This window comes from Burkholderia sp. BCC0322, assembly GCF_902833045.1.
Taxonomy (GTDB): Bacteria; Pseudomonadota; Gammaproteobacteria; order Burkholderiales; family Burkholderiaceae; genus Burkholderia.
This window is the reverse complement of record NZ_CADFDU010000007.1, coordinates 1-56079: the sequence shown is the minus strand read 5'-3', so window position 1 is coordinate 56079 and position 56079 is coordinate 1. Positions and strand designations below refer to the sequence as shown.

Sequence of the window (56079 nt, the reverse complement as noted above, 5' to 3'; positions counted from 1 at the left end):
AGATCATGGTGGTGGTCGCGATCCTCGGGATCCTGGCGGCGCTGATCGTGCCGAAGATCATGAGCCGCCCGGACGAGGCACGCCGCATCGCCGCGAAGCAGGACATCGGCACGATCATGCAGGCGCTCAAGCTGTACCGGCTCGACAACGGCCGCTACCCGACCCAGGATCAGGGCCTGAACGCGCTGATCCAGAAGCCGTCCACCGATCCGATCCCGAACAACTGGAAGGACGGCGGCTATCTCGAGCGCCTGCCGAACGATCCGTGGGGTAACAGCTACAAGTACCTGAACCCGGGCGTGCACGGCGAGATCGACGTGTTCAGCTACGGCGCCGACGGCAAGGAAGGCGGCGAAGGCAACGACACCGACATCGGTTCGTGGCAATAAGCGCTCACTGACCGGCCCGACGCTTCGCTCCCGTTCTTCATGCTCGCCATCCGCACGACCTTCCGCTGCGGCCGCGATTGCCGTGTGCGTCGCGGCGCGGCTTCGTCCGTGCCGGCGCGTGCCGACGGCGGGCGCGCGTTGCAAGCGGCGCGGCGACATCGCGCGCGCGGCTTCACGCTGCTCGAAATGCTGGTCGTGCTCGTGATCGCGGGGTTGCTCGTGTCGCTCGCGTCCTTGTCGCTCACGCGCAATCCGCGCACCGACCTGCGCGAGGAGGCGCAGCGCATCGCGCTGCTGTTCGAGACGGCCGGCGACGAAGCGCAGGTGCGTGCCCGACCGATCGCGTGGCAGCCGACCGCGCAAGGCTTCCGTTTCGACGTGAGCTCGCCCGACGGCTGGCGCACGCTGCGCGACGACCTGCTGCGGCCGCGCGACTGGGATGGTGGCGTCACCGGCGCCGACATCGACTATCCGGGGTCCGACACGCACGCGAATCGCGTCGTGTTCGGCACCGAGAGCATCGACACGCCGGTGCGCGTGACGCTGCATTCGGCCGTCGGCAGCGCGACGATCGTCGGCACCGGCAATGGCCGCTACGAGGTGCAATGACGATGCGTCGTCGCCTGCCCTCTTCCGTTTCTTCATCGCGCCCCCCAAGGGGACTTCCTTCGGAGCACCCCGAGCGGGTTTCCTCCGGGGCCCGGCCTGCGGCCGGCTTCGTCGGGGCGCGCGGTTTCACGATGATCGAGGTGCTGGTCGCACTCGCGATCATCGCAGTCGCGCTCGCCGCTTCGATCCGCGCGGTCGGCACGATGGCGACCAACGCGTCCGATCTTCATCGCCGGCTGCTCGCCGGCTGGAGCGCCGACAACGCGCTCGCGCAGATGCGGCTCACGCATGCGTGGCCGGAGATCGGCGAACAGAGTTTCGACTGCTCGCAAGGCAACGTGCAGCTCGTCTGCACGCAGCGCGTGAGCACCACGCCCAACCCGGTGTTCCGGCGCGTGCGGATTTCGGTGAGCATGCCGGGGCACACCGGCGTGCTCGCGCAGATGGTGACGGTGGTCGCGAATGAAACCAGCCGTCCGCTCTGACGCGCCGATGCGACGCCCGCTCGCCCGCCCCGCCCGCGGCTTCACGCTGATCGAGCTGATGATCGCGATCGCGATCCTCGCGGTGGTCGCGATCCTCGCATGGCGCGGGCTCGACCAGATCATGCGCGGTCGCGACAAGGTCGCGGCCGCAATGGAAGACGAGCGCGTGTTCGCGCAGATGTTCGACCAGATGCGCATCGACGCGCGGCTCGCCGCGACCGACGACGAGGCCGGCCAGCCGGCGATCGGCGTCGCCGGCAATACGCTGCAGATCGTCCGCGAACTCGAGGTGCCGGGCGTCGCGCCGCGGCTGCAGGTGGTCCGCTACCGGATCGCCGGCGGGCGCGTCGTGCGCTATGCGTCACCGCCGATCGACGACGCGAACCGGCTGCGCAGCATGCTGAAGGACAGCAGCGTCGAAGGCTGGAGCTGGGTCGCGCTGATGGGCGGCGTCGGCGCGATCGACGCGAAGCTGTACGTGCCGCGCGTGGGCTGGACCACCAACCTGCAGACGGCCGACGAAGCCCTCGCGCAGAACAACGATGCGCTCAAGGTGCCGCAGATCGGCAACGCGCCGCCTGCGCGCGCGGTGACGGGGCTGCAGGTCAGCATCGGCGCGACGTCGCTGCGCGTGCCGGTCACGCGCATCTTCCTCGTCGGGGAATGACGATGCGTGCGCGCCCTCACCGCCTATTATTTGCCGCCCGTGCTGACGGTCGCGCACGCGGCCGCCAGCGCGGCGCGGCGATCATCACCGCGCTGCTCGTCGTCGCGCTGTCGGCGATCCTCGTCTCGGGCATGCTGTGGCGCCAGCAGGTGCAGATCCGCCGCATCGAGAACCAGCGCGTGATCGCGCAGGCGCAGTGGGTCGCGCGCGGCGCGCTCGACTGGACGCGGATGATCCTGCGCTCCGAAGGCGATACGGCGCCCGGCATCACGTATCTCGGCGGGATCTGGGGCGTACCGATCGCGAAGACGAAACTGTCGGACTTCCTCGGCCGGATCGGCGCGCCCAACGACACCGGCGGCGAAGACACCTATATCTCCGGCTCGATCGAGGATGCGCAGGCGAAGTTCAACCTGCGCAACCTCGTGGCGTCGCCGGCACCCGGCGTGCTGCAGCTGAACGTCACGCAGGTCCAGGCGTTCCAGCGCCTGCTGGCGACGCTCGGCTACGACGGCGCGTTCGCGAAGCGCATCGCGCTCCAGGTGCGCGCGGGCCTGCTGAATTCGGCGACGCGTTTCCAGATGCCGACGCTGCCGGGTGGCGGCACCGCGCCGCCGGTCACCGCGCCGGTGACGACCGATCAGCAAGGCGGCGGCGGCTTCACCGACGATCCCGGCATGACGGGCGGCGACCGCGGGCCCGCGCCGCTGATGATGACGGGCGTCGACAGCCTGCTCGACGTCGACGGCGTGACGCCCGAGATGGTTGCCCGGCTGCGCCCGTTCGTCACCGTGCTGCCGACCACGACGCCCGTGAACATGAACACCGCGCCGGCCGAGGTCATTGCGGCGCTGATGCCGGGAATGAGCGTGTCGTCCGCGCAGGCGCTCGTGTCGCGCCGCGAGACCGTGTTTTTCCGCAACGTCGCCGACGTGCAGCTCGCGCTGCGCGGCGCCGGTGCGCCGAACGTGACGCTCGACTCGAGCGTCGTCGACGTCAATTCGAGCTATTTCATCGTGCATGGCCGGATCCAGCACGAACGCGCGGAGGTCGATCGCACCTCGCTCGTGTATCGTGATCCGACCACGCACTCGACACGGGTCGTGCGCATTCGCGACCAGCTATAACGACGCCAATCGGGAGAGGAGCTCTTGTGAGCACGTTGATTGTTTCTTTGCCGCCGCGCGAGCCTGCCGTGCCGTTGCAGGAATGGCAGTGGCCCGAGCTGCCGTTCACGTTCGTCGACAAGGCCGGCCATGTGCAGCGCGCCGGCCGCGCCGCGCTCGCGTTGCTGCCGCGCGCGAATGCGACCGTGCTGATCGTCGCCGCGCGCGACGTGCTGCTGCTGGCCGCGACCGTGCCGCCGCTGAAGGGACCGAAGCTGCGTCAGGCGCTGCCCAACATCGTCGAGGATCAGCTGATCCAGGATCCGCTCGGCTGCCATATCGCGCTCGATCCGGATGCGCTGCCCGACGGGCGCCGCGTGCTGGCCGTCGTCGATCGCGCGTGGTTCCGCACGATCTGCGACGCGTTCACGGCGGCCGGCCACCGGCACCTGAGCGCGGTGCCCGCGACCCGCTGCCTGCCTGCGCCGCACGTAATCGCCGCGCCGGCCGACAGCGCGGTCGATGCCGCCGCGGTTGCTGCGGACGCCGTCGACGCGCCGCCCGCCCGCCCGGCGACGGTGGCCGCGGTGCTCGGCCTCGCGGCAGCGGTCGAACAAGTGCTCGTCGAGGCCGGCGCGCAGCCGGCCGCGGCCGGTGCGCCGCGCCTCGAACTCGCGGTCGCACGCGGTGCGCTTGGTGAAGGCTTCGCGGCGCCTGCGTCGCGCGCGGCCGGCACGCTGGCCGCGCTGGCAGGCGGCGGCGATGTCGAACTGTACGAACTCGGCGAACCGGGCGCGGAGCCTCGCCTGGCATCGGTCGGACGCAGCGACGGCGGCCCGCTGCTGCCGGGCGCCGCACCGCTGTCGTTCGACGCGTTCGCGCGGCGCGCGCTGACCGAGAAGTTCGACCTGTGCCAGTTCGAATTCGAATCGCAGCCGTGGCGCTTCGACCGCGCGACGGTGAAGCGCCTGCGGGTGCCGCTCGCCCTCGTTGCGGCAACACTCGGCGTGGCGGTGATCGGGATGAACCTGCATTGGTGGAAGCTGTCGCGCGAGCGCGATGCGCTGTCGGCGCAGATCACCGAGACGCTGCTGTCCGCGTTCCCGAAGACGACGACGGTGCTCGATCCGCCCGCGCAGATGCAGCGCCAGCTCGACCAGTTGCGCCTGGCGGCCGGCGAGCTGTCGCCGAACGATTTCCTCGCGCTGGCGAGCGGGCTGTCGCGTTCGATGGGCGCGCTGCCGCTGAACGGCATCGCGTCGCTCGACTATCACGACCGGCGGCTGGACGTCGGCTTCAAGCCGGAGGTCAAGGTCGATCCCGATTTCACGCAGCGCCTCGCACGTAACGGACTGTCCGGCGAAGTCGACAGCAACACGGGCAAATGGACGATCCGGAGCCGCTCATGAAGATGGAACAACTGAACCAGACGCTGGCCCAGTTCTGGGGCGAGCGCACCCAGCGCGAAAAAACGCTGCTCGGCTGGGGCGGCGCCGTGCTGGCGGTCACGATCGCGTATTCGGTGCTGTGGTCGCCCGCGCAGGAAGGCCGCGCGCGGATCCAGCGCGAACTGCCGACGATGCGCGGCGAGCTCGCGCAGATGACCGCGCAGGCGAACGAGGCGAAGTCGCTGGCGGCTGCCGCGCAGGGCGTGGCGCCGACCGGCCTCGCGCTGAAGGACGCGCTGACCGCGTCGCTGTCCGATCACGGGCTGCAGGGCGCGCAGGTGCAGATCGTCGGCAACGGCGTGCAGATCCAGATGAAGAACGTGTCGTTCCCGGCGTGGACGCAGTGGCTCGACGATGCACGCCGGCAGTTCAAGGTGCAGGTCGGCGAGGCGCATGCAACGGCGCTGAAAGACGACGGCCAGGTCGACCTGACGGCCGTGATGCAACCGTCTACGCAGAAATGACGCAGTGGATGACGCAAGTGGCGGTCGGCCGATGAGGCCGGGAATCAAGCGGCTCGCCACCGTATTGCCGTGGGTACTGGCGGGTGGCCTGGCGACGGCGGTGACGCTCGTCGCGCTCGCGCCGGCCGCGTGGATCGCGCCGCAGTTCGCGCGCGCGACCGGCGGGCACGTGAATCTCGTCGATCCCGACGGGTCGCTGTGGCACGGCTCCGGCACCCTGATGCTCGCGCCGGGGGCCGACCAGAGCGCGGCGACGCTGCTGCCGGGCCGGGTCGAATGGACCACGGGTTTCTGGCCGCTGCTGACCGGGCGCGTGCGGATGCGCATGCGGCAGACCGAGGCGATGCCCGATGCGGTCACGCTCGATGCGACGTGGCGCGGCGCGGTGCTGTCGGCGGGCACGATGGCCGTGCCCGCGTCGCTGCTCGCGGGGCTCGGCACGCCGTTCAACACGCTCGACCTGCAGGGCGACGTGCGGCTCGGCTGGAGTGACTGGCGGCTGATCGGCAACAACGCGTTCGGCCAACTGACGGTGACGATCGACTCGATGAGTTCGCGCGTATCGCGCGTGAAGCCGCTCGGATCGTACCGCGCGGTGTTGCAGGCGAAGGGCGCCGGCGCCGATCTCGACCTGTCGACGACGCAGGGCCCGCTGTTCCTCGACGGCCACGGCAACTTCGGCCCGGGCCCGGGATCGTTCCGCGGCACCGCGCATTCGGCGCCCGAACAACAGGCCAACCTCGCGGGGCTGCTGAACCTGCTCGGCCACCCGATCGGGAACAACGAGGTTTCGCTGATCTTCGGCGACGCGCAGCGCTGACGCGCGCGTCGCCTTTCCCTTCCTACTTCTGCGCGAGCGGCGCGGCGACCGACGGTGCGGTGGCCGCGGGCGCGGCCGCACCGGACGCCGGCACGGGTGCCGGCGCCGCCATGTCGCCGTTCTCGCGCGCCATCTCCGCTACGTTCCAGCCGCCGCCGAGCGCCTTCACGAGCCCGACCGACGACGTCATCCGCTGCCCGGCAATCGTCGCGAGCTTCTGTTGCGCTGTGAACGCGGTGGTCTGCGCGGTCAGCACGTTCAGGTAGGCAACCGTGCCGGCCTTGTACTGGTTCGTGACGATCGCGAGCGAATGCTCGGCGCTGTCGACCGCCTGCCGCTGCACGTCGATTTCCTGCGCGAGGATGCGCTGCGACGCGAGGTTGTCCTCGACGTCCTGGAACGCGGTGAGCACCGCGAGGCGGTACGCGGCGACGTCCTGGTCGTAGGTCGCGCGCGCGGCGTCGGTCTGCGCGGCGCGCAGCCCTGCGTCGAACAGCGTGGCCGCGAGCTGCGGGCCGACCGTCCAGAAACGCGCCGGCAGCGTGAACAGCTGCGACCACACCGAGCTCTGGAAGCCGCCGGTGGCCGACAGCGTGAGGGTCGGGAAGAACGCGGAGATCGCGACGCCGATCTGCTCGTTCGCGGCCGCCGCACGGCGCTCGGCCGCCGCGACGTCGGGGCGGCGTTCGAGGATCGCGGACGGTACGTCCACCGGCGTGATCGGCGGCTCGGCCGCGAGCGGGTTCGGCGGCAGCGAGAAGGTCGACGCCGGTTCGCCGATCAGCGTCGCGATCGCATGCTCGTACTGCGCGCGGGCCACGCCGTTGTCAATCGACGCCGCCTGTGCGCTCTGCAGCTGCGTCTGCGCCTGGATCACGTCCGCGCGCGCGGCAACGCCCTGCGCGTACTGGTTCTGCGTGAGCTTCAGCGACTGTTCGTACGACTTCACGGTGTCGTCGAGCAGCTTCTGCAGCGCATCGGACGTGCGCAGCTGGAAATAGGTTTGCGCGAGCAGCGCCTGCTGCGACAGACGCGCATTCGCGAGATCGGCCGCCGCGGCCGCTTCGCCGGCGCGCTGTGCGCTGACGGTGCGGCTCACCTTGCCCCACAGGTCGGGTTCCCAGCTCGCGTCGAGGCCGATGCTGTAGCTGTTGTTGATCGACGCGCCGCCGCTGAAACTCGACGACGAACCCGACGTGCGCGGCGTGCGGGCGCGCGAGCCCGATGCGGTCAGCCCGACGGTCGGGAAATACGCGGCGCGCGCCTCGGCGACGAGCGCGCGCGCCTGCCGGTACGCAGCCGCCGATTGCGCGATGGTCTGGTTCGATGCGTTGAGCTTGCCGATCAGCGCATCGAGCTGCGGATCGTTGTAGACCGTCCACCACGCGCCGCGGTCGGTGCGGTCGGCGGGCTGCGCGACCTTCCAGCCGGCCGGCGCTTCCTTGTACGCGGCGGGGATCGACGTGTCGGGCCGGTGATAGTCGGGCCCGACGGCGCAGCCGGCGAGCAGCACGGCCGTCGCGACGGCGACGGCGGCGCTCAGCGGGCGAAGGGCGCGCGGGAGGGAGGTGTACGGCATGGTGGTTTTCCTGTCTGGGCGCGGGGAACGGCGTCGCGCGGTGCGGCCGTCGTGCCGCTGGCGGACAAATGGTAACTGACGGCGGGAAAGCTGCGCAGCCCCAAGGGTACGGTGCGCGGCGACAGGAATGTGTTACGGGCGCGAGCGGCCGGGTTACCGGCCATTACGGCTCGCTGACGGGAAGCCCAACGCGTGACGCCGGCCGTGCGTGGCGCGGCCGGCGCCCAGTCGGAGCAGTCGGGAAGGCGGGAGCCGCGCGCTGTCAGTGGCAGCGCGCGGGCAGCGGAAGCGGTTCGGCGGCGGACCGCCATGTCGACGGCTCCGTCGCGGCCGGCTGGCCCGTGCGGCGCGCGCCGTCTTTCGCATTGCGCTGCCGGCGATGATCGAACCATGCGAACCCGAGCGCCGCGAGCGAGCCGCCCGGCACCACCAGCATCGTCACGTACAGCGCGATCTTCCAGCCGCGGTGCGGCCCGGAAAACGCATGATGAGCGGTATCGGTCAGGTTGCGGCGCAGCGCGCCGGCGGCATTTTTCAGGAACAGCATCGCGTACGTCCTCGGGGTGCCCGCAACGCGGGCGAATCGGTCAGAACATAGTCTCCGGCATTGCAACATGCACGTCGTAACTGGTTGCCTCAAATAATATTGACTAAGCAATCAATTTTCAAGATACTGGGCGCGTTTAAATCTGAAACGCACTATTGCTGCGTGCGCAATCGCATGACCGGCGGCCTCTACGATCCCGAGAACATCGCGCTGGAAACGAGCCTCGGCTATTACCTGTCGAAGGCGAAGCAGGCGCTCGTCGAGCGGATGGATCGTGCGCTCGAGCCACTCGACCTCACCGCGCAGCAGATCGGCGTGATCCTGTTGCTGTCACGTGGCTATGCGCGCACGCCGTTCGAGCTGTCCCGCAGGATGTCGTATGACAGCGGTTCGATGACGCGGCTGCTCGACCGGCTCGAACGCAAGGGGCTGGTCGCACGCTCGCGCAGCGAGCAGGATCGCCGGATGATCGAGCTGACGCTGACCGAACGCGGCGCCGAAGCCGCCCGGGCGCTGCCGTCGCTGATCGCGACCACGCTCAACGCGCAGCTCGACGGTTTCTCGGCCGACGAGCTCGCAACGCTCATCGGCCTGCTGCAGCGCTTCATCGCCAATGGGCCCGGCTCGACCGGTTGCCCGAAACCCGACGACGAAGCGGACAGCTGATGTGCGCGGAGATCCCATGGCTAGGTTAAGCGTTCGCTTATTTGTCTGTCTGGGCAGAAGATGACAGGGCACGCGCTCCCCTTTTCCCTCAATCCGTTCCACCCGGCCGGGCGGCGCTGCGGCGCACACCCGTGCGTTGTGCCGGCGCGTCGCGCGCGCCGCGTCTAGGAGATTTCGATGTCCGCCACCACGGCATCCGCCGCCTCCCCCGCCGCCGAACCCGCACCGCTGTCCGGCGGTGCACTCGCGCTGCTCACGGTCGGGCTCGCGCTCGGCACCTTCATGGAAGTGCTCGACACGTCGATCGCGAACGTCGCGGTGCCGACCATCTCGGGCAGCCTCGGCGTCGCGACGAGCGAAGGCACCTGGGTGATCTCGTCGTACTCGGTCGCCTCCGCGATCGCGGTGCCGCTCACCGGCTGGCTCGCGCGTCGGGTCGGCGAGGTGCGGCTGTTCACGCTGTCGGTGCTCGCGTTCACGATCGCGTCGGCGCTGTGCGGCCTCGCGACCAACTTCGAGACGCTGATCGCGTTCCGGCTGCTGCAGGGCCTCGTGTCGGGGCCGATGGTGCCGCTGTCGCAGACGATCCTGATGCGCAGCTACCCGCCCGCGAAGCGCGGACTCGCGCTCGGGCTATGGGCGATGACGGTGATCGTCGCACCGATCTTCGGCCCGTTGCTGGGCGGCTGGATCAGCGACAACTACACGTGGCCGTGGATCTTCTACATCAACCTGCCGATCGGCGTCTTCTCGGCGACCTGCGCGTATTTCCTGCTGCGCGGCCGCGAGACGAAGACGTCGAAGCAGCGGATCGACGCGATTGGCCTCGCGCTGCTCGTGATCGGCGTGTCGTGCCTGCAGATGATGCTCGACCTCGGCAAGGATCGCGACTGGTTCAACTCGACGTTCATCGTCGCGCTCGCGCTGATCGCGGTCGTGTCGCTCGCGTTCATGCTCGTATGGGAGGCGACCGAGAAGGAGCCGGTGGTCGACCTGTCGCTCTTCAAGGACCGCAACTTCGCGCTCGGCGCGATGATCATCTCGTTCGGCTTCATGGCGTTCTTCGGCTCGGTCGTGATCTTCCCGCTGTGGCTGCAGACCGTGATGGGCTACACGGCGGGCAAGGCCGGCCTCGCGACCGCGCCGGTCGGGCTGCTCGCGCTCGTGCTGTCGCCGCTGATCGGCCGCAACATGCACCGGCTCGACCTGCGGATGGTCGCGAGCTTCGCGTTCATCGTGTTCGCCGGCGTGTCGATCTGGAACTCGACGTTTACGCTCGACGTGCCGTTCAGCCATGTGATCCTGCCGCGTCTCGTGCAGGGGATCGGCGTTGCGTGCTTCTTCGTGCCGATGACGACGATCACGCTGTCGAGCATCCCCGACGACCGGCTCGCGAGCGCGTCGGGGCTGTCGAACTTCCTGCGCACGCTGTCGGGCGCGATCGGCACCGCGGCGAGTTCGACGTTCTGGGAGAACGACGCGATCTACCACCACGCGCGGTTGTCGGAATCGGTGAGCGTGTATGCGCAGAGCACGACCGACTACCAGGGCGCGCTGTCGCAGCTCGGCATCGTCGGCCAGACGGCCAATGCGCAGCTCAATCAGCTCGTCACGCAGCAGGGCTTCATGATGGCGACCAACGACTTCTTCCTGCTGTCGGCGTTCATGTTCGGCGCGCTCGCGGCGCTCGTGTGGATCACCAAGCCGAGGAAGGGCGCCGGGCCGGCGATGGGGCACTGACCGCGCGGCGGGCGGCCGTTGCGCCCGCCTCATCCGCTTTGCCGCCCGCCTCGGCGGGCGTCACTCCCGCGCCCGCAACCCGCCGAACGCGAGGTCGTCCCCCGGCGCGATCGGCAGCGTTGCCCGCGCCACTTCGAGCCACGCGCGCGCCGCGTGCGACAGATACCCCTTCTTCAGCCAGCCGAGCGCGATCGCCCACGTGATCTCCGGCTCGACGATCGGCCGGCACGTGAACTGTCCCGCGTCGAGCCGCCGGCAATACGGCTCGGGCAGCAGCGCGATGCCGACCCCCGCGTGCACGAGCGCGGCCATGAAATCCCAGTGGCCGCTGCGGCTCACGATCGACGGCGTGAAACCGACCTGCCGGCACGCATCGAGCACCGCGTCGTGCAGCGCGAGGCTTTCCGCGTAGAACACGAACGACTCGCGCGCGAGATCCGCGAGCGGCACGGCCGCGTGATCCTCCCAGCGCGATTCGCGCGGTGCGACCAGCCACAGCGGCGCGCGCACCATCGGCAGCACGTCGAAGGTGCCGGGATCGACCGGCTCCAGCAGCCCGCCCAGTTCCAGCTCGCCCGACATCAGCGCGGCCTCGATCATCCGTGCGCCCTGCTCGAACAGCTTCAGCTCGATGTTCGGGTAGCGCTGTTTGTACGCGGCGATGATCGGCGTGAACAGCGAGCCGCCGAGCGGCGGGATCCCGATCGTCAGCTCGCCGCGCCCGAGCGTGCCGAGGTCGTTCAGCTCCGACTGCAGCTGCGCCTGCGCGGCGAGCACGTCCTGGCCGCGCTGGAACACGATCCGCCCCGCGTCGGTCAGCACCATCTGCCGGCCGTCGCGCAGCAGTAGCGGCGAACCGATCTCGTCCTCGAGCGCCTTCACCATCTTGCTGATGGTCGGCTGGGTCACGAACAGCTTGTCGGCGGCCGCCGTGAAACTCTGCTGGCGAACCACCTCGACGAAGTACCGCAGCGCGCGCAATTCCATCGATGACTCCCCAAATTGGTGCGGCGATCAAAATCGAATTCCGAATTGGAATGATAAGGATAGAGACAAGTCATTTTATTTATGGTTAGGGGAAACCCTATACTCGCATCATCAACGGAATATCTGTAGGGAGCCCGCCATGACCAAGCCGACCGCCGCACTTGCCGCCCGCCCCGCCGCTTCGGGCAGCCTGGCGCACACGGGCCGGATCGCGCTGCAGGCCGCCGCGCTCGGCGCGCTGTGGATGGCGGTCGACTGGGCCGTGCGCAAGATCGGGCTGCCGATTCCGTCCGGCGTGATCGGCCTCGCGGTGCTCCTCGTGCTGCTGTTCTCGGGCCGCGTCGCGCCCGCGTGGGTCAAGGACGGTGCGAACTGGCTGCTGTCGGACATGCTGCTGTTCTTCGTGCCGGCGGCCGTCGCGGCCGTGCAGTACGGCGGGCTGTTCCGCGAGGACGGCTGGCGCATCGCGCTGGTGATGCTCGCCGGTACCGCGTTCGTGATGGTCGCCGTGGCCGTCGCGGTCGACCTCGCCGCGAAGCTCGAGCGCCGGCTCGCCGCGCAGCGCGTGTTCGCCGAACGCCGCCGCACGCGCCTGAGCGCCGCGTCGGCACACTGAGCCGGAGCCTGCCATGCTTGCCGCATTGTCGAACCTGTCCGCCGACCAGGCGAACACCGCGATCTCGTTCGGCTGCTTCGTGCTGACGATCGTGTTGTATTTCGTGTCGAAGCGGCTCTACGCGTTCAAGAAGACGCTGCTGTTCTCGCCGCTCGTGTTCGTGCCGGGCGTGCTGGTCCTGCTCGTGCTGCTGACCGGCATCCCGTATTCGGTCTACTTCCACGACACGCGCTGGCTGATGTGGCTGCTCGGCCCGGCGACGATCGCGTTCGCGGTGCCGATCTACGACTATCGCGACCTGATCCGCCGCCACTGGCTGTCGCTGTCGGTCGGCGTCGCGGTCGGGATCGGCGCGGGCGTGTGCGGGTCGCTGCTGCTCGCGAAGCTGCTGCACCTGTCGCCGGAACTGCAGCGCTCGCTGATGACGCGCTCGGTGTCGACGCCGTTCGCGCTCGCCGTGTCGGACAAGATCCACGCGCCGAAGGATCTCACCGCGCTGTTCGTGATCGCGACCGGCATCTGCGGAATGCTGCTCGGCGAGCTGGTGCTGGCGCTGGTGCCGATGCGCACGCGGCTTGCGCGCGGCGCGCTGTTCGGCGCGGCCGCCCACGGCGTGGGCACGGCGAAGGCGCGCGAGATCGGCAGCGAGGAAGGCGTGGTGTCGAGCCTTACGATGATGATCGCGGGCGTTGCGATGGTGCTGATCGCGCCGCTGTTGACGCTGCTGCCGATCTGAACGGGCGGCCGGCTCCCGCCAGGCGCCGGCCCGGCCCGATCGCGCCTGCCGCCATCGGCGCGGCACGCTCCGTGCGGCGGGAACAGCGCCTTTTCCCGGCCACGCACGCTTCGGCCGCCAGCCCGGCGGCCCTTTCCGCCCCCACTTACCCTGCATCCGGCCGACACCCGGCCGACAATCGGCTGAGATAGCCGCAAATCCCCCCTCTTTTCCGCCCATCGGGCTCGGCCCGGATGCCGAACAATGCATGCTACGAGACATCACGCACGCATTCACATGGCCTCCACGACCGCAAACCCGACCGCCGACAAGCCGGCTTCGTCCGGCAAGTTCAAGCGCATCGCGCTCATCGCCGTCATCGCGCTGGGCGCGGCGGCTGCCGCAGCCGGCGGCATGTACGTGTTCCTGAGCAAGGAAGGCGTCGGCCATGCGAGCGCGCCCGCCGCGCCGGCGCCGCTTGCCGCGCCGGTGTTCTTCCCGCTCGACCCGCTGACCGTGAACCTGCAGTCCGACGACGGCGCGCAGCACTACCTGCGCGTCGGCCTGTCGCTGAAGCTCACCGACCCGAAGGCGCAGGAGCAGCTGACCGCGCGGATGCCGGAGATCCGCAGCCGGATCCTGCTCGCGCTGTCGAACAAGCATCCCGAGGATCTCGCGACGCCGGACGGCAAACGTTCGCTCGCGAAGGAACTGCGGGACCTGATCGAGCAGCCTACGCAGCCGGGCAACCAGCGCGCGAAGGTCGACGACGTGTTGTTCACCGAATTCGTCGTCCAGTAACGCGGCCGCGAAAGGAGCGCGTATGGGTCACCAGGAGTTCATGTCCCAGGAGGAGGTCGATGCCCTCCTCAAGGGCGTCACGGGCGAAGCCGATGCAGTCGACGAGCACCGCGACACATCGGGCGTCCGCCCCTACAACATCGCGACGCAGGAGCGGATCGTCCGCGGCCGGATGCCCGGCCTCGAGATCATCAACGATCGCTTCGCGCGCCTGCTGCGGATCGGCATCTTCAACTTCATGCGGCGCACGGCGGAAATCTCCGTGAGCCAGGTGAAGGTGCAGAAGTACAGCGAGTTCACCCGCAACCTGCCGATCCCGACGAACCTGAACCTCGTGCACGTGAAGCCGCTGCGCGGCACGTCGCTGTTCGTATTCGACCCGAACCTCGTGTTCTTCGTCGTCGACAACCTGTTCGGCGGCGACGGGCGCTTCCACACGCGCGTCGAGGGCCGCGATTTCACGGCCACCGAGCAGCGGATCATCGGCAAGCTGCTGAACCTCGTGTTCGAGCACTACACGACCGCATGGAAGAGCGTGCGGCCGCTGCAGTTCGAATTCGTGCGCTCGGAAATGCACACGCAGTTCGCGAACGTCGCGACGCCGAACGAGATCGTCATCGTCACGCAGTTCTCGATCGAGTTCGGGCCGACGGGCGGCACACTGCACATCTGCATGCCGTACTCGATGGTCGAGCCGATCCGCGACGTGCTCGCGTCGCCGATCCAGGGCGAGGCGCTCGAAGTCGACCGCCGCTGGGTGCGCGTGCTGTCGCAGCAGGTGCAGGCCGCCGAGGTCGAGCTGACCGCGAACCTCGCCGAGATCTCGTCGACCTTCGAGAAGATCCTGAACCTGCGCGCGGGCGACGTGCTGCCGCTGGAAATCGAGGACACGATCACCGCGAAGGTCGACGGCGTGCCGGTGATGGAATGCGGCTACGGAATTTTCAATGGTCAATATGCGTTGCGCGTGCAGAAGATGATCAGCGCGGGCGATTCGATGAAGGAAGGTGGATATGAGTGAGCTGAACCAGACGCCCGAGGACGACGCACAAGCGATGGCCGACGCGGCCCTCGCGGCATCGGCCGCCGCCGCGCAGGCGGCGCCGGCCGCTGCGGAAGAAGATCCGGGCATCGACGACTGGGCGGCCGCACTCGCCGAGCAGAACCAGCAGCCGGTGCAGCCGGGCGCGACGGGCGCCGGCGTGTTCCAGCCGCTGTCGAAGGCCGCGGCGAGCTCGACGCACAACGACATCGAGATGATCCTCGACATCCCGGTCAAGATGACCGTGGAGCTCGGCCGCACGAAGATCGCGATCCGCAACCTGCTGCAGCTCGCGCAGGGCTCGGTGGTCGAGCTGGACGGCATGGCCGGCGAGCCGATGGACGTGCTCGTGAACGGCTGCCTGATCGCGCAGGGCGAGGTCGTGGTCGTCAACGACAAGTTCGGCATCCGCCTGACCGACATCATCACGCCGGCCGAACGCATCCGGAAGCTGAATCGATGAACGTCGCAGCGCCCGGCCGCCGCGTGCGCGTCGTGCGCGTGGGGGCCGCCGCCGCGGCCATTGCGGCGTCGCTTGCCTGCGCGCCGGCCGGCGCCGCCGACATGAACGCGGTGAACCACGCCGGCTCGATCGCATCGAGCGTGATGGTCGGTTCGGCCGCACCGTCGCTCGGCTTCGGCGCGGTGCTGCAGACGCTGGTCGGGCTCGTGGTCGTGATCGGTCTCGTGTTCGCGTGTGCGTGGCTCGCGCGCCGCTTCGGCTTCCAGCACGCACGCCGCGGCGGCCCGCTGAAGGTCGTGTCGAGCGTCGCGGTCGGCGCGAAGGAAAGCGCGACGATCGTCGAGATCGGCGACACCTGGCTCGTGCTCGGCGTCGCGCCGGGCAACGTGCGATTGCTGCATACGCTGCCGGCCGGTTCGGCGGCGGCCACCGCGACGGCGGCTTCGGCTTCGGCCGACGCACCCGCCGGCGCCGCCCCGTCCGAAGGCGGCCTGCCCGGCACGTTCGGCTCGCGGTTTCGCGACGCGCTCGCGAGCGAAGCCGCGAAGCGCCTCGGTCGCGGCAAGGACCGCTGACATGGCGCCGCGCCCTCTTTCCGACCCCGCATACCGATGAAACACGCCTTCCTGCATCGCGCGGCGCGCTTCGCGCCCGTGCTGATCCTCTGCCTCGCGCCCGCGCTCGCCCATGCGCAGGCGAACGGCCTGCCCGCGTTCAACGCGAGCCCGGGCCCGCACGGCGGCACCACGTATTCGCTGAGCGTGCAGACGATGCTGCTGCTCACGATGCTGTCGTTCCTGCCGGCGATGATGCTGATGATGACGAGCTTCACGCGCATCATCATCGTGCTGTCGCTGCTGCGCCAGGCGCTCGGCACCGCGACGACGCCGCCGAACCAGGTGCTCGTCGGCCTCGCGATGTTCCTCACCTTCTTCGTGATGTCGCCGGTGCTCGACCGCGCGTACAACGACGGCTACAAGCCGTTCTCCGACGGCTCGATGCCGATGGAGCAGGCGGTGCAGCGCGGCGTCGCGCCGTTCAAGACCTTCATGCTGAAGCAGACCCGCGAGACCGATCTCGCGCTGTTCGCGAAGATCTCGAAGGCCGCGCCGATGCAGGGCCCAGAAGACGTGCCGCTGTCGCTGCTGGTGCCCGCGTACGTCACGAGCGAGCTGAAGACCGGCTTCCAGATCGGCTTCACGGTGTTCATCCCGTTCCTGATCATCGACATGGTCGTCGCGAGCGTGCTGATGTCGATGGGGATGATGATGGTGTCGCCGTCCACCGTGTCGCTGCCGTTCAAGCTGATGCTGTTCGTGCTGGTCGACGGCTGGCAGTTGCTGATCGGCTCGCTCGCGCAGAGCTTTACGTAAGCGGCGGAGGAAACGCGCGATGACGCCCGAACAAGTGATGACCCTCGCGCACCACGCGATGATGGTCGGCCTGCTGCTGGCCGCCCCACTGCTGCTGGTCGCGCTCGCGGTCGGCCTCGTCGTGAGCCTGTTCCAGGCCGCGACGCAGATCAACGAGGCAACCCTGTCGTTCATCCCGAAGCTGCTCGCGGTCGCCGCGACGCTCGTGATCGCGGGCCCGTGGATGCTGACGACCATGCTCGACTACCTGCGGCAGACGCTGCTGCACGTCGCGACGCTCGGCGCCGGCTGAGCCGCGCCTCACCCCCGGCGGCGATGTTCTCGGTTACCTACGCGCAGCTCAACGGCTGGCTCACGGCGTTCCTGTGGCCGTTCGTGCGGATGCTCGCGCTCGTCGCGACCGCGCCCGTCGTCGGCCACGCGGCGGTGCCCGTGCGCGCGAAGATCGGCCTCGCCGCGTTCATGGCGCTGGTCGTGGCACCCACGCTCGGCGCGATGCCGGACGTCACCGTGTTCTCCGCACAAGGGATCTGGATCCTCGTCACGCAGTTCCTGATCGGCGTCGCGATGGGCTTCACGATGCAGCTCGTGTTCGTGGCCGTCGAGGCGGCCGGCGACTTCATCGGGCTGTCGATGGGGCTCGGCTTCGCGACCTTCTTCGATCCGCACACGAGCGGCGCGACGCCCGTGATGGGCCGCTTCCTGAATGCCGTCGCGATGCTCGCGTTCCTCGCGGTGGACGGCCACCTGCAGGTGTTCGCCGCGCTCGCCGCGTCGTTCCAGTCGCTGCCGGTGTCGGCCGACCTGCTGCACGCGCCCGGCTGGCGCACGCTCGCCGCGTTCGGCGTGACCGTGTTCGAGATGGGGCTGCTGCTCGCGCTGCCGGTGGTCGCGGCGCTGCTGATCGCGAACCTCGCGCTCGGCATCCTGAACCGCGCGGCGCCGCAGATCGGCGTGTTCCAGGTCGGTTTTCCGGTGACGATGCTGGTCGGGCTGCTGCTCGTGCAACTGATGGTGCCCAACCTCGTGCCGTTCGTGTCGCATCTGTTCGACATGGGGCTGGATGCGATGGGGCGCGTGCTGCTCGGGTGGCGGTGATGCGCGGATCATTCGTTCCGAGGTACGGGCACTGCCTCGGCCGATCCGGATTCCGGGCCTATTCATCCGGCCAATTGGCGACGATTCTCCCGATTGACCCGGGAGTGATTCGTTCGCGTCAGATGAGGATACTTGCCATCGTGTTGCGGGCAGCATGGGCGTTGATGGCTACCAACATGGGAACACCAGTGCTGCCATCACAACTGGCGAGGCTCATCAAACGGTCGATTTGTTAGCTGACGGCGGCATTTCGCTCCGACCGGACTTCCTCGGAGTTGTCCTTTGCAGCGGCGCGCTTGCCAGTGCTCCGCGCGGCGTGCCGCTATCTCCGCTCGGTGCCCCGTCGCATTCCGCCCTTCGCGCCCCTGCCAGTACCAGCCGAAAATTGGACAAACGACGATATCGTGCCGTCACGCATGACTGAATAATTCCCTGCTTTGCGGCGTAACCTCGCCGCGGTTCTCGCGACCGGCATGCGGCGGCGCGTACAGGCAGATGATTTCGACACGATCCTTCCAGCTGGTGGCGGTTCTTGGCTGGCTCGGCGCCGCATGGCCGGTGCAGGCGGCCGACCTGCTCGACGCCGTGAACGCGGCGCGGCGCTTCGATGCGGGCATCGGCGCGGCGCGCAACGCACAGCTCGCCGGCCGCGAGAAGCGCTGGCAAGGTCTTGCGGGGCTGCTGCCGCGCGCAGAACTCAACGGCAGCTACACGAAGCAGGACCAGCCCACCGCGGCGTATGCGGCAGCGGTCCGCCGTCACAGCGCTTCCGTAACCGTCACACAGCCGCTGTTCGATGTGTCCCGCGTCGCCGATTTCAAGCGCGGCGGCACGCTTGCCGACCAGGCGGACATCGAGTATGAGAAGGCGTCGCAAACCCTGATCACCGATGTCGCCAGCGCCTATTTCGACGTCCTGTTTGGACGCGAAGTGTTGCAGGCCGCCGAAACCGCCCAGCAGGCATTCCATAAGCAACTCGACCAGGCGCAGGCGGCGCTGGGGATCGGCGATGGCACGCGCACCGACGTGGACGAGGCGCGCGCGAACCTCGACGAAGCGCTCGCGCGCAAGGTCAGCGCGCAGAACGATCTCGAAATCGCGAGCGGCACGCTGCGGCGGCTCACGGGCCTCGCGGCGGATACGCTTGCGCCGGTCGCATGGCAGTGCGCGCCGCAGACGCCGCCAGTCGATCTCGCGACCGCAATGGATGAGGCCGCGCTCGAGAACGTCGAGGTGCGGATCGCCGAGAAGCTGGCTGAGCAGACACAGGCCGACGTCGTCGCCGCGACGGGCGCGCACCTGCCGGTCGTGAACCTGCAGGCGAGCTATGGCACGAACTGGAGCCGCGGCGCCAACGAGAACGGGCTCGACACCGTGTTCGGCACGACGTCGAAAACCCGCTCGTCGATGATCGGCGTGACAGTCACGATCCCGCTGTTTGCCGGCGGCGGCACGCTGTCGGCGAGCCGCGAAGCTTACCGTCGGCGCGACCAGGCACGCAACGCGCTAGAGGATGCGCGCCGCAAGGCTCGCGAGCACGCCCGTGCCGCGTATCTCGGCATCACCAACGGCGCCGCGCTGATCCGCGCGCAAGAACGCGCTCTCGCGTCGGCCGACAGCAAGGTGAAGTCGACCCACCTGGGCCGCGAAGTCGGGCTGCGCACGCAGATCGACGAACTCAACGCGCAGCAGCGCTATTTCGAGGCGATCCGCGATCTTGCGGACGCGCGCTATCGCTATCTGCGCGCGCGGCTGCAGTTGTCGGCCGCGCTCGGCACGCTCGGCGAAGCGGACGTCGCCGCGATTGCATGCCGCCCGGCAGGCTGACCATGCGCGATTCCGTCTCCCTCCATTCGATCTCACCGGTAGCGACACATGACTGATTCGCTGTTCCGTCAGGAAGCGCTCGACGCGACCAAGCACAAGCTGATGGGCACGGTCAGCCTGTATTCGCCGCCGTGGCGCTGGCTGACGATCGGTGTCGCGACGGCCGCGGCGCTTGCGGTCGTCGCGTTCTTCGTGCTCGGCACCTACACGAAGCGCGAGCGCGTCGCCGGCCAGCTGCTGCCCGCGAAAGGGCTGCTGGCCGTCATGCCGCCGCTGACGGGCACGGTGATCGACACGCGCGTGCGCGAGGGACAGACCGTCGCGGCCGGCGCCGAGCTGATGGCCGTGTCGGCCGAAGTCGCGACCGAGCTCGGCGGCACGCGCGAGCGGGTCCGCGAGCAGCTGGATCTTCAGCGTGCGCGCCTCGAGACCGATCTCGCGAGCCAGTCGCAACTGAGCGGCGAGGCGAAACGTGGGCTGCATGCGCGCGCCGCGGCGCTGAACGACCAGCTCGCGCAGATCGCGCTGCAGAAGACGCAGCGCACGCGCCAGGCCGAACTCTCGCTGCGGCAGCTCGGCAAGCTGCAGTCGATGCGCGAGCAGGGCTACGCGTCGAACAGCCAGGTCGAGCAGCAGGAAGCCGCGCTGCTCGATGCGCAGGCGCGGCTGCAGGATCTCGCGCGCCAGCGGCTCGACGTCGAGCAGCAGCTCGACCAGATCCGCCAGCAGCTGCGCGAATTGCCGCTCAATACCCGCAATCAGCAGAATGACATCGAGCGCAAGCTCGCCGACGTCGACCAGTCGATCGCGGAAAACGAGGCACGCCGCGCGGTGATCCTGCGCGCACCTCAGGCGAGCGTTGTCGCGACGCTGCTCGCGAAACCCGGGCAGGTCGTCAACGCGGGCCAGTCGGTCGTTTCGCTGCTGCCGCAGGGCGCATTGCTCGAGGCGCAATTGATGGTGCCGAGTCGCGCGATCGGCTTCGTGCGTACCGGCGCGCGCGTCGTGCTTCGCTACGAGGCCTACCCGTTCCAGAAATTCGGCCAGCAGTTCGGCCGCGTGACCGACGTATCGCGCACCGCGTTGTCGCCTCAGGAAGTCGCGAACCTCACCGGGCGCACCAACGTGCCCGAGCAGCTGTACCGCGTGGTCGTCGCGCTCGATCGCCAGGACATCGTCGCGTACGGCAGGCGCGAAACGCTGCGCCCCGGGATGGCGCTCGAGGCCGACGTGCTGATCGACCAGCGCCGGCTGATCGAGTGGGTGCTCGAGCCGCTGTACGCGCTCGGCCGCCGCGCGTCGGCATGAACGCCCCCGCGCATTCGATTCGCTATGGAGCCCGTTGAACGATGAAATGGATGGATGCCCTGCAATTCGGCTGGCGCCGTCGCCTGCCCGTGATGCTGCAGACGCAGGCGGCCGAGTGCGGGCTCGCGTGCGTCGGGATGATCGCGAGCTATCACGGCCGCGATCTCGACCTCGTCAGCCTGCGCAGACGCTTCAGCCCGTCGCTGAAAGGGGCGACGCTCAACGACGTGATGCTGATGGCCTACCGGCTCGGCCTCGCGTCGCGCGCGCTGCGGCTCGAACTCGACGAGCTCGGCAAGCTGCGGCGCCCGTGCATCCTGCACTGGGACATGAATCACTTCGTCGTGCTGAAGTCGGTGTCGCGCAGCGGGATCACGATCCACGATCCCGCGCGCGGCGTGCGCGACGTGCCGCTTGCCGAAGTGTCCGACCACTTCACGGGCGTCGCGCTGGAGCTGATGCCGTCGCCGTCGTTCGCGCGGGCGCGCGAGCGCGAATCGATCTCGATGGCGACGCTCATCGGCGGCGTCACCGGCATCCGCGCGGCGTTCGCGCAGGTGCTGCTGCTGTCCGTCGCGCTCGAGGTGTTCGGCATCGTCACGCCGTTCTACATGCAGTGGGTGATGGACCAGGTACTCGTGTCGGCCGACGCCGACCTGCTGACGCTGCTCGGCATCGGCTTCCTGCTCGTCGTGCTGTTCCAGAACGCGGTCGCGGCGCTGCGCTCGTGGGTCGTCACGTGGTTCTCGAGCCTGCTCGGGGTGCAGTGGACGGCGAACGTCTGTTCGCATCTGTTCAGGCTCCCGATGACGTACTTCGAGCAGCGCCACATCGGCGACGTCGTGTCGCGGTTCGGCGCGATCGGCACGATCCAGGGCACGCTCACGACGCAATTCGTCGGCGCGCTGCTCGACGGCGCGATGGCAATCGTCACGCTCGCAATGCTGTTCGTCTACAGCCCGACGCTCACGTGGCTCGTGCTCGGGCTGTTCGCCGCGTATGGCGCAATCCGCTGGCTTGCGTATCGGCCGTTCCGGCAGGCGAACGAGGAACACATCGTGTACGCGGCCCGCGCGGAATCGAACCTGCTCGAGTCGATCCGCGGCGTGCAGGCGATCAAGCTCGCGAACAAGCAGGAGGCGCGCGTGGCGACCTATGCGAATGCCGTGGTCGAGACCACCAACAAGAACGTCGTGATCCAGCGGCTGTCGATCGGCTTCTCGACGCTGCAGGGCGTGATCTCCGGCGCGGGCCGCGTGGCGCTCGTGTGGCTGGCCGCGAAACAGGTGATCGACGGGCAGTTCTCGGCGGGGATGCTGGTCGCGTTCGTCAGCTTTGCCGATCAGTTCATGGCGCGCGGCGCGGGCCTGATCGGCACGGTGATCGATTTCCGGATGCTGCGGCTGCACGGCGAGCGGCTCGCCGACATCGTGCTGACCGACGCCGAATCCGACATGGAAGCGAAGGCCGCGCGCGCGCCGGCGGCGGGCGGCCACGCGGCGGCGCCCGCGATCGACGTGCGCGACGTGCGCTTTCGCTACACGGAGACCGAACCGTGGGTGCTCGACGGCTGCTCGTTCTCGATCGCGCCGGGAGAATCGGTCGCGCTCGTCGGCCCGTCGGGCCAGGGCAAGACCACGATGGCGAAGGTGCTGCTCGGCCTGCTGACGCCCGAGCACGGCAGCGTGAGCGTCGACGGCATCGACATCCGCAAGCTCGGGCTCCATCAGCACCGCGAGCTGATCGGCTGCGTGATGCAGGACGACATCCTGTTCGCCGGCTCGATCGCCGACAACATCGGCTTCTTCGATCCGCAGCCCGACCAGGCGCGCATCGAGGAAGCCGCGCGGCTCGCGCAGATCCACGACGACATCGCGGCGATGCCGATGGGCTATCAGAGCCTCGTCGGCGACATGGGCTCGTCGATGTCCGGCGGCCAGTGCCAGCGCGTGCTGCTCGCCCGTGCTTTCTACCGGAAACCCGCGATTCTCGTGCTCGACGAGGCGACCAGCCATCTCGACGTTGAACGCGAGCGGCTGATCAACGATGCGGTGCGCGCGATGAACATCACGCGGATCATCATCGCGCACCGGCCGGAGACGATCCGGAGCGCGGATCGCGTCGTCGAACTCGCGCGAGGCAGCGCACGCGAAATGGGCGTCGGCGCGCGGTTCGATCCGGAGGCCGCCTAGCGCCGCCGCAAGTGGAGTGCCCGTCGCGCACGATGCGCGACGGGAGAGCCGATGCCGATCCGGCTTTCGACGATCGGCAGTGCGTAACTGTAGGGAGAACTTCAAATGCGCGAATTGACCACGATGGAATTGAATGAAGTAAGCGGTGGCGGCCTTTTCAGCAATCTGGGGGCGGGGGTGCTGGGCAGCGTTGCAGGCCTGGTTGCCGGCGGCTTCAAGGGTGCCGCAACGGGCGGCAGCACGGGCGGCATCCTGGGCGCAGGCATCCTCAGCGCCGGTGTCGGCCTGCTCGTCGGCGCCGGGCTGGGCCTGCTCGGCGGCAAGATTTACGGCTTGGTTAATGGGTCGCAGCAGACGCTCAAGGTCTTCAACCGCGTGATGGAAGGCCTGTTCGACCCGAACCTGCCGGCACCGAAGTAATGCGAGGCGGGGGCGCCGTTCCAGTGGCGCCTGCTGCCGTCATAGCACGGGCCGGCACGCGCGACGCGATGCCGGCCATGTCAATCCGATTTCGTCAGAAGGTGAATCATGCGTGAAATCAGCAAGATGGAACTCGCGACCGTTTCGGGCGGCGGCATCGCCGACTGGATCAACAGCCTGTTCAAGCCGGCCGCGCCGCGCGAACCCTGGGTCAATCCGTTTCCTTCGGACAACACCCAGACGGGCGCTGTAGAGACGCTCGGCAAGGTCGTCTTCGCGACAGGCGTCGCAATCGCGGCCGCTGCGACTGCGTCGGTCCTCGCCGTCCTCGCCGCCGCGGCTCGCCCGACCGGCCGATAAGCAAACGTTCGGTGCGACGACTCGCCATCCGGACGACATGCGTGCCGATTGCTTCGGTCGCTTCGGCACGCCACTCGACCCCGCGGCCCGCATCGGCCAACGGGATCGTGAGCGTGCGCCGCTTTTGGATGGATTGCGATAGTCGGAACGGATCGGGCAAGTTAATTTTATCCTCCCTGACACGCTTGCGTGCCCGGTGGGAATTTTTGAGCGATTAAAAGGGATACCGGATCATGATGAAGAAAATTCTGTTGGCCTCCGCAACGGCGTCGGCGATGTCGTTCATGCCGCTCGCGGCGCATGCATACGACGGCACCGTGAACATCACGGGTGCGCTGAGCGGCGCCAGCTGCACCATCAAGGTCAACGATGCCGACAACAACGGTACAGTCCAGCTTCCGAGCGTGGGCGCGGCTTCGCTGGCGTCGAAGGGCGCGGTAACGGGTGCGACGAACTTCACTATCGCGCTCAGCAACTGCACGAACGCGGGCAAATCGGTGCGCGCGTTCTTCGAAGCCGGCCCGAACGTCAACGGCGGGGACGGCACGCTCTACAACCGCGCACTGACCAACGCCGCGGCCAACGTCGCCGTGCAGCTTCTCGACATGGACGGCAAAGCGCTGAAGGCCGGTGATGTCAGCCAACGCAACGGCCGGCCGGTCGACCTCGTCAACAACGCAGCCTCGATGGTCTATGGCGCGCAGTACTACTCGCTCGGCGCGGCGACGGCAGGCAGCGTAAGCACGTCGGTCACGTACTCGATCGACTATCTGTAAGCCGTCATGCCGGCCGTCGCGTACGGCCGGCATCGACGACTCGCGCGACGCGGGCCATTCCGGCCCGCGGTACCGCCGCTCCGGGGAAGCGTCCCGTCGCGCGGCCTTCCCCTTCCCTCGTCATTGAACGATGTACTCGCTCCTCTCGTTTCTCTTCCGCCGGTTGCCGATCTGTGCATGCGTCGTGCTGGCCTGCACCGTACAGCACGGCATCGCGGGCGTGATCATTTCCGGCACGCGCCTCGTCTATCCGGCCAGCGATCGGGAGATCACCGCCAAGATCGACAACGTCGGCACCGATCCGGCGCTCGTGCAGGCATGGCTCGACGACGGCGACCCACGCTCGCGCCCGGGCACGGCCAAGGTGCCTTTCGTGTTGATGCCGCCGATCTTTCGCGTCGATCCGGGCAAGGGACAGACGTTGCGGATCGTCTATACCGGCGATCCGCTGCCGCAAGACCGGGAATCCGTGTTCTGGCTGAACGTACTCGACATTCCGCCGAAAACCGCCGATCAGCCGTCGACGACCATGCTGCAGCTCGCGTTCCGTTCGCGAATCAAGGTGTTCTTCCGGCCGGCCGGCCTCGACGCCGATGGGGCGGTCGAGGCGGCCAAAGGCGTGAAATGGTCACTCGCGCCCGCGCCGGACGGCGGCAAAGGCCACCTGTTGCACGCGACCAATTCGTCGCCGTTCAACGTCACCGTGCTGTCGGCGCAAGTCGTGCACGACGGCCGCACGTACACGATCGACGACGGCGCGATGATCGCGCCCGGTGCCGACCGTCTGTTTGCGCTGAACATGCCGCTGCCGAGCCTCCCGGCCGGCACAAAGCTCGACTATTCGACGATCAACGACTTCGGCACCGACGTGAAATGGCCGGCGGTGCTCGAGGCCACGCCTTGATTCGACCTCGGCATTCGAGCCGCCTGCGCGCGTTGCCGGGCGACGCGGGTCGGATTCAGACCGAGCCCGCGGCCCGTCGGCGATCCGTCCAATTCGAGCATTCGAAACGAAGCCCATGAAATGCATCCATCCCGCATCCGGTCCGCGCACCGGTCGGCCGGCGCTCGTGCTCCGGCGGTCGTACGCGACGGCGTTGCTCGCCTGGTCGGCACTGCCGCTCGGCGCAGCGGCGAGCGAGCTTGCGCCCGCCGATCCGCAGCCCCGGATCGGCGGGCCGGGCCGGGGGGACGCGCTGCCGTCCCGGGCGCTGCAGTTCGACCCGGACTTCGTGCTGACGTCGCCGGACAGCGGAATCGACCTGTCCCGTTTTGAGAAGGGCAACCCGGTCTGGCCCGGCGAATACCGGGCCGACGTGTACCTGAACGGGGCGCTGCTCGGCCGCGACGACGTCACCGTGCGCGAATCGGGCGCAAACGGCCCGCAAGTGTGCTTCAGCCGCCGCATGCTCGACAGGATCAACGCGGATACGAGCCGGATTGCGCCCGAAGCGCTCGCGCCGCTCGCCGATCCCGCCGCGTGCAAATCGCTCGATTCGCTGCTGCCGGGCGCGTCGGCGTCGTTCGACGCCGGCTCGGCGCGCCTCGACATCCATGTCCCGCAAGCGCTGTTGCGCCGCACGGCCCGCGGCTACGTCGATCCGTCGATGTGGGACAGCGGCGTGACCGCGGGATTCGTAGGCTACAGCGCGAATCTCTATGGAAACGTCGTGAACGGCCGGAGCGACAGCGCGGCATACGTCGGACTGAACGCCGGCATCAATGCGGGCGGATGGTACTTCCGTCACGACGGCGCGCTGAACTGGCAGAATCGCGGCGGCCAGCACTACAGCATCACCAACACCTACGTTCAACGCGACCTGACGGCGCTCAAGGCGCGCGTCAGGCTCGGCGACGCGAACACGTCCGGCGAGCTGTTCGATACGTTTCCGTTTCGCGGCGTGCAGATCGCCAGCGACGATCGCATGTGGCCCGATTCCCGTCGCGGCTATGCACCGGTCGTTCGCGGCATCGCGAATTCGAATGCGCGCGTGACCGTGCGCCAGAGCGGCGCGGTCATCTACGAAACGACCGTGCCGCCCGGCCAGTTCGTGATCGACGACCTCTATCCGACCGGTTACGGCGGAGATCTCGACGTGACCGTCACCGAATCGGACGGCAGCGAGCGGGTATTCAAGGTGCCGTACGCATCGGTCGTGCAATCGCTGCGGCCCGGCATGAACCGGTTCGGTTTCGTCGCGGGCGTGGTGCGCAAGCGGAACCTGTCGTATACGCCGCACATCGTGCAGGCGACCTACGCGCGTGGCGTGTCCAACCTGCTGACGCTGTATGGCGGCGTGCTCGCGAACGAGGACTACCAGAACCTGCTCGTCGGCGGTGCGTTCAACACGCCGATCGGCGCGATGGCGCTCGACGTGTCCGGTGCATTCACATCGTCGAACGGCCGGCGGGCAAGCGGCGCGAGCGTGCGCATCACGTACAGCAAGACGCTGGAAGCGACGAACAGCAACCTGTCGGTGGCAGCGTATCGCTTCTCGTCGTCCGGCTATCTCGATCTCGACAACGCGCTCGCCTACGTCGACAACGCCAGGCGCAACGCGACAGGCCTCACTGAACAGCCGCTCTGGCGCGCGCGCAATCGGGTATCGGTCACCGCATCGCAGCGGTTCGGCGACAACGGCGGCCAGTTGTTCGTGAGCGCGTACACGCAGAACTACTGGGAGCGCCGCGGCACCGACACGCAATTCCAGATCGGCTACAGCAACCGTTTCCGCATCGTCGACTACAGCATCTCGGTCAACCGCGCCCGCGCGATCGGCGGCGACGTCGATACGCAGTACATGCTGACCGTGTCGCTGCCGCTCGGTCGCTCGGCACAAGCGCCGCGCGCAAGTGCGAACGTCGCGCACGACAGCGTGCGCGGGGTCACGTCGATGATGACGGCGAGCGGCTTCGTCGGTACGCAGAACCAGGGCAGCTATTCGGTTTCCGCGTCGCGCGACGTGGGTGCGACGTATTCGGGCAGCGTGTCCGGCCAGTACCGCACGCCGTACACGACGGTTCAGGGCGCGTTCGCCAAGGGCGATCGCTACGGGTCTGGCTCGGTCGGATTGAGTTGGCGCGATCGTCGCGCATCCGGGTGGCATAACGGCGTCCCCCTATGCGGCCGACACGGTTGCCGTCGTCGCGGTGCCGGCGGCGAGTGGCGCCAGGGTGGTCGGATACGGCGGCGTTGCGCTCGACGGGCGCGGCTACGCGGTCGTGCCGTACCTGAATCCGTACCGGGTCAACCAGATCGAGATCGACCCGCGCGGCCTGCCCGCCGACGTCGAGCTGCAGACGACGAGCCTGCAGGTGGCGCCGCGTCAGGGCGCCGTCGTGATGCTGCGCTACCCGACCGTGAAGGGGCGTGCACTGCTGATTCATGCATCGACGCCGACCGGCCGGGAATTGCCGTTCGGCGCGCCGGTATTCGACGCACGCGGCAACAACGTCGGCGTGGTGTCGCAGGGCGGCCAGATCTATGCGCGCATCGCGGAACCGGACGAAAAGCTGACGGTGAAATGGGGGCACGCCGACGCGTGGCAATGTTCGATCCGCGTGGCGTTGCCGCCGCTCGATGCCGGCGCGCGGCAGGTCGCCATCCAGCGCGTCGACGCCCCGTGCGAATTCGACGCGCGGCCGTCCGGTCCCGGCGATGCGCCGCGGCACGCGGCCCCGCCTGCATGACGGCGCCCTGCATGCGCGCACGACAACATCGGATGAAATCGCACATGAACGACTGGAACACACCCATCCATCGCATCAGGCTGGCTTGCACGGCGGGCCTGCTGGCCTGCGCGGCGGGCGCGGGCACCGCGCAGGCGGCCGCGAATTGCCAGAACGTGAGCACGGCGGAACTCGGTACGCTGCCCGATCCGTTCAGGGTCGCGGCCGATGCGCCGATCGGCACGGTGCTCTGGAGCAAGACAGGGATCGAAATCAAGGCGTCCTGCATGAAGACCGTTGCGTCGGCGAACTTCGAGGCGACGCTCTATCGATGGATGGCCGACCCCGACCTGACGGCGAACGGTCTCGGCTTGTACGTGACCTATAACGGCAATCGCGGTACCGGGGACGCATCGTTTCCGATGGGGACGATCATCAGTTCGTCGCTGACGCCGACGACCGTTTCCGCGACGATCGACGTCGAGCTGGTGAAGATCGGGGCGACGCCGTCCACGCCGAGGGTGTTTCCGGTCCTGTCGGTGCTGACGGCGCTGATCGGCGGCCCGAACAAGGATTATTCGAAAGCGGCCCGCTACGTCACCTACGGCTTCAAGAACATCTCGTTCCAGGCAGCCACCTGCGCGCCGTCGACCACGCAGGTGGCCGTGGATCTCGGCACCCACAAGCTCAGCAAATCGTCGGGACTGGGTTCCGGCATCGGCACGACATCCACGTCGAAAGGCTTCACGATCGGCCTGAAGTGCGATGCCCAAGTCGCCGGCAGTTTCGCGGTCAACCTGACGCTCGACGGCAACGCGGACAACGCATCCAGCGGCATCCTGTCGCTGTCGTCGTCGAGTACGGCGCAAGGCGTCGGCATCCAGCTGCTCAAGGGCGACGGCAACCCGGTGTCGCTCGGCACGCCGTGGAAGGTGACGGATGCGCCGCCCGCGAGCACGCTGTCGGTGCCGCTGGCAGCGCGCTATTACCAGACGAAATCCGGTACCCGCCCGGGCACCGCCAATGGCACGGCGACATTTACGATCAGCTACAAATAGCGCGCGAGCGATCAGATCAATCCGTTTTCGTACGCGTAACGAATCAAGTGGACGTTGGAATCGGCCTGCTGCTTCTGCATCGCATATGAAGAACGGCGTCCGGCTCTCTTCGCCTGCGCGATGCGAACGCATGTGCAGACCTGTGTGACGATCGTCCGTAGGGATCGTTTCGGCCTGGCTGTCGCCGGCACCGAAGGTCTGACGGGCTGTATCGACGGCATGTTGGCCCTGGGCGAGGTGCGATCTCCGTCGTCGCCATCCTCAATTGCTTTGGTAACTGGGCGGCAACGTCGCTGAAGTGGGAGCCGGCGTGCCCAAGTGGAATACAGGATTCTCGATGCAATGACGCCAAGCGCCAATGCCGGATAGGCGTGCATCGCATGCCGGCCACCGACGCACAATATCTCGATGCGTCGGTATCTCGCACGACTCTCAATTAGCGTGGGCCGGACCAGCCGGCGAAGGCGCCCTGGATAGCGCCGGTCGCCATGCCCGCAAGGCCATTGACGGTCCAAGGGACACCGAGCATTGGCCCTGTAACGGCACCGCCGATCCCGCCTACAACCGAGCCTTGCAGACCACCAACTACGGCTCCCCAAGGGTTGCCGGCGCCCGCGACCAGCAATCGTTCATCATCGGACAGAATGCGAAGATTGCCGAGAGTATCGACAGCATCGAACGTACCGCAGACAAGCATCATTTCTTTGTTATGGGCGGAATATGTCACTTTCATTATCTCCTTCTGAAAATATAAAAAAACGACTCACTTAATGCGACACCTATCGCTGTGATCAATAGCGCAGACGCCGCTCCTGCCGGCAGGATCATGAATTTGATATTTATAAAATTAATTGCAATAATCGAGAGAATTGCGTTCATTACTCTTGCGATGAAAATCATGACCAATACTCTCGTGAAGTTATCGATGAATTTGTATTTAATAGATGCGCCGACTATGAGAGGAAGGGTGCTCGTCCAATAGAAATCTGAGCATCGTAAAGTGTCCATTTTTTCAAACGTTGAGTACTGCTCATGTGCGATGAGAAACTGACACCGCGTGACACGCCATGAGAAATCGGCGAGTCGGTCCCGTCGTCGAATATTTGGGGTTCCCATTCTGAACCTTGCAATTTTGACAGGTCGCGCCAAAGGCGCTGCGACGTTCACGATTACCGGCCGCCAGTACGGCATCGCCCTTCGTCAAATCAGCCCACTTTCGTACGCGTAGCGGATCAGATTGATATTCGTATCGGCCTGCAGCTTTTTCATCGCCATGTATTTCTGTGTCGACACGGTACTGACCGAGCGGCCGAGCTTTTTTGCGATGCTCGAGAGCGAGTAGCCCAACGCGAACAGGCGCACGACGTCAAGTTCCCTTTGTGTCAGCTTTGCGTGGGAGCCGCGGCTGATCGTGCCGGATTGCTCGACGATTTCGCGAACCGTCGGGGAGAAATACCGCGTTCGGCCGGCGCGCACATGTCGGCACGCATGCACGATCTCGTCAATCCCGTCTTCCTTGCTGACGATGGCTTTCACACCCAGTTGCAGTGCGGCCGCGAAAACGCTCGGATTTTTCTGCGCGGTCAGCATCACGCATTGCGCACCAGGCGCGACGTCATGTAGCCTGCGCAGCAGCCTCAGGCCATCGATCGGTTTATCGCCCCGATTCATCGAATAGTCGACGATGACGAGATCGACCGGCGAGCGTGTCAATGCGTCGATCAACTCCATACCGCTATTACAGCAATGTGCAATGAGGAATTCCGATCCCCACTGCGGCAGACGCTTAAGCATTTCGATCACGACCGGATGGTCGTCGGTGATGGCGATGGTGGTTGGATTCATTGCATGGTCAACATGAAATATAAGTTCGGAACAGGTTTCGAATCGATCAAGGAAAAATCACAGTCGGAACACTGCGCAACGCGATGCTTCCTGCCGACCAACGACGTTGTCGAGATGTCATGTTTCCGTAGTTGGTCTGCGCGCAATGGACGACCCCGTTCGTGCCTGCCAAAGCGTAATGGCGAGAAACCGGCATTTGACAGGCCTGTTGTCATTCCAGCCCACAGCGCAATCCGGCTGGAAGCACGCTCTTCGAGCATGCGCCCGGGGTTCGTGGAAAACCCCTAAACGAACCGCCGCCCCGCGAAAGGTTGCAGAAGGTTTCGCGTCCCTATACTCGTCGTGACGATGCAGCAAGCATCGCGCCATACGAATACAACGAACGGAGACGACCCGATGCGACCCATCCTGCGCACCCTCGCCGTTGCAGCCAGCCTGAGCTGCGCGCTTGCCGCTGCCCCCGCTTTCGCCGATGACGGCGGCAAGATCACGATCATGGTCGGCGGGATCGCGAAGCTGATCTACCTGCCCGCGCGGCTCACGCAGGAACTCGGCTACTTCAAGGCCGAAGGGCTCGACGTCGAGCTGCTGTCGCAGCCGGCCGGCGTCGACGCGGAGAACGAACTGCTCGCGGGCGCCGTGCAGGGTGTGGTCGGCTTCTACGACCACACGATCGACCTGCAGAGCAAGGGCAAGGACGTGAAGGCGATCGCCGTGTTCGGCCAGGTGCCGGGCGAAGTCGAGATGGTGTCGACCAAGGCCGCGCCGACCTTCAAGTCGATGGCCGACGCGAAGGGCAAGACGCTCGGCGTGACGGGCCTCGGCTCGTCGACCAGCTTCCTCACGCAATACCTCGCGCTCGCGCACGGCGTGCCGTCGACGCAGTACACGATGCTGCCGGTCGGCGCCGACGCGAGCTTCATCGCCGCGATCAAGCAGGGCCGTATCGACGCCGGGATGACGACCGAGCCGACCGTGTCCGCGCTCGAGAAGATGGGCGACGCGAAGGTGCTGGTCGACCTGCGCACGCTGGAAGGCACGCGCGCCGCGCTCGGCGGCACCTACCCGGCCGCGAGCCTGTACGTGCAGTCGGCGTGGGCCGATTCGCACAAGGCGGAAGCCACCAAGCTCGCGCACGCATTCGCGAAGACGATGCAGTTCATCCACACGCACAGCGCCGAAGAGATTGCCGCGAAGATGCCGGCCGACTACCAGAAGGACAAGGCGCTGTACGTGAGCGCGCTGAAGGCGTCGCTGCCGATGTTCACCGCCGACGCGAAGATGCCGGCCGACGGCCCGGCGACCGTGCTGAAGGTGCTGTCGGCGTTCAACCCGTCGGTGAAGGGCAAGCATGTCGACCTGGCGCGCACCTTCACGAACGATTTCGTGAACGCGAAGTAAGCGATATCGGTAGCGGCGCAGGCGGCGGGGACCCCGCCGCCGTGCGTGCCCCGTTCCGGCCCGGTTGACCGGCCCGGCGTTGCGCCACGATGCGACGCCCTCTTCACCCGCAGGACAAATGCGATGAACCAGGCAGTCTCCCCGAGCACACCGGCGATCGAGTTTCGCAACGTGTCGTGCCGCTTCATTTCGCCGGAAGGCAAGGCCACCGTCGCGCTGCGCGACTTCAGCATGAGCGTCGCGCGCGGCGAATTCATCGCGATCGTCGGGCCGACCGGCTGCGGCAAGTCGACGACGCTGAACCTGATCACCGGGCTGCTCAAGCCCGTGTCGGGCGAGGTGCGCGTGATGGGCCGCCCGGTCGACGGGATCGATCCGCGCATCGGCTTCGTGTTCCAGGCCGACGCCGTGTTCCCGTGGCGCAACGTGATCGACAACGTCGCGGCCGGCCCGCTGTTCCGCGGCCGCTCGAAGGACGTCGCGTACGCACAGGCCGAGGAATGGATCCGCAAGGTCGGCCTCGACAAGTTCACGAAGCACTACCCGCACCAGCTTTCCGGCGGCATGAGGAAGCGCGTCGCGCTCGCGCAGACCTTCATCAACCAGCCGGAAATCCTGCTGATGGACGAGCCGTTCTCCGCGCTCGACATGCAGACGCGCACGCTGATGCAGGACGAGCTGCTGCAGCTCTGGTCCGCGAACAAGGGCTCGGTCGTGTTCGTCACGCACGATCTCGAGGAGGCGATCGCACTCGCCGACCGCGTGTTCGTGCTGACCGCGCGGCCTGCCACGCTCAAGCGCGTGTACGAGATCGACCTGCCGCGCCCGCGCGTCACGTCGGAGATCCGCTACGACCCGCGCTTCATCGAAATTTCCAAGGACATCTGGCACGACCTGCGCGAAGAAGTGCAGATCGGCTGACGCACACGCAGCCCGGTAAAAGACAGCAAGGACAGGAGCATGACCGACATGACGCTTCCCCCCACCGCCATTCCGGCGACGACGCTCGAGGACGACGAGCGCGCCGCGCAACGCCGGCTGCGCCGCCGGCGCAACCTGATCGTCACGCTGCGGATCGCCGTGCTGGTGATCGTGCTCGGCGGGTGGGAACTCGCCGCACGCCTCAAGTGGATCGATCCGTTCTTCTTCTCGATGCCGTCGCTGATCTTCGCGCAGATCCAGGACTGGTTCGTGAACGGCACGTCGCAGGGCCCGCTGCTCACGCAGGTATGGGTCACGCTCGAGGAAACCGGGATCGGCTTCATAATCGGCTCGGTCGCCGGCGTGATCTGCGGGATCGTGCTCGGCCGCAACAAGCTGATGGCCGACGTGTTCGGCCTGTACATCCAGATCGCGAACTCGATTCCGCGCGTCGTGCTCGGCTCGATCTTCGTGATCGCGCTGGGCCTCGGGATGGCGTCGAAGATCGCGCTGGCCGTCGTGATGGTGTTCTTCGTCGTGTTCGGCAACGCGTTCCAGGGCGTGCGCGAAGCCGACCGCTACCTGATCGCGAACGCGCAGATCCTCGGCGCGTCGCGCCGGCAGATCACCACGGCGGTCGTGATCCCGTCCGCGCTGAGCTGGATTCTCGCGAGCCTGCACGTGAGCTTCGGCTTCGCGCTGGTCGGTGCGGTCGTCGGCGAATTCCTGGGTTCCAAGCAGGGCATCGGTTTGCTAATCTCCACCGCCCAGGGCGCGTTCAATGCCAGCGGCGTGTTCGCGGCGATGATCGTGCTGGCGGTGGTCGCGCTGGCCGCCGACTACCTGCTGACGTGGCTCGAGAAGCGGCTGCTGAAGTGGCGCCCCGCGGCGTTCTGAACGCCGCAGGCGGACGCCTGACATGACACCCCCGACCGCGCCGGCGCCCCCGGCGCGGTTCGGCATTTCGGAGAAGGAGCGCAACGGGATGGCGCACAGCCTGCGCGGACGGCTGCTGTGGTGGCTGCTGCTGCCGCTCGCGGTGTTCGTGCTGATCGCCGGCGCGATGTCTTACGACACCGCGCGGACCACGGCCGCGCTCGTGCAGGACAGCGCGCTCGTCGCGTCCGCGCGCACGATCGGCGAGGACATCGAATGGCGCAACGGGCTGCCGGTCGCCGACGTGCCGCCGGCCGCGCTGGAGATTTTCGAATCGCCGTCGCGCGATTCGGTGTTCTACAAGGTGATCGACGGCCACGACCGCCTGCTCGCGGGCACGCCGGCGCTCGCCGTGCCCGCGCGGCACGGCGTCGAGCCGACGCTGTACGACACGTCGCTCGACGGCGTGCCGCTGCGCGCGGTGGCCTACGATCGCCAGCTGTACGACGAGGGGCGGGTCGAGACGGCCACGGTGGTCGTCGCGAAGACGACGCGCTCGCACCAAGCGATGGTCGCGACGATCTGGCGGCCGCAGCTCGTGCGGCTGTCGCTGATGCTGATGCTCGCGATGGGGCTCGTGTACCTCGGCCTCACCTTCGAGATGCGCCCGCTGATGAAGCTGAAGGACGACGTGGCCGACCGCGGGCCGATGGAGCTGGAGCCGATCCGCCCCGAGCGGCTGCAGAACGAGCTGCGGCCGATCGTCGACGCGATCAACCAGTGCATCGCGCGGCTCAACACGCACACGGCCACGCAGCGCCGCTTCATCGCGGATGCCGCGCACCAGTTGCGCACGCCGATCGCGGTGCTCGACACGCAGATCCAGTACGCGCAGCGGCGCGGGCACGACGATCCGGAGCTTGCCGCGGTGCTCGACAGCATGCAGCGCAGCAGCCGCAAGATGGCCGACGTGACCGACAAGCTGCTGCTGCTCGCGCATGCGGAAGCGACACCGTCGACGCTGCTGAACCATCGCGTCGATCTCGCGGCCGTGGTGTCGAGCGTGCTGGAGGAGACGATCGTGCTCGCGCAGCGGCGCGACATCGACCTCGGCGCCGATCTCGGCGAGCGGCTCGACGTCGCGGGCAGCGACAGCCTGCTGACCGCGCTGGTGATGAACCTCGTCGACAACGCGGTGCGCTACACGCAGCCGGGCGGCTGCGTGACGGTCTGCGCACGCCGCGACGGCGACGCGATCGTGCTCGACGTGGTCGACAACGGCCCGGGCATCCCGGCCGAAGCGCGTCCGCACGTGTTCAAGCGGTTCTACCGCGTGTCGGCCGACACCGAGGGTTCGGGCCTCGGGCTTGCGATCGTGCGCGAGATCGCGCAGGCGCACGGCGGCAGCGCGTCGCTCGCGCCGGGCCCCGGCAATCGCGGTATCGTCGTGACCGTGCGGCTGCCCGCCTACGATTGAAGAGAATGCCGTCATGAAACTCCTGCTGGTCGAAGACAACGCCGAACTCGCGCACTGGATCGTGAACCTGCTGCGCGGCGAGGATTTCGCGGTCGACTGCGTCGGCGACGGCGAGCGCGCCGACACGGTGCTGAAGACCGAACGCTACGACGCGGTGCTGCTCGACATGCGCCTGCCCGGCATCAGCGGCAAGGAGGTGCTCGCGCGGCTGCGGCGCCGCAACGACAACGTGCCGGTGCTGATGCTGACCGCGCACGGCTCGGTCGACGACAAGGTCGACTGCTTCGGCGCGGGCGCCGACGATTACGTCGTGAAGCCGTTCGAATCGCGCGAGCTGGTCGCCCGGATTCGCGCACTGATCCGCCGGCAGGCCGGCGTCGGCACGACGCAGCTCGTATGCGGCGATCTCGTCTACGCGTTCGGCACGCGCGAATTCCGGTGCGGCGAAACGGTGCTCGCGCTGCGCCGCCGCGAGCACGCGATCCTCGAAACGCTGATGCTGCAGCAGAACAAGACGGTGTCGAAGGCGCGGCTGATGGACAGCGTGTTCGCGCTCGACGACGAGCCGAGCGCCGACGCGATCGACATCTACATCCACCGGCTGCGCAAGCATCTCGCGGGCAGCACGGCCGAGATCATCACGCTGCGCGGGCTCGGTTACATCCTGCGCATGAAGAGCACGCAGGACTGACGGGCGGCCCTGCACCGCCCCCCGATTCTCGATTCGTAGCACGAAACGTCGTTCACGCCCGCCGCAGCCCGGCGGGTGCGCACCCGCGTGCCTGCCCGATCCGTGATTGTTGCGTGTTCGGTGTTTTCACCGATCGGATTCTTGCGTCCGGGAAAGCGTCGTGAAGGATTGCACCCTCTACGATGCGATGCGTCGGCCCTCTCGCTGTGGCCGGCAAGAGTCGGCATACATTGCGTACTGCCAACGACCGGATTTCAATACGGCAGCTCGGAGGAGACGATCTTGAAACGAAAAACCCTTGCCCTTTCCATCGCGGCGGCTGGCCTGTGCGCCGGCACCCAGGCGCATGCGCAATCGAGCGTGCAGCTCTACGGGCTGATGGACCTGAGCTTTCCGACCTACCGGACCCACGCCGACGCAAACGGCAATCACGTGATCGGGATGGGCAACGAAGGCGAACCGTGGTTCAGCGGCAGCCGCTGGGGCCTGCGCGGCGCCGAAGACATCGGCGGCGGCACGAAGATCATCTTCCGCCTCGAAAGCGAATTCGTGGTCGCGAACGGCCAGATGGAAGACAGCGGCCAGATCTTCGACCGCGATGCGTGGGTCGGCGTCGAGGACGAACGCTTCGGCAAGCTGACGGCCGGCTTCCAGAACACGATCGCGCGCGACGCGGCCGCGATCTACGGCGACCCGTACGGCACCGCGAGGCTGACGACCGAGGAAGGCGGCTGGACCAACTCGAACAACTTCAAGCAGATGATCTTCTACGCGGCCGGCCCGACCGGCACGCGCTACAACAACGGCATCGCGTGGAAGAAGCTGTTCAGCAACGGCATCTTCGCGAGCGCCGGCTACCAGTTCAGCAACTCGACGCAGTTCGCCACCGGCTCCGCGTACCAGGTCGCGCTCGGCTACAACGGCGGCCCGTTCAACGTGTCGGGCTTCTACAACCACGTGAACAACGGCGGCTTCACGAACCAGACGTTCTCGGTCGGCGGCAACTACACGTTCGACATCGTGCGCCTGAATGCCGGCTACTTCCGCTACAACGGCGACCAGGGCTCGCTCGGCCAGCGCCACGACGATTCGTGGACGGTGTCGATGAAGATCGCGCCGAAGGGCGCGCTCGACTACGAGCTCGGCTACCAGCAGATGCGCGTCAAGAACGCCGCGTACAACTCGGACGGCTTCGTCCCGAACGCGAACCTCGGCGCGTTCAGCCTGACCAACGGCGTCGCCAACGGCTTCAAGGAAACGATCTACGGGTCGGTGTTCTATCACCTGAGCAAGCGCACCGAGGTCTACCTCGCCGGCGACTACATGAAGCTGCACGGCGGCTACACGGTGTCGTCGACGTTCGGCGCGAAGAACCAGCTCGAACTGACGTCGGGCATCCGCACGCGTTTCTGACCTGAAACGGGGCCCGACGGGCCCCGCCGCACCCTCCGTCCGGGATTCTCCATGCGGGCACGCCGGCGCTTTGCGCCGACCGTGCCCTTTTTTCGTCCTTTCCGGCGTGCCGCCGCGGACGCCCGGCAGGCGCCCGCCGGCCGGCCATCCGACAACCGGCCCGAAGCCGCTTGCGGCCCGCCTGGCGGGCGATCGCGGCCGATGTCCGCACGCTCGCCCCACATCGGCGCTTGACCTCGGCCGATCGACTCGCTAGCGTTTCGGGTTTGCCCGGGCGGCCATTGCCGCCGGTGCCGTGAGCGCGCCCGACGTCCTGGCGCGCGCGGCCGGGCTCCGATGGAAAAGACGATGCACAAACTCGATGCGGCCAGCCCGCAGGCGATGTCGACGGATTTCACCGCCGACAACGTCGCGCGCCTGAAGGCGCTGTTCCCCGAACTCGTGACCGAAGGCCCGGAGGGCGCGTCGGTCGACGTCGACGTGCTGAAGGCGCTCGTCGGCGAACGCACGGTCGGCGACGCCGACGAGCGCTACGGCTTTCACTGGCACGGCAAGCGCAGCGCGCGCCAGGCCGCGCTCACGCCGTCGACGGGCACGCTGCGGCCCTGCCCCGACGACAGCGTCGCGTGGGACGACACGCGCCATCTCGTGATCGAGGGCGACAACCTCGACGTGATGAAGCTGCTGCACAAGAGTTACGCAGGCAAGGTGAAGCTCGTCTACATCGACCCGCCGTACAACACCGGCAGCGATTTCGTCTATCCGGACGACTTCACCGACAGCATCCGCCACTACCTGGCGATGACCGGGCAGACCCAGGGCGGCGTGAAGCGCAGCACCAACACCGAGGCGAACGGCCGGTTCCACACCGACTGGCTGAACATGATGTATCCGCGCCTGAAGCTCGCGCACGCGCTGCTGTCCGACGAAGGGCTGATCGCCGTGCATATCGACGAGCATGAAGTGCACGCGCTGGTGCTGATGCTGCGCGAGATCTTCGGCGAGGAGAACGAGCTCGGCGTCGCCGTGTGGGACAAGCGCAACCCGAAGGGCGACGCGCGCGGCATCGCGTACCAGCACGAATCACTGGTGCTGTTCGCGCGCAACGCCGAGACGCTGCTCGAGCGGGCGCCGCTCAGGCGCCCGAAGCGCAACGCGCAGCGCATGCTCGACGCCGCGCATGACGCCATGTACCGCAGCGGCAACGCGAAGGACGCGCAGAAGGCGTACCGCGCATGGATGAAGGCGCAGACCAACCTGTCCGGCGGCGAGGTGATGTACGACCGGCTGTCGGAAGAAGGCCGCGTGTACCGCCTCGTGTCGATGGCCTGGCCGAACAAGAAGAAGGCGCCGGACGAGTATTTCACGCCGCTGATCCATCCGATCACCGGCAAGCCGTGCGCGATGCCGGCGCGCGGCTGGCGCAACCCGCCTGCGACGATGCAGGCGCTGATCGAGCGCGGCCAGATCGAATTCGGCGCGGACGAAACCACGCAGCCGCAGCGGATCTACTACCTCGACGAGAACATGTACGAGAACGTGCCGTCGGTGCTGCCGTTCGCCGGTTCCGACGACGCGCTGCTGAAGACGCTCGGGATTCCGTTCGACCTGCCGAAGCCGGTCGATTTCGCGGCGGCCGTGATCGGCTGGTGCACACGCGGCGACGACATCGTGCTCGACTGCTTCGCGGGCTCCGGCTCGACCGGCCACGCGGTGATGCAGGTGAACGCGACCGACGGCGGCGCGCGCCGCTACGTGCTCGTGCAGCTGCCCGAAGCGCTCGACCGCCGCGACAAGACGCAGCAGGCGGCCGCCGATTTCTGCGCGAAGCTGAAAAAGCCGCTGACGCTCGCCGAAATCACGAAGGAACGCCTGCGCCGCGCGGCCCAGCAAGTGGCGCGCGACTATCCGGAAAGCTATGGCGACCTGGGCTTTCGCGTGTACCGGCTCGACACGACCAACGTGATCGAGTGGGATCCGCGCCGCGACGACTTCGACCATGCGCTCTTCGCGTCCGTCGAGCACGTGAAGACCGGCCGCACCGAGGACGACCTGCTCGCCGAGCTGACGCTCAAGCTCGGCCTCGACCTGTGCACGCCGGTCGAGCATCACCAGGTGGCGGGCAAGACCGTGCACCTGATCGGCCATTCGATCGTCGCGTGCTTCGATGCACGCATCACGCGCGACGACGCCGGGCCGCTGGCTGACGGCATCGTCGACCTGCTCGATGCGACCGGCACGACGCACGACGTCACGTGTCTGTTCCGCGACAGCGGCTTCGTCGACGACGTCGCGAAGCTCAATCTCGCCGCGCTGCTCGAACAGCACGGCGTGAAGCGCGTGCGGAGCCTGTGATGCGGCTGCATTTCGAAGCGGATCTCGACTACCAGCGCGAGGCGATCGACGCCGTCTGCGACCTGTTTCGCGGCCAGGAATCGTATCGCGGCGACTTCAGCGTGCTCGCGAACGCCGCACCCGGCACGACGGCCGCCGCGCAAGGCTCGCTCGGCTTCGCGGTGTCGGAACAGGGCGTCGGCAACCGGCTGTCGCTGACCGACGACGCGCTCGCGCGCAATCTCGCCGACGTGCAGCTGCGCGGCGGGCTGCCGCCGTCCGGCCTGCCCGGCTCGCGCGACTTCACCGTCGAGATGGAAACCGGCACCGGCAAGACCTACGTGTACCTGCGCACGATCTTCGAGCTGAACCGCCGCTACGGCTTCACGAAGTTCGTGATCGTCGTGCCGTCGATCGCGATCAAGGAAGGCGTGCACAAGACGCTCTCGATCACCGAGGATCACTTCCGCGCGCTGTACGCGGGCGTGCCGTACGACTACTTCCTGTACGACTCCGCGAAGCTCGGCCAGGTGCGCCACTTCGCGGCGAGCGCGGCGATCCAGATCATGGTGATGACGGTGGCCGCGATCAACAAGAAGGAAATCAACAACCTCTACAAGGACAGCGAAAAGACCGGCGGCGAGAAGCCGATCGACCTGATCCGCGCGACGCGGCCGATCGTGATCGTCGACGAGCCGCAGAGCGTCGACGGCGGGCTCGAAGGCCGTGGCCGCGAAGCGCTCGCCGCGATGGCGCCGCTTTGCACGCTGCGCTATTCGGCCACGCACGTCGACCGTCACCACATGGTGTACCGGCTCGACGCGGTCGATGCGTACGAGCGCAAGCTGGTCAAGCAGATCGAGATCGCATCGGCGATCGTCGAGGATGCGCACAACAAGCCGTACGTGCGGCTCGTCGGCGTGTCGAACCGGCGCGGCGCGATCAGCGCGCGCGTCGAGCTCGACGTCGCGACGGCGGCCGGCGTGAAACGCCAGATCGTGTCGGCCACCGACGGCGACGATCTCGAACGCCTGACCAAGCGCGCGCTGTACGCGGGGCTGCGGATCGGCGAGGTCCATGCGGTGAAGGGCGCCGAGTACGTCGAGCTGCGCCATCCGGAAGGCGAAGCGTTCCTGTCGCTCGGCGAGGCGTTCGGCGACATCGACACGCTCGCCGTGCAGCGCGAAATGATCCGCCGCACGATCCGCGAGCATCTCGACAAGGAATTGCGCCTGGCCGAGCGCGGCGTGAAGGTGCTGTCGCTGTTCTTCGTCGATTCGGTCGAGCGCTATCGCCGCTACGACGAGAACGGCGTGCCCGTGAAGGGCGATTACGCGCTGATCTTCGAAGAGGAATATGCGCGTGCGGCGCGCGTGCCGGCCTACCGTGCGCTGTTCGACGGCGTCGACGTCGCGCTCGAAGTCGAGCGCGCGCACAACGGCTACTTCTCGATCGACCGCAAGGGCGGCTGGACCGACACGAGCGAAAGCAGCGCCGCGGCGCGCGAAAACGCGGAGCGTGCGTACGGCCTGATCATGCGCGAGAAGGAGGCGCTGCTGTCGTTCGACACGCCGCTGAAATTCATCTTCTCGCACTCGGCGCTCAAGGAAGGCTGGGACAACCCGAACGTGTTCCAGATCTGCACGCTGCGCGACATCCAGACCGAACGCGAGCGCCGCCAGACGCTTGGCCGCGGGCTGCGCCTCGCCGTCGACCAGGACGGCGAACGCGTGCGCGATGCCGGCGTAAACACGCTCACCGTGATCGCGACCGAGCGCTACGAGTCGTTCGCCGAGAACCTGCAGAAGGAAATCGAGGCCGATACGGGCATCCGTTTCGGGATCGTCGAGGAACACCAGTTCGCGGCGCTGCCCGTGCAGGAAGGCGACGGGCCCGCGCATGCGCTCGGCGTCGAGCTGTCGCGCGTGCTGTGGAACCACCTGCACGAGCAGGGTTACGTCGACGCGCAGGGCAAGGTGCTCGACCGGCTGAAGGATGCGCTGCGCCAGAGCGCACTGGTGCTGCCGGATGCGTTCGAGATGCTGCGCGGGCCGATCGTCGCGACGCTGCGCAAGCTGTCGGGCCGCTTTGCCGTGCGCAACGCGGACGAGCGCCGCGCCATCGCGCTGCGGCGCGATGCGTCGGGCAAGGCCGTCGTGTTCGGCGAGGATTTCCGCGCGTTGTGGGATCGCATTCGCCATCGCACCGTCTACAGCGTTGAGTTCGACAACGCGAAGCTCGTGCGTGACTGCGCGGCCGCGCTGCACGACGCGCCGGACATCGCGCGCGCCCGGCTGCAATGGCGCAAGGCGGAGATCGACATCGGCAAGGCCGGCATCGAGGCGATCGAGGTGGCCGGCGCCGGCACGGTGCTGCTCGACGAAGGCGAGCTGCCGCTGCCCGACCTGCTCACCGAGCTGCAGGACCGCACGCAGCTCACGCGCCGTTCGCTCGCGACGATCCTGGCCGACAGCGGCCGGCTCGAAGATTTCCGCGTGAATCCGCAGCAGTTCATCGCGGTCGCGGCCGATGCGATCAACCGCTGCAAGCGGCTCGCGCTCGTCGCGGGCATCGCATACCGCAAGCTCGGCGAGCGCCACGTGCATGCGCTCGAATCGTTCGAGAGCGAGGCGCTGACCGGCTACTTGCGCAACCTGCGGCCCGATGCGCAAAAGTCGATCCACGAAGCGGTCGTGTGCGAGACGGACGCGGAGCGCGCGTTCGCCGATGCGCTCGAGGCGCACGACGGCGTGAAGCTGTACGCGAAGCTGCCCGCGTGGTTCCGCGTGTCGACGCCGCTCGGCAGCTATCACCCGGACTGGGCCGTGCTCGCGGAGCAGGACGGTGGCGAACGGCTGTACTTCGTCGTCGATACACCGAATGCGGACGGCAACGTGCCGAGCGAGCACGAGCGTGCGAAGCTCGCGTGCGGCGAAGCGCATTTCCGGGCGCTGGTGGAGGGCGATGGCGCGGCGCGCTTCGTGCGCGTCAGGCAGGCGGAGGCGTTGTTTGAACCTGCGGAGCCGCCGGCGGGCGCCGGGCGGTAAAACGAAGGGCGGCCATGAGCCGCCCTTTTTTCATGAAGCGCGCCGGCCGCGGCGCCCTCCCCGATGACGATGGCGCTTACTGCGCCGGCTGCATGCCCTGCGCGGCGGCCTTGTGCTGCGCGGCCTCTTCCTGCGCGTGCTTCTTCGCCATGTGGTGACCGACGATACAGCCGCCAACCGCGCCGACGACCGCGTGGTGCCCCGCGTAGTGGCCGGCCACACCGCCGACCACCGCGCCCTTCATGCAGCCCGCCGCGTGCGCGCTGCCGATGGTGGCAAGCGCAACGATGGCGGCGGTCGCGCACATCCTGATGTGTCGAATGGGCATCATGTGTTCATTCTCCTCTTGTAGTAATCAAGTCGAGCCGCTTCGTTAATCCCAGCGGCCGCCGCGCCAGCCGCCGCGATCGTGCCATTCGTGCTCGCGCCATTCACGGCGGCGCCACTCGTGTTCGCGCCATTCGCGCGCACGCCAGTCGTCGTAGCGATAACCAACCGGGGCATACACAACCGGCGGAGGCGGCGCCACGTAGACGGGCGCCGGCGCCGCATACGCGGGTACGCCAATGCCGACCGACAGGTCGACGTGGGCCGATGCGACGCCCGAAGCTGCCAGCGCCGCTACACCGAGAACTGCACCGAGAATGAGTTTCTTGTTCATCTCGCGACTCCCTGCACGTGTCGTGCGTCATGTGAATACGGTTCGGAGTCTAGGCACGAGGTGCAGACACAGGTGAAACGGGTATGCGAGACCGGTAACGGATGTTTACAGCCGTCCGTAAAGCCTTGTGGCACAAGGAAGAGGCGGCATTCCACGCACCGTTGCAGCGGTGCATCGGGCCGGCAAAAAGGGCTGTCCGGCACGAAACCGGACGATCGGAGCACGCCGGCCTGCACGGGAACGGGAATACACCGAAAGCGAACCGCCCGCACCGTACGCGAGCGGTCCGCAAGCGCGCGTCACGCACGGATATCGTCGACGCTGCGCAGCCAGTGCACGCTGAACAGGTGGTCCGCGTCGGTCCACACGGTATCGGGCTCGAATCCCGCACGGCGCGCGATCGCATGAAAACCGTCGATCGTGAACTTGTGCGAATTCTCCGTGTGGATGCGCTCACCGGCGTCGAAGCGGAACGCGTGGCCACGCACATGCACGGTCTGCGCGATGTCGCTGACGAGGTGCATCTCGATGCGCTGCCGCGTGCTGTCGTAGAACGCGCAATGCGAGAACGCGTCGACGTCGAAATCCGCGCCGAGCTCGGCGTTCGCGCGCACCAGCAGGTTCAGGTTGAACTGCGCGGTCACGCCCTGCGCATCGTTGTACGCATCGTGCAGCGTGCGCTCGTCCTTCACGAGATCCGCGCCGACCAGCAAGCCGCCGCCACGCAGCAGCCGCGCGGCATCGCGCAGGAACGCATCGGCTTCCTCCGGCGAGAAGTTGCCGATCGTCGAACCGGGAAAGAAGCCGATGCGCCGCCGCGGCGTCCCGGCCAGCCCGGCCAGTTGCTCGGCCTTCGTGTAGTCGGCCGCGATCGGCGCGACGTCGAGCCATGGATACGCCGCACGCAGCCGCGCGGCGGCGTCGTGCAGGTAGTCGGCCGAGATGTCCACCGGCACGTAGCGCGCCGGCGCGTTCGCGTAGTTGCCTGCGAACGCGTCGAGCAGCACGCGGATCTTCTCGAGCGAGCCCGCGCCGAATTCGACGATGTCCGCATGCGGGCCGACGCGCCGCACGATCTCGGCCGCGCGATCGCGCAGGATGCCGAGCTCGGTGCGGGTCGGATAGTACTCGGGCAGTTCGCAGATGCGGTCGAACAGCGCGGAGCCGGCCGCATCGTAGAAGTATTTCGGCGGAATGCTGCGCGGCGTACGCGACAGCCCGTCGATCAGGTCGCGCTCGAACGCGCTCGGCCGCGAATCGCGGGCGGGTTGCTGGCCACCGCTCGTGGCCGTCTGGTCAGACGTCTCGCGCAAGTCGCACTCCCGTGAATTGCCAGCGCGCGGCCGGCGGAAAGAAATTGCGGTACGTCGGCCGTTCGTGCCCGGGCGGCGTCGCGATGCTGCTGCCGCGCAGGACTTGCTGGCCGACCATGAACTTGCCGTTGTATTCGGCCGCGACGCCCTCGAGCGGCCGAAAGCCCGGATACGGCTCGTAGGACGAGCGCGTCCATTGCCACACGTGCCCGAGCATCTGCCGGATGCCTTCGGCAGGGAACGCGGCTTCCCATTCGAATTCGGTCGGCAGGCGCGCACCGGCCCAATCCGCATATGCGGCCGCTTCGTAGAAGCTCACGTGGCACACCGGTGCGTCGGGTGCGAGCGGTTCGACGCCGTGCAGGCCAAACGTGCGCCGTACCCGCGTGGCGGCCGCGTCGTCGTCGTCGGGCATCCAGTATGCCGGCCCTTGCCACCCTTCACGCTGCACCGTGGCCCAGCCATCCGACAGCCAGAACTCGGGGCGCGTATAGCCGCCGTCGGCGACGAATGCCGCGAATTCCGCATTCGTCACGAGACGGTTCGCGATTTCGTACGGTCGCACGAGCGCCGTATGGCGCGGCCGTTCGTTGTCGAACGAGAACGCGTCGCCATCGTGGCCGATCTCGACGAGCCCGCCCGGCTGGTGCAGCCAGTGCAGCGCGCCGGCGTCGCCCACGGCCATCGCGCCGGCATCCATCCCGTTGCGCGGCCGGAATGCCGGCTTCAGCGGGTTGCACGAGAACGCGTGCAGCATGTCGGTGACGATCAGCTCCTGGTGCTGCTGCTCGTGATGCAGGCCGAGCTCGATCTCGGGCGCGATCGTCTCGAGCAGCGCCGCATCGGCACCGGCCAGTGCGTGCAGCATCGCGTCGTCGACGTGTTGTCGGTACGCATGCACCTCGTCGAGCGACGGGCGCGTGAGCAGCCCGCGTTGCGGCCGCGGATGGCGCGGGCCGAGCGCTTCGTAATAGGAATTGAAGAGGAACTGGAATGCCGCGTCGAACGGCGCGTAGCCGGCCACGCGGCGCATCAGTACGACGGTTTCGAAGAACCAGGTCGTATGCGCGAGATGCCATTTCGTCGGACTGGCGTCGGGCATCGACTGCACGGCCTGGTCTTCGGCGGACAGCGTCGCGGTCAGCGCGACGCTATGAGCGCGCACGTCCTGGTAACGGCGCTGAAGCTGTGATGCAAGGAGGCTCATCGGTTTACCGTCCACGGCGCGATTCGCTGCGTTGCGTTGCCGGAAAAAGGAAAGCCTTGCGCGTGATGCGCGCGGCTGACGTGCGACCTGCTGCTGCGTCGTCGGGCAACCGGCGCGCGCGCCGGGCCGCAGATGCGGCGTCACTTCACCTGCCCGTGCAGAACAGTATGGTCCAGAAATGTGAATGCTGCTGATCGAGATGCGCACGAAACGGCGGAGAAATGTAAATGAAAGCAACCGATCACCTGCCAGTTGCTGACATCCGCGCGTAACGAGGTGCATGCGGGGGGCATGCATCGGCCGTTGCGATCGACGCACGCCGCGGCCGTGATCGTCACCATGACGCGAACGGGGAATCGTCTGACCAGCACGGGCGCACGAAGCATGCCCGCCGCGTTTTTCGGGTTCGACGCGTACCCTGCCCGGCCTCGCCGGCGGCCTTCCGCGCCGAGCCGCGCGCCGGCTTCGAGAAAAATTTTGCGTCGATGTCACACACGCGGGGCGCTCGCTCGTCATATCACCGGAATCCACACGAAAGGAGAAGGACCATGACTGCGAAGCTCAACCCGTTTGCCGCCGCGCCCGCCCTGATGAAGAACTGGATGACCGTCTCGGTCGCCGCCGCGCAGAGCCTCGAGCCGACGCTGATCGAGCTGGTGAAGATCCGCGCGTCGCAGATCAACGCGTGCGCGAACTGCATTAACATGCACACGGCCGAGGCGCGCGAGCAAGGCGAGACCGAGCAGCGCATCTACCTGCTGTCCGCGTGGCGCGAAGCGCCCTGCTACACCGACCGCGAACGCGCGGCGCTCGGCTGGACCGACGCGCTCACGCGGCTGTCGGAGGGCCACGCGGCGCACGAAGCGGCCCATGCGGCGCTGAACGACCACTTCAGCCAGGAGGAACAGGTGAAGCTCACGCTGATGATCAACGTGATCAACGGCTGGAACCGGCTCGCGGTCGGCTTCGGGCTGTGGATCGATCCGGCCGATGCAAAGGCCGCCGCTGCGAAGATGGTGGCCTGATGCCGAACCTCGACCCGGCCGAGGGCAGCGCCGAAGAACGGGCCGATGCGGCGACGAGTTTCGACCCGCTGCGCCGCACGCTGATCCGCGTCGCGTACCGGATGCTCGGTTCCGTCGCGGATTCCGAGGACATCGTGCAGGAGGCGTTCATCCGCTGGATGGCCGTCGACCGCACCGAGGTGCGCGTACCTGAAGCGTTCCTGCGCCGCATGGTGATGCGCATGTGCGTCGACCAGCTGAAGTCCGCGCGGCACCAGCGCGAGACCTATATCGGCCCGTGGCTGCCCGAGCCGGTCGTCGAGGAAGACGAACAGGAAGACGTCACGCTGCCGCTGCTGCTCGCGCTCGAACGGCTTTCACCGCTCGAACGTGCGGCGTTCCTGCTGCACGACGTGTTCGGCCTCGAGTTCGACGAAGTGGCCACGACGATCCAGCGCGACCCGGCCGCATGCCGGCAACTCGCTGCGCGAGCGCGTACGCATGTACGCGAGGCGCGGCCGCGTTTTCATGTCGAAAAGCAGCGCGGGATCGAATTGGCGGAAGCGTTCTTCGCGGCATCACGCAGCGGCGACATGCGCGCGCTCGGCGCGATGCTCGCCGAGGACGTGAGCCTGCATTCGGACGGCGGCGGCAAGCGCCCGGCTGCAGGCAAGCCGGTGTTCGGCTTCGAGCGCGTGATGAAGGTGCACGAGTACCTGGCCGGGCTGTTCGCCACGCATGCGTCGAAGCTCGTGCGAGCGGGCTTCGTCAACGGGCTGCCGGGTTTCGTTACGCTGGAATCCGATGGCGAGCTGCAGACCACTGCGCTCGAGATCGAGGACGGGAAGATCGTCGCGATCTATGTCGTGCGGAATCCTGACAAGTTGAAGCACTTGCACTGAGTGCGGCGGGATCGCGCGTCGAGTGCCGTGCGCATGCACGGCCGCGATGCGCCCTTCTCCCCGTCCTGCCGCCCTGCTTTACTGGCCACCGGTTCCTGCGGTCAGTACGGTCCCGATCGCGATCACCAGGAAACCGAGCAACGGCGTCGCGATCGCGAAACCCGCTGCCGCGAGCCGGTTCGTGCCGCCCTGCGCTTCCAGCAGCGCGAGCAACGATTCGCGGGACGTCGCGCTCGGGCGCAGTTTCTCGATCTTGCGTTCGACGTGCGTCCTGTAGAGACTATTCCCGCACCAGCCGAGCGCGACCGCGATCCCGATGGTGACCGGGTCGAACGTGCTCGATTCGAAGTATTTCGGGAAGAACAGCAGTTCGATCAGCGTGATCGCGACCGTCGCGCCAAGAACGGCCGCCGCCTGCCAGTACATGCATCGATACGCCATCCAGACCGGGCCCAGGAAACAGGCGGCCCAGTTCCACGACTGCCGGTTCTTTCGCGACGCGGCGATCTCCCACTTCTTCTCGAACCAGGCGGCTTTCTTGCCGACGTAAGCGGCGATCTCGTCGTTGCTCGCGGATGATGTGGCGGTCGTGACGTCGGACATGGTCATGTGCTCTCGGTCGCGCGGATCGCGCGTCGTTGTTTTGATGGGTTGGAAATCGGGCGACGGTCGGAACAGCCGCTTCGATGCGCACACGATTCTACGCGCGGCGCAGTGCCCGTTGTGTAGCGGAACGAAGTGTCGGTGAGAAAGGATGCGACGCCGTGGATCGCGCAACGCATCGGGGCAACATGCGTCGTTTCGGCCGGAAAAAGAAAAACGCCACGCGAAGTTGCCGCGTGGCGTTTGTATGTTGGCGAGCCGCATTGCCTGTAGGCAAGTTGTGCTGCCAGACCCCTTCATTTGTTCGTTGGTAGGCTCGATTGGATTCGAACCAACGACCCCCACCATGTCAAGGTGGTGCTCTAACCAACTGAGCTACGAGCCTAAGAAGCCGCGAATTATAGAGAGGGTTTTTGAGGAGCACAAGCCCCTTCGTGAAATTTTTTTGAATCGGGGGGTGCGGAGGGCGACGATCGATGTTGCCTGGCGATGCCGGGAACGTTGGCTTCATCTGTTCGCGTCACAGCAAAACGCGTCGATGCGCTGTGGTGTTATCCACATTGCCCTCTGGATAACCCTCCGGCAAGCCTCTGGATTCACAGTGGAACGATTGAGGATATGTCGCCGCGGCTGTGAATCGACGAAAAGTTGTTCTGTGCTGCCCGAAGCTGTTCACGTCGCGCACCCAGGGTTATGCATTCTGCTTCCTGTCGCGAATTCATGGGCTTAGGGACGTTATCCACTGTGAGGCACAGGGTTTGTTAACTATCACTACGTATGTATACGAACTCTGTTAACACCTTTGGATAAGCACAGTCCGTCGACTGTGCTTCGCGCAGGATATGCACTGCGTGCGGGGATCGGATAAACGAAGCGGCAAGCTGTGAGGCGCATCGGATGATGTGTAAGCCGCCGTATCCATAGATATGTAGAATCGCCGACATTCAGGATGAGAGGGCTTAGCGCACAGGTTCACGACACATGACCGATTCTTCGTTGACCCGGCTCGACGCACTCGATATCGATGCCGTCGTACACCGGTTACAGCAACAGCCAGGCGACCTCGTGTTCGAGCAACGCGTGTCGATGCCGGAAGCCGAAGTCCTGTGTTGCCGCTACAAGGGCGAGCGATTCAACTTGAAGTTCGATCTCGACTACGGGGTGTTCGTCGATCGCATCGGGAAGCTGTCCGGCGAGGACACCGCGGAGATCGTTAGATGGCTCACGAAAGAAGCAGAGTGATGACAGCGGACGAACCCGGACGAGGGGATGAATGAAGCTACCTGTCGACGAGATGCTGGTGACGGATATTGCCGGCCACGTTGCGGTTGTCGTGACCGACGTGACGGCTGCCGCCGATGTGCTGACGCAGTTGGGCTTCGTTCGGCAATCCGATCGCTGGGAACGCGCGATCGCAGACGATACCGACCGCCAGGCACTCGTTGCCGCGCTTGTTGATCTGGATGTGCTGTTCTCCGCGGGGCGCGATTGGAGCCCGCAGGCGCTCGTCGAGTATTACCGGGAGATCGGCGTCGTGCGGCGCGGATACCGTGCGGTTGTGTGGCGCGGGCCGACGCAATGCGTCATCGAGCGGCATGACTGAATCACGCGAGGCAAGTTCATGACGTACACAGTCCTGATGGTGTCGCGCGGCGAGATCGTGCTGTCCGACGGGCACCGCACCGTGCGAGCGCCTGGCGAAGCATTGCTGCCCGGCGTGGACAACGGGCCCGCATTCGTCGCCTACGTCGATTCCATGAAGTACGTCGAACCGGAAAACGACGGCGAGACGATCGATGCCGTCACACGCCAGGCCGTGATTTCGGCGATCACTGCATATTTCTCGTCGCGACGCGCGACGGTCGAGTTCGAACCCTGAGCCATCGATGATGACGACCGACACGATGAAACCGAAGAACGACCCGGGCGACACGAGCACAGCCCGCAACCGGAGCGGGTAATGGGCCCCATTCACTGCGGTCGGCACGGACGCGATAACGGGATCACGACATCGAAGGGCATTGCCGCGCGCATTCGGCAGCGCGGGCAGTTCTTGTCCGGCGAGCTCGTGAAGGTTTCGCTCGATCGCCCGAAATACAGCCGGGAAATGTGGATGCTGCGTGCCGAACTCGACGAGCACGAGGTCGACGCGACCTTTGTCGACAACGTTGCGCATGTGAAGGCGTTTCCAAAAATTGCGGCGCTGGAACGCTTGCGCGCGCATCTGTGTTCGGCATGCCTGGACGAGCTGCTCGTCCGCTCCGGCGAAGCGCCCTATAAACCGACGACGAAAGAGCAGGCGTTCGACACGTCTGTCGTCGCGGCGAATGCGAAGTGGTCGCGCGGCGACGCGCGCTGCGAGTTGCACGGGTTGATCCGGCCGACGCGGACCTCACCGGATATCGAGGCCGCGATCTTGTCGATCGACGTGATCCGCGATTGTCACGTCGTGCAGGTGATCAATGCCAGTGCGCAGCACGAAGCCAAGCATTGGTTTGACGAAGCGTTCTTGCACAAGGTGCTCGGGACGGATGTCGACATCGTTGAATCGACGTTACGCATCGATGATCGGGCCACGTTTATGCAGATGTGGAACGCCGGTGAGCTCGTGTGTCCGGACTGCCTGCGGGAGGTGTTGGAACGTAGCGGTCTGCGCAACAAGGACACGCGGACGTGAGCGTAGCGGAGCAATCGTGACGGACACGATCAAGCAAGATGCCGTTCGGCATGCGCAGGCTCGGCAATGCGAGTCCGCTCGGGGCGTCCATCGAGCACGTCGTTTCTCCGAAAACCGGCGAGATTTTCAGGGTTGATGGAATCAAGTGACTTCGGAAGCGGCGAAGGTGGTCACCCTTCGTATGTGGATAACCGCGGCACAAAATAACGCGAAACGCTGTGCGAGCATAAGGTGAGCCTGCACCCGGATCGAAAGCCGGGTGCGGATTCCGTCGAATTCATGCAGTGACGCGCCGATCCAAATGAATACGCACCAGACTGGACGGAGAGTTGCCGGCTCTATGATGTGAGCGCTGGCGGAATGTGTATCGCGTTCGTGCGCTTGTCGGCGGGCCGCATGTGGACAACCCACATGCGCAACCAGTCGAATCGCTGTGTATCGAACAGGTGAGCGTCTTGCATTCAACCACACGAATCGCCTCGAACGCCTTGTTTGGCAGGGCTTTGCCGGAATAGAGCGGACGATGCCGGTAGTTTTTGCGCGATCCGCCGCGATTGATTGCCTTGTGGATATCGAGAAGTCAAAGCACTCGAAGGCCTGTGCGTTCAGTGCGCGAGGGTAATCGAATTCGGAGCGGATGTTCGCGTTATCTCACCGGTTGTGGATATCGCATGCGAAAACAACGCGAAACACTGTGCCAACCCAAGGTGAGCGAGTCGACCGATGGCCGCGCGAGGTGCCGCCATGATCGATGTGGATATCCTGTTCCGCAGCAACTCGAAACCCTGTGATTCCAAAAGGTGAGGGTGCCAAAGACGCTTAGGTGTGGACAACAGACCGGGGAAGTCAGTCGAAACGCTGTGCAATCCAGCGGTGATCGTGGCCACGCCCAAGCCGGCGAACCCGCATCATTCCGGGCGCTTGCGGCCATCGAGCGCCGCCGGCAGGGCGCGCATCGTACCACTCAAGTCTGCTGATCGAGCGCCTGCGCGACTGCTTTCTCCGCGAGGCTCCCGGCCGGCCCGACCACTGCATAGTTGAGCCCGTTCACCGATCCATACCGTGCGAGCAGCGCGCCATCCACGCGTTGCCCGGCCGGCAGCAGTCGATGTTTCGATTCCGCCGGTCGCAGATAGAAGCTCAGCGTCCGCCCGCCTGCATCCTCATAGAGCACCATCGCAGCCGTGGCGCCGCTGTCCGTCGTGAACAGCCGTCCGCCGACCGGCCGGAACCCCGCCGCGCTCAGATCCGGCAGCCTCGCCGATGCCCCCACGCGTTTGGTGAGCCACCCCTGCAAATCTCCCTCACCCGTCGGCCGGTAGTCCACCTTCGCCGTCTGATCGACCACCATCATCCGGTAAGCCTCGACCGCATCGCTCATCGGCGCGATGGGCGGCGGCGCGTTCCACCCGCACGCCTGCCACCCGCCCAACGTCCCCAGCCCGACGCAGAACACGAACGAAGCCGCCATCGCGAACCGCATCCGCGTGCGCTCCGCGCGCCGTCCGCGAATCGCCGCCGGATCCAGCGCGGGGTTGTCCGCCGGCATCCGCACGCTCTCGAGCGCAGCGCGCAACCGTTGCGCATCCTGCTGCCATTGCTTCACCTGTTCCGCGCGCTCCGGATGCAGCGTGAGATAACGCTCGACCGCGGCGCGCGCATCGTCGTCGAGGTGGCCGTCGACATAGGCCTGGAGGTCGTGTTCGTTCGGAGGCGTGTTCATTTCTTCATCAGGCGGAGAGAAGGAGCGGGAAGCTCGCCGTCGCTGAGCTGGCGCAGCGCCTGGCGCGCGCGGGAGAGCCGCGACATCACGGTGCCGATCGGAATGTCGAGCAGGTCGGCGACTTCCTGATAGGTGAAACCCTCGACCGCGACGAGCAGCAGCAGGCTGCGCTGCTCGTCGGAGAGCCGGCCGAATGCTTCGAGCGTCGCGCGCGCCGCGAATTCGCGTTCGGCGGACGGCCAGTGCGCTTCGTCGTCATCGCGGATGCGTCCAAGCAGCCACGCGTAGCGCTTCGCGCTGCGTTTGCCGTCGAGAAACTGCCGGTACAGGATCGTGAAGAGCCAGCTGCGCAGCGACGCGTCGTCGCGACGGCTCGTCCAGCGCGACAGCGCGCGCTCGAGTGTCGACTGGACGAGATCGTCGGCCGCGTGGACGTCGCGCGCGAGCCAGAGCGCGAAGCGTCGCAGCCTGGGGATGAGTTCGCGCAGTGCGTCGTCGTCGAGGGCGGTGGAGGGCATGGCCGGGCCGATTGCCGAATGGGTCGAGATACCGCGTAAGACGCCGGTCGGCGCCGCTTATTCCACCAGCATAGGAAAAAAGTTTTCGTGGAATAAAGCGGCGCGGGTGGCGTCCTACGCGGGTTCGACAATGACCTGACGGTCGGGAGCCTATATATGGAGCGATCTTCTTCCTCTTCTTCGCCGCAGCGCGAGCCCGGGCGCGGGTGGTGGCGCTGGGCCGCGATCGGCTGCGCGGTGGCCGGCGTGGCCGTGGCGTTCGGGTATGTCGGCGGCTGGCTCGCGCCGGCGCGTCTGACCCCGCACCGGATCGTCGATGCGCTGCAGACGGCCGGCGGCGGTATTCATCCGGGCTTCCGGCGCAATCACGCGAAGGGCGTGTGCGTGACCGGTTACTTCGAAGGCAACGGGGCCGCGAGCGCGTATTCGGTCGCGCCGTTCTTCAAGGCGGTGCGCACGCCGGTGGTCGGGCGCTTCGCGTTGCCGGGCGGGAATCCGTATGCGCCCGACAGCAGCGTGCCGATCCGCAGCCTCGCGCTGAAGCTCACCGCGCCCGATGGCGAGCAATGGCGAACCGGGATGAACGCGATGCCGGTGTTTCCGGTCGCGACGCCGCAGGCGTTCTACGCGCAATTGCTGGCGACCCGGCCCGATCCGAAGACGGGCAAGCCCGATCCGGCGAAGGTAAAGGCGTTTTTCGGCGCGCACCCGGAGACGGCCGCGTTCCGCGAATGGGTGAAGGGTGCGAAGCCGAGCGCGAGCTACGTCACCGAAAGCTATTACGGCTTGAACGCGTTCGACTTCGTCGATGCGGCGGGCAAGCGCCAGGCGGTGCGGTGGCGCGTCGTGCCGGAGCAGACGGCCGGCGCCGGTGACGTCGCGACGGCGGCGGATCCGAACGTGCTGCAGCAGGACGTGACGGAGCGTATCGCGGCCGGTGCGCAGAAGTGGAAGCTGCTGGTCACCCTGGCGGAGCCGGGCGATCCGGTGGACGACGCGACGAAGGTCTGGCCCGCGCAGCGCACGACGATCGACGCGGGCACGCTCGTGCTCGACCGCGTGGAGGCGCAGGACAGCGGGCCGTGCCGCGACGTGAATTACGACCCGACGGTGCTGCCGCAGGGGATTCAGGTGTCGGGGGATCCGTTGCTGGCGGCGCGCTCGGCTGCCTACGCGGATTCGTATCTGCGCAGGACGAGTGAAGAGGCCGGGGTGGCGGGCGTGGCCAGGTTGAGTTCGGAGGGACGGTGATGAAGACTTCTGCGACGTTTGGTTTGCCGGCGAGGGTGCTGCACTGGGCGATGGCCGCGATGATCATCGCGATGCTGTTCATCGGGGTGGGGATGGTGGCGTCTGTCTCTGAGCGGCATGCGCTTCTGGTGGCGATTCACAAGCCGCTGGGCATTGCCGTGCTGGTGCTCGTGTGCGTGCGTATCGTGGTGCGGGTTCTGTCGAAGCCGCCGGCGTTGCCCGAGGAACTGCCGTGGTGGCAGAAGGTTGCCGCGCACGGGTCGCATCTCGTGCTGTATGCGCTGATGCTCGCGATGCCGCTGATCGGCTGGGCGATGCTGTCGGCGGGCGGGTATCCGGTGACGCTGGGCGGGGGTGTGCAGCTGCCGGCGATCGTGGCGGCGGATCCGGTGACGTTCGCGTGGCTCCGGGTCGCGCACAGGGTGCTGGCCTATCTGTTCTTCGCGACGTTCCTCGCGCACTTTGCCGCAGCGCTGTATCACGGGCTGATTCGACGGGACGGCGTGGTGAGGGCGATGGTGGGGCGGTGAGCGGCGGAGGATTGCGCTCGATGCGGCGGGGCGGTTCACGGGCAACCGGGCCTGCTCCTGCCGTGTCGCATATCTATGACCGTAGGACAGGTTCAGAGACCCCCGCTACCACATGTCAAAATAATTTCACAAAAGGGGTTGCGGAGACTGGGACAGGTGCTTAGAATCACGCCTCTTTCGCGCTAACGGAAACGCAGCGCGGGGGAAGAAGGGAAGCGGTGCTGTTGATGTCGGTTTTAACGACTCCAGCGCACATGGAATTAAACCGCAGTCGTCGCAACGAAGTAGTTAAAAAAGTTGTTGACGGATTTAAAAAAACGGTTAATAATCTCGCTTCTCTGCTGCTGAAAACGCAGCGCTGCCGGGAAACACGAAGTTCCTCGCAGAATGCTCTTTAAAAATTAACAGCCGATAAGTGTGGGCGCTTGATGGAAGCGAGCTGATCCTCGGATCAGATAGC

The 56079-nt window shown here is 66.9% G+C and carries 56 protein-coding genes, 1 tRNA gene and 1 pseudogene (1 of these 58 only partly in view); 45 read left to right on the top strand and 13 right to left on the bottom strand.

Annotated features, from left to right (window positions below; all coding sequences use genetic code 11):
- The 8 genes in view from gspG to HWX39_RS20895 are tightly spaced (at most 39 nt apart) and all read left to right on the top strand, a layout consistent with a single transcriptional unit that may run on beyond the window.
- Positions 1-389 carry the 3' portion of a type II secretion system major pseudopilin GspG gene (gene gspG, locus HWX39_RS20930; protein ID WP_166891651.1) on the top strand. It extends 64 nt beyond the left edge of the window, so 389 of the gene's 453 nt are visible here — the last part of the coding sequence; the start codon falls outside the window, past its left edge; its stop codon occupies positions 387-389.
- 39 nt (positions 390-428) lie between these two features.
- A complete protein-coding gene (locus tag HWX39_RS20925; protein WP_175969794.1) occupies positions 429-998 on the top strand; it encodes a GspH/FimT family pseudopilin in 570 nt (189 codons plus the stop codon).
- Positions 995-1483 (top strand): type II secretion system minor pseudopilin GspI, encoded by a 489-nt coding sequence (gene gspI / locus HWX39_RS20920; RefSeq protein ID WP_279613098.1) that lies wholly within the window; start codon positions 995-997, stop codon positions 1481-1483. Before HWX39_RS20925 ends, gspI begins: the two co-directional genes overlap by 4 nt.
- Positions 1461-2150, top strand: coding sequence for a prepilin-type N-terminal cleavage/methylation domain-containing protein (locus HWX39_RS20915; RefSeq protein WP_175956594.1), 690 nt, complete (start codon positions 1461-1463; stop codon positions 2148-2150). Before gspI ends, HWX39_RS20915 begins: the two co-directional genes overlap by 23 nt.
- 2 nt (positions 2151-2152) lie before the next feature.
- The gene (gspK, locus tag HWX39_RS20910; RefSeq protein WP_175969793.1) at positions 2153-3277 is read left to right on the top strand and encodes a type II secretion system minor pseudopilin GspK; all 1125 of its coding nucleotides are present in this window, start codon (positions 2153-2155) and stop codon (positions 3275-3277) included.
- 26 nt (positions 3278-3303) lie between these two features.
- Positions 3304-4665, top strand: a complete 1362-nt coding sequence (gspL, locus tag HWX39_RS20905; protein WP_175969792.1) for a type II secretion system protein GspL — start codon at positions 3304-3306, stop codon at positions 4663-4665.
- Positions 4662-5168 (top strand): type II secretion system protein M, encoded by a 507-nt coding sequence (locus HWX39_RS20900; protein ID WP_175956588.1) that lies wholly within the window; start codon positions 4662-4664, stop codon positions 5166-5168. The genes gspL and HWX39_RS20900 overlap by 4 nt, the downstream gene beginning before the upstream one ends.
- Before the next feature lie 31 nt (positions 5169-5199).
- Positions 5200-5988 (top strand): type II secretion system protein N, encoded by a 789-nt coding sequence (locus HWX39_RS20895; protein WP_175969791.1) that lies wholly within the window; start codon positions 5200-5202, stop codon positions 5986-5988.
- Between the two features lie 22 nt (positions 5989-6010).
- On the opposite strand, the gene HWX39_RS20890 is transcribed toward HWX39_RS20895, so the two are convergent.
- Positions 6011-7567, bottom strand: coding sequence for an efflux transporter outer membrane subunit (locus HWX39_RS20890; RefSeq protein ID WP_175969790.1), 1557 nt, complete (start codon positions 7565-7567; stop codon positions 6011-6013).
- 262 nt (positions 7568-7829) lie between these two features.
- Positions 7830-8114, bottom strand: a complete 285-nt coding sequence (locus tag HWX39_RS20885; protein ID WP_011350474.1) for a multidrug ABC transporter ATPase — start codon at positions 8112-8114, stop codon at positions 7830-7832.
- 174 nt (positions 8115-8288) lie between these two features.
- Here HWX39_RS20885 and HWX39_RS20880 point away from each other — a divergent pair, with 174 nt between their 5' ends.
- Positions 8289-8780 (top strand): MarR family transcriptional regulator, encoded by a 492-nt coding sequence (locus tag HWX39_RS20880; RefSeq protein WP_175969789.1) that lies wholly within the window; start codon positions 8289-8291, stop codon positions 8778-8780.
- 177 nt (positions 8781-8957) lie between these two features.
- A complete protein-coding gene (locus tag HWX39_RS20875; protein WP_175969788.1) occupies positions 8958-10520 on the top strand; it encodes a DHA2 family efflux MFS transporter permease subunit in 1563 nt (520 codons plus the stop codon).
- A 60-nt stretch (positions 10521-10580) separates the two neighbouring features.
- Here the strand turns inward: HWX39_RS20875 and HWX39_RS20870 are convergent, their stop codons facing one another.
- The gene (locus HWX39_RS20870) at positions 10581-11507 is read right to left on the bottom strand and encodes a LysR family transcriptional regulator (protein ID WP_175969787.1); all 927 of its coding nucleotides are present in this window, start codon (positions 11505-11507) and stop codon (positions 10581-10583) included.
- Between the two features lie 139 nt (positions 11508-11646).
- Between HWX39_RS20870 and HWX39_RS20865 the strand changes: the two genes are divergently transcribed.
- The 19 genes and pseudogenes from HWX39_RS20865 to HWX39_RS36845 all read left to right on the top strand — a co-directional run bounded on the left by HWX39_RS20865 (position 11647) and on the right by HWX39_RS36845 (position 29225).
- Positions 11647-12123 carry a CidA/LrgA family protein gene (locus tag HWX39_RS20865; RefSeq protein ID WP_175969786.1) on the top strand — a complete coding sequence of 159 codons (477 nt, stop codon included), beginning with the start codon at positions 11647-11649 and terminating at the stop codon, positions 12121-12123.
- A gap of 13 nt (positions 12124-12136) precedes the next feature.
- Positions 12137-12859, top strand: coding sequence for an LrgB family protein (locus HWX39_RS20860; protein ID WP_175969785.1), 723 nt, complete (start codon positions 12137-12139; stop codon positions 12857-12859).
- Between the two features lie 243 nt (positions 12860-13102).
- Positions 13103-13639, top strand: coding sequence for a flagellar basal body-associated protein FliL (gene fliL, locus HWX39_RS20855; protein WP_175969784.1), 537 nt, complete (start codon positions 13103-13105; stop codon positions 13637-13639).
- 22 nt (positions 13640-13661) lie between these two features.
- Positions 13662-14660 carry a flagellar motor switch protein FliM gene (gene fliM / locus HWX39_RS20850; protein WP_175969783.1) on the top strand — a complete coding sequence of 333 codons (999 nt, stop codon included), beginning with the start codon at positions 13662-13664 and terminating at the stop codon, positions 14658-14660.
- Positions 14653-15144 (top strand): flagellar motor switch protein FliN, encoded by a 492-nt coding sequence (gene fliN, locus HWX39_RS20845; protein WP_175956568.1) that lies wholly within the window; start codon positions 14653-14655, stop codon positions 15142-15144. Before fliM ends, fliN begins: the two co-directional genes overlap by 8 nt.
- The gene (fliO, locus tag HWX39_RS20840) at positions 15141-15719 is read left to right on the top strand and encodes a flagellar biosynthetic protein FliO (RefSeq protein WP_175969782.1); all 579 of its coding nucleotides are present in this window, start codon (positions 15141-15143) and stop codon (positions 15717-15719) included. Before fliN ends, fliO begins: the two co-directional genes overlap by 4 nt.
- Before the next feature lie 36 nt (positions 15720-15755).
- Positions 15756-16517: a flagellar type III secretion system pore protein FliP gene (fliP, locus tag HWX39_RS20835; RefSeq protein ID WP_175969781.1), complete on the top strand. Its 762-nt coding sequence runs from the start codon at positions 15756-15758 to the stop codon at positions 16515-16517.
- A gap of 19 nt (positions 16518-16536) precedes the next feature.
- Positions 16537-16809, top strand: a complete 273-nt coding sequence (gene fliQ, locus HWX39_RS20830; protein WP_175969780.1) for a flagellar biosynthesis protein FliQ — start codon at positions 16537-16539, stop codon at positions 16807-16809.
- Positions 16810-16832: 23 nt separating this feature from the next.
- A complete protein-coding gene (gene fliR, locus HWX39_RS20825; protein WP_175969779.1) occupies positions 16833-17615 on the top strand; it encodes a flagellar biosynthetic protein FliR in 783 nt (260 codons plus the stop codon).
- A gap of 495 nt (positions 17616-18110) precedes the next feature.
- Positions 18111-19442, top strand: a complete 1332-nt coding sequence (locus HWX39_RS20820) for a TolC family outer membrane protein (RefSeq protein ID WP_175969778.1) — start codon at positions 18111-18113, stop codon at positions 19440-19442.
- 48 nt (positions 19443-19490) lie between these two features.
- Entirely contained in the window at positions 19491-20750 is a 1260-nt protein-coding gene (locus HWX39_RS20815; RefSeq protein ID WP_175969777.1) for an HlyD family efflux transporter periplasmic adaptor subunit, read from the top strand.
- A gap of 50 nt (positions 20751-20800) precedes the next feature.
- Entirely contained in the window at positions 20801-22942 is a 2142-nt protein-coding gene (locus HWX39_RS20810) for a peptidase domain-containing ABC transporter (protein ID WP_244135059.1), read from the top strand.
- Positions 22943-23047: 105 nt separating this feature from the next.
- Positions 23048-23362, top strand: a complete 315-nt coding sequence (locus HWX39_RS20805) for a hypothetical protein (protein ID WP_175969775.1) — start codon at positions 23048-23050, stop codon at positions 23360-23362.
- A 108-nt stretch (positions 23363-23470) separates the two neighbouring features.
- Complete coding sequence (locus tag HWX39_RS20800; RefSeq protein ID WP_175969774.1) at positions 23471-23722, top strand: hypothetical protein; 252 nt, start codon at positions 23471-23473, stop codon at positions 23720-23722.
- A gap of 233 nt (positions 23723-23955) precedes the next feature.
- A complete protein-coding gene (locus tag HWX39_RS20795; RefSeq protein WP_244135058.1) occupies positions 23956-24498 on the top strand; it encodes a fimbrial protein in 543 nt (180 codons plus the stop codon).
- A 130-nt stretch (positions 24499-24628) separates the two neighbouring features.
- A complete protein-coding gene (locus HWX39_RS20790) occupies positions 24629-25402 on the top strand; it encodes a fimbria/pilus periplasmic chaperone (protein WP_175969773.1) in 774 nt (257 codons plus the stop codon).
- A gap of 115 nt (positions 25403-25517) precedes the next feature.
- A pseudogene (locus HWX39_RS36345) lies at positions 25518-27512 on the top strand (fimbria/pilus outer membrane usher protein); the annotation flags it as partial.
- 70 nt (positions 27513-27582) lie between these two features.
- Positions 27583-28188, top strand: a complete 606-nt coding sequence (locus HWX39_RS36680; protein ID WP_347879590.1) for a fimbria/pilus outer membrane usher protein — start codon at positions 27583-27585, stop codon at positions 28186-28188.
- Positions 28185-29225 carry a fimbrial protein gene (locus HWX39_RS36845; protein ID WP_347879589.1) on the top strand — a complete coding sequence of 347 codons (1041 nt, stop codon included), beginning with the start codon at positions 28185-28187 and terminating at the stop codon, positions 29223-29225. Before HWX39_RS36680 ends, HWX39_RS36845 begins: the two co-directional genes overlap by 4 nt.
- A gap of 436 nt (positions 29226-29661) precedes the next feature.
- Here the strand turns inward: HWX39_RS36845 and HWX39_RS20780 are convergent, their stop codons facing one another.
- On the bottom strand, positions 29662-29958 hold the full coding sequence (locus HWX39_RS20780) for a hypothetical protein (protein ID WP_175969771.1): 297 nt from the start codon (positions 29956-29958) through the stop codon (positions 29662-29664).
- 467 nt (positions 29959-30425) lie between these two features.
- A complete protein-coding gene (locus HWX39_RS20775) occupies positions 30426-31070 on the bottom strand; it encodes a response regulator transcription factor (RefSeq protein ID WP_175969770.1) in 645 nt (214 codons plus the stop codon).
- Positions 31071-31466: 396 nt separating this feature from the next.
- Here HWX39_RS20775 and HWX39_RS20770 point away from each other — a divergent pair, with 396 nt between their 5' ends.
- The 8 genes from HWX39_RS20770 (at position 31467) to HWX39_RS20735 (ending at position 43230) form a co-directional block, all read left to right on the top strand.
- Entirely contained in the window at positions 31467-32471 is a 1005-nt protein-coding gene (locus tag HWX39_RS20770) for an ABC transporter substrate-binding protein (protein ID WP_175969769.1), read from the top strand.
- A gap of 123 nt (positions 32472-32594) precedes the next feature.
- Complete coding sequence (locus HWX39_RS20765; protein WP_048247995.1) at positions 32595-33392, top strand: ABC transporter ATP-binding protein; 798 nt, start codon at positions 32595-32597, stop codon at positions 33390-33392.
- A 39-nt stretch (positions 33393-33431) separates the two neighbouring features.
- Positions 33432-34289: an ABC transporter permease gene (locus tag HWX39_RS20760; RefSeq protein ID WP_096472092.1), complete on the top strand. Its 858-nt coding sequence runs from the start codon at positions 33432-33434 to the stop codon at positions 34287-34289.
- A gap of 88 nt (positions 34290-34377) precedes the next feature.
- The gene (locus HWX39_RS20755; RefSeq protein ID WP_175969960.1) at positions 34378-35745 is read left to right on the top strand and encodes a sensor histidine kinase; all 1368 of its coding nucleotides are present in this window, start codon (positions 34378-34380) and stop codon (positions 35743-35745) included.
- 13 nt (positions 35746-35758) lie between these two features.
- On the top strand, positions 35759-36436 hold the full coding sequence (locus tag HWX39_RS20750; RefSeq protein ID WP_034188218.1) for a response regulator: 678 nt from the start codon (positions 35759-35761) through the stop codon (positions 36434-36436).
- 282 nt (positions 36437-36718) lie between these two features.
- Positions 36719-37849 carry a porin gene (locus HWX39_RS20745; RefSeq protein WP_175969768.1) on the top strand — a complete coding sequence of 377 codons (1131 nt, stop codon included), beginning with the start codon at positions 36719-36721 and terminating at the stop codon, positions 37847-37849.
- Between the two features lie 336 nt (positions 37850-38185).
- Positions 38186-40204 carry a site-specific DNA-methyltransferase gene (locus HWX39_RS20740; protein ID WP_175969767.1) on the top strand — a complete coding sequence of 673 codons (2019 nt, stop codon included), beginning with the start codon at positions 38186-38188 and terminating at the stop codon, positions 40202-40204.
- A complete protein-coding gene (locus tag HWX39_RS20735) occupies positions 40204-43230 on the top strand; it encodes a DEAD/DEAH box helicase family protein (protein WP_175969766.1) in 3027 nt (1008 codons plus the stop codon). The genes HWX39_RS20740 and HWX39_RS20735 overlap by 1 nt, the downstream gene beginning before the upstream one ends.
- Before the next feature lie 76 nt (positions 43231-43306).
- On the opposite strand, the gene HWX39_RS20730 is transcribed toward HWX39_RS20735, so the two are convergent.
- The 4 genes from HWX39_RS20730 to egtB form a co-directional block, all read right to left on the bottom strand.
- Positions 43307-43561: a hypothetical protein gene (locus HWX39_RS20730; RefSeq protein WP_175969765.1), complete on the bottom strand. Its 255-nt coding sequence runs from the start codon at positions 43559-43561 to the stop codon at positions 43307-43309.
- Positions 43562-43603: 42 nt separating this feature from the next.
- Complete coding sequence (locus HWX39_RS20725) at positions 43604-43891, bottom strand: hypothetical protein (RefSeq protein WP_175969764.1); 288 nt, start codon at positions 43889-43891, stop codon at positions 43604-43606.
- A 299-nt stretch (positions 43892-44190) separates the two neighbouring features.
- Positions 44191-45204 (bottom strand): L-histidine N(alpha)-methyltransferase, encoded by a 1014-nt coding sequence (gene egtD, locus HWX39_RS20720; protein WP_175969763.1) that lies wholly within the window; start codon positions 45202-45204, stop codon positions 44191-44193.
- Positions 45188-46411 (bottom strand): ergothioneine biosynthesis protein EgtB, encoded by a 1224-nt coding sequence (gene egtB / locus HWX39_RS20715; RefSeq protein WP_175969762.1) that lies wholly within the window; start codon positions 46409-46411, stop codon positions 45188-45190. Before egtB ends, egtD begins: the two co-directional genes overlap by 17 nt.
- Before the next feature lie 548 nt (positions 46412-46959).
- On the opposite strand from egtB, the gene HWX39_RS20710 reads away from it, so the two are divergent.
- Positions 46960-47436 (top strand): carboxymuconolactone decarboxylase family protein, encoded by a 477-nt coding sequence (locus tag HWX39_RS20710; RefSeq protein WP_175969761.1) that lies wholly within the window; start codon positions 46960-46962, stop codon positions 47434-47436.
- Positions 47436-48317 (top strand): sigma-70 family RNA polymerase sigma factor, encoded by an 882-nt coding sequence (locus tag HWX39_RS20705; protein WP_175969760.1) that lies wholly within the window; start codon positions 47436-47438, stop codon positions 48315-48317. Before HWX39_RS20710 ends, HWX39_RS20705 begins: the two co-directional genes overlap by 1 nt.
- Before the next feature lie 78 nt (positions 48318-48395).
- On the opposite strand, the gene HWX39_RS20700 is transcribed toward HWX39_RS20705, so the two are convergent.
- Both HWX39_RS20700 and HWX39_RS20695 read right to left on the bottom strand, forming a co-directional pair.
- Positions 48396-48920, bottom strand: coding sequence for a DUF2628 domain-containing protein (locus HWX39_RS20700; RefSeq protein ID WP_175969959.1), 525 nt, complete (start codon positions 48918-48920; stop codon positions 48396-48398).
- Positions 48921-49228: 308 nt separating this feature from the next.
- Positions 49229-49305: transfer RNA gene (locus HWX39_RS20695), tRNA-Val, on the bottom strand.
- 596 nt (positions 49306-49901) lie between these two features.
- Here HWX39_RS20695 and HWX39_RS20690 point away from each other — a divergent pair.
- The 4 genes from HWX39_RS20690 (at position 49902) to HWX39_RS20675 (ending at position 51597) form a co-directional block, all read left to right on the top strand.
- A complete protein-coding gene (locus HWX39_RS20690; protein ID WP_175969759.1) occupies positions 49902-50162 on the top strand; it encodes a hypothetical protein in 261 nt (86 codons plus the stop codon).
- A gap of 31 nt (positions 50163-50193) precedes the next feature.
- Positions 50194-50523: a hypothetical protein gene (locus tag HWX39_RS20685; RefSeq protein WP_175969758.1), complete on the top strand. Its 330-nt coding sequence runs from the start codon at positions 50194-50196 to the stop codon at positions 50521-50523.
- 18 nt (positions 50524-50541) lie between these two features.
- Positions 50542-50799, top strand: a complete 258-nt coding sequence (locus HWX39_RS20680) for an Imm74 family immunity protein (protein WP_175969757.1) — start codon at positions 50542-50544, stop codon at positions 50797-50799.
- Positions 50800-50880: 81 nt separating this feature from the next.
- Positions 50881-51597 (top strand): hypothetical protein, encoded by a 717-nt coding sequence (locus HWX39_RS20675; RefSeq protein ID WP_175969756.1) that lies wholly within the window; start codon positions 50881-50883, stop codon positions 51595-51597.
- Between the two features lie 964 nt (positions 51598-52561).
- On the opposite strand, the gene HWX39_RS20670 is transcribed toward HWX39_RS20675, so the two are convergent.
- Together HWX39_RS20670 and HWX39_RS20665 are read right to left on the bottom strand one after the other, a co-directional pair.
- A complete protein-coding gene (locus HWX39_RS20670; protein ID WP_175969755.1) occupies positions 52562-53320 on the bottom strand; it encodes an anti-sigma factor in 759 nt (252 codons plus the stop codon).
- A complete protein-coding gene (locus HWX39_RS20665; protein ID WP_175956534.1) occupies positions 53317-53838 on the bottom strand; it encodes a sigma-70 family RNA polymerase sigma factor in 522 nt (173 codons plus the stop codon). Before HWX39_RS20665 ends, HWX39_RS20670 begins: the two co-directional genes overlap by 4 nt.
- Positions 53839-53994: 156 nt before the next feature.
- Here HWX39_RS20665 and HWX39_RS20660 point away from each other — a divergent pair, with 156 nt between their 5' ends.
- Together HWX39_RS20660 and HWX39_RS20655 are read left to right on the top strand one after the other, a co-directional pair.
- Positions 53995-55089: a catalase family peroxidase gene (locus tag HWX39_RS20660; RefSeq protein WP_175969754.1), complete on the top strand. Its 1095-nt coding sequence runs from the start codon at positions 53995-53997 to the stop codon at positions 55087-55089.
- Complete coding sequence (locus HWX39_RS20655) at positions 55089-55619, top strand: cytochrome b (RefSeq protein ID WP_175969753.1); 531 nt, start codon at positions 55089-55091, stop codon at positions 55617-55619. The genes HWX39_RS20660 and HWX39_RS20655 overlap by 1 nt, the downstream gene beginning before the upstream one ends.
- Positions 55620-56079 lie beyond the last annotated feature (460 nt).

Coding starts and splice junctions, on each gene's coding strand:
- HWX39_RS20780 (WP_175969771.1), bottom strand. CDS start 29,958: ATGAAAGTGACATATTCCGCCCATAACAAAGAAATGATGCTTGTCTGC.
- gspK (WP_175969793.1), top strand. CDS start 2,153: ATGCGTGCGCGCCCTCACCGCCTATTATTTGCCGCCCGTGCTGACGGT.
- HWX39_RS20770 (WP_175969769.1), top strand. CDS start 31,467: ATGCGACCCATCCTGCGCACCCTCGCCGTTGCAGCCAGCCTGAGCTGC.
- HWX39_RS20800 (WP_175969774.1), top strand. CDS start 23,471: ATGCGTGAAATCAGCAAGATGGAACTCGCGACCGTTTCGGGCGGCGGC.
- HWX39_RS20680 (WP_175969757.1), top strand. CDS start 50,542: ATGACGTACACAGTCCTGATGGTGTCGCGCGGCGAGATCGTGCTGTCC.
- HWX39_RS20795 (WP_244135058.1), top strand. CDS start 23,956: ATGATGAAGAAAATTCTGTTGGCCTCCGCAACGGCGTCGGCGATGTCG.
- HWX39_RS36845 (WP_347879589.1), top strand. CDS start 28,185: ATGACGGCGCCCTGCATGCGCGCACGACAACATCGGATGAAATCGCAC.
- fliQ (WP_175969780.1), top strand. CDS start 16,537: ATGACGCCCGAACAAGTGATGACCCTCGCGCACCACGCGATGATGGTC.
- HWX39_RS20925 (WP_175969794.1), top strand. CDS start 429: ATGCTCGCCATCCGCACGACCTTCCGCTGCGGCCGCGATTGCCGTGTG.
- HWX39_RS20690 (WP_175969759.1), top strand. CDS start 49,902: ATGACCGATTCTTCGTTGACCCGGCTCGACGCACTCGATATCGATGCC.
- HWX39_RS20810 (WP_244135059.1), top strand. CDS start 20,801: ATGGATGCCCTGCAATTCGGCTGGCGCCGTCGCCTGCCCGTGATGCTG.
- HWX39_RS20735 (WP_175969766.1), top strand. CDS start 40,204: ATGCGGCTGCATTTCGAAGCGGATCTCGACTACCAGCGCGAGGCGATC.
- HWX39_RS20750 (WP_034188218.1), top strand. CDS start 35,759: ATGAAACTCCTGCTGGTCGAAGACAACGCCGAACTCGCGCACTGGATC.
- HWX39_RS20755 (WP_175969960.1), top strand. CDS start 34,378: ATGGCGCACAGCCTGCGCGGACGGCTGCTGTGGTGGCTGCTGCTGCCG.
- HWX39_RS20885 (WP_011350474.1), bottom strand. CDS start 8,114: ATGCTGTTCCTGAAAAATGCCGCCGGCGCGCTGCGCCGCAACCTGACC.
- HWX39_RS20705 (WP_175969760.1), top strand. CDS start 47,436: ATGCCGAACCTCGACCCGGCCGAGGGCAGCGCCGAAGAACGGGCCGAT.
- HWX39_RS20710 (WP_175969761.1), top strand. CDS start 46,960: ATGACTGCGAAGCTCAACCCGTTTGCCGCCGCGCCCGCCCTGATGAAG.
- HWX39_RS20760 (WP_096472092.1), top strand. CDS start 33,432: ATGACCGACATGACGCTTCCCCCCACCGCCATTCCGGCGACGACGCTC.
- HWX39_RS20870 (WP_175969787.1), bottom strand. CDS start 11,507: ATGGAATTGCGCGCGCTGCGGTACTTCGTCGAGGTGGTTCGCCAGCAG.
- HWX39_RS20915 (WP_175956594.1), top strand. CDS start 1,461: ATGAAACCAGCCGTCCGCTCTGACGCGCCGATGCGACGCCCGCTCGCC.
- HWX39_RS20725 (WP_175969764.1), bottom strand. CDS start 43,891: ATGAACAAGAAACTCATTCTCGGTGCAGTTCTCGGTGTAGCGGCGCTG.
- HWX39_RS20730 (WP_175969765.1), bottom strand. CDS start 43,561: ATGATGCCCATTCGACACATCAGGATGTGCGCGACCGCCGCCATCGTT.
- fliR (WP_175969779.1), top strand. CDS start 16,833: ATGTTCTCGGTTACCTACGCGCAGCTCAACGGCTGGCTCACGGCGTTC.
- HWX39_RS20895 (WP_175969791.1), top strand. CDS start 5,200: ATGAGGCCGGGAATCAAGCGGCTCGCCACCGTATTGCCGTGGGTACTG.
- HWX39_RS20820 (WP_175969778.1), top strand. CDS start 18,111: ATGATTTCGACACGATCCTTCCAGCTGGTGGCGGTTCTTGGCTGGCTC.
- fliL (WP_175969784.1), top strand. CDS start 13,103: ATGCATGCTACGAGACATCACGCACGCATTCACATGGCCTCCACGACC.
- HWX39_RS20775 (WP_175969770.1), bottom strand. CDS start 31,070: ATGAATCCAACCACCATCGCCATCACCGACGACCATCCGGTCGTGATC.
- HWX39_RS20665 (WP_175956534.1), bottom strand. CDS start 53,838: ATGCCCTCCACCGCCCTCGACGACGACGCACTGCGCGAACTCATCCCC.
- HWX39_RS20880 (WP_175969789.1), top strand. CDS start 8,289: ATGACCGGCGGCCTCTACGATCCCGAGAACATCGCGCTGGAAACGAGC.
- fliO (WP_175969782.1), top strand. CDS start 15,141: ATGAACGTCGCAGCGCCCGGCCGCCGCGTGCGCGTCGTGCGCGTGGGG.
- HWX39_RS20655 (WP_175969753.1), top strand. CDS start 55,089: ATGAAGACTTCTGCGACGTTTGGTTTGCCGGCGAGGGTGCTGCACTGG.
- HWX39_RS20765 (WP_048247995.1), top strand. CDS start 32,595: ATGAACCAGGCAGTCTCCCCGAGCACACCGGCGATCGAGTTTCGCAAC.
- fliN (WP_175956568.1), top strand. CDS start 14,653: ATGAGTGAGCTGAACCAGACGCCCGAGGACGACGCACAAGCGATGGCC.
- egtB (WP_175969762.1), bottom strand. CDS start 46,411: ATGAGCCTCCTTGCATCACAGCTTCAGCGCCGTTACCAGGACGTGCGC.
- HWX39_RS20865 (WP_175969786.1), top strand. CDS start 11,647: ATGACCAAGCCGACCGCCGCACTTGCCGCCCGCCCCGCCGCTTCGGGC.
- HWX39_RS20685 (WP_175969758.1), top strand. CDS start 50,194: ATGAAGCTACCTGTCGACGAGATGCTGGTGACGGATATTGCCGGCCAC.
- HWX39_RS20675 (WP_175969756.1), top strand. CDS start 50,881: ATGGGCCCCATTCACTGCGGTCGGCACGGACGCGATAACGGGATCACG.
- HWX39_RS20815 (WP_175969777.1), top strand. CDS start 19,491: ATGACTGATTCGCTGTTCCGTCAGGAAGCGCTCGACGCGACCAAGCAC.
- HWX39_RS20740 (WP_175969767.1), top strand. CDS start 38,186: ATGGAAAAGACGATGCACAAACTCGATGCGGCCAGCCCGCAGGCGATG.
- HWX39_RS20660 (WP_175969754.1), top strand. CDS start 53,995: ATGGAGCGATCTTCTTCCTCTTCTTCGCCGCAGCGCGAGCCCGGGCGC.
- HWX39_RS20860 (WP_175969785.1), top strand. CDS start 12,137: ATGCTTGCCGCATTGTCGAACCTGTCCGCCGACCAGGCGAACACCGCG.
- HWX39_RS20900 (WP_175956588.1), top strand. CDS start 4,662: ATGAAGATGGAACAACTGAACCAGACGCTGGCCCAGTTCTGGGGCGAG.
- fliP (WP_175969781.1), top strand. CDS start 15,756: ATGAAACACGCCTTCCTGCATCGCGCGGCGCGCTTCGCGCCCGTGCTG.
- gspI (WP_279613098.1), top strand. CDS start 995: ATGACGATGCGTCGTCGCCTGCCCTCTTCCGTTTCTTCATCGCGCCCC.
- HWX39_RS20700 (WP_175969959.1), bottom strand. CDS start 48,920: ATGTCCGACGTCACGACCGCCACATCATCCGCGAGCAACGACGAGATC.
- fliM (WP_175969783.1), top strand. CDS start 13,662: ATGGGTCACCAGGAGTTCATGTCCCAGGAGGAGGTCGATGCCCTCCTC.
- HWX39_RS20805 (WP_175969775.1), top strand. CDS start 23,048: ATGCGCGAATTGACCACGATGGAATTGAATGAAGTAAGCGGTGGCGGC.
- HWX39_RS20875 (WP_175969788.1), top strand. CDS start 8,958: ATGTCCGCCACCACGGCATCCGCCGCCTCCCCCGCCGCCGAACCCGCA.
- HWX39_RS20890 (WP_175969790.1), bottom strand. CDS start 7,567: ATGCCGTACACCTCCCTCCCGCGCGCCCTTCGCCCGCTGAGCGCCGCC.
- HWX39_RS20790 (WP_175969773.1), top strand. CDS start 24,629: ATGTACTCGCTCCTCTCGTTTCTCTTCCGCCGGTTGCCGATCTGTGCA.
- HWX39_RS20670 (WP_175969755.1), bottom strand. CDS start 53,320: ATGAACACGCCTCCGAACGAACACGACCTCCAGGCCTATGTCGACGGC.